Below are 53924 nucleotides of genomic sequence, written 5' to 3'. Positions count from 1 at the left end.
CGCGGCGGTCTCGTCGGGCAGGTACACCCGGTAGCCGCGCACCTGCACGGGCTTGCACTCGTCGCCGAAGTTGCCGGTCTGCGGGCTGCCGACCTGCGCGTGCGCGGCCTTGCCGGGGGCCAGCTCGACCCGCTTGGGCGAGACGGCCGTGTCCCGCTCGGCGGGCTTGTTGACCTGCTGGCCGCCGTCCCCGGTGACCCAGGAGACGCCCGGGTACCCGGAGACCGTGCACGTCCGCGACGACGTGTTGGTCAGGACGATCCAGGTGTACTGGCTGCCGGCCGCGCCGCCGCCCGGGGCGTCCTGGACGGAGAGCCCGACCTCGCCGTGGTGGCAGCGGCCGGAATCCCCGCCACCGCCGCTGCCGCCGGTCGGGCTCGCCCCGCCCGACGGCTCGGGCGCGCCGCTCACCGGCGGTGCGTCCGAGGGTGCCTGGCTGCCGGGCAGTGCCGATCCACCGGGCGCGGCCGAGCCGTCGCCGTGCGAGCCGCAGCCCGCGGCGGAGCCGAGCAGCAGCCCGAGCGGTGCGATCGTGAGCAGCGCTCTGGTACGCGTCATCATGTGCACCTCCCAGTGTCGTTACCCCATGTGGCAAGTCGCAATCACCGGGCCCGTGGGGGTGCACACTGGAATCATGGTTCACGTCAAACGCGCCTACGACGAGCCGGCCGCGGACGATGGGTGCCGGGTGCTGGTCGACCGGCTGTGGCCGCGGGGACTCGCCAAGCAGCAGGCGGACGTCGACGAGTGGCTCAAGGCGGTGGCACCCTCGACGGAGCTGCGGAAGTGGTACGGCCACGACCCCGCCCGCTACGCGGAGTTCGCGAAGCGGTACCGGGCCGAGCTGCACACCCCCGAGGGCGAGTCGGCGCTGCGGCACCTGCGCGACCTCGCCGGCGACGGCGAGCTCACCCTGCTCACCGCCACCCGCGACCTCGACCACGCGCACACCGCGGTGCTCGAACGCCTCCTCGCCTGAGGACTAGCGCAGCTCCGCGGCGGCGAGGAACGTGCCGACCGCGGCGATCTCGGACTCGTCGAGCGGGATCTGCGGCACCGCCGTCGTCGGGTGGGCGATGACGCCGAGCAGGTGCAGGGCCGCCTTGAACGCGCCGAGGGCCGAGGAGCCGTGGCCCATCCGGGCGCGGCCGACCGCCACGAGGTCGAACAGCCGCACGAGCCGCTCCTGCTCGCGGCGCGCGGCCGGCCAGTCACCGGCGCGGGCGGCGGCGTAGAGGCGCGTGTAGCCGTGCGGGTCGACGTTGCCGAGGCCGGGCACCACGCCGTCGGCGCCCATCCACAGGGCCGAGTCCACGGTCAGCTCCGAGCCCGTCAGCACCGCGAAGCCCGCGGCGCCGGGCCGGTCGCGGCGGCCGAGCAGCACGTTGCGCAGGCCGCCCTCGTCGCCGCTGGAGTCCTTCAGGCCGGCGAGGACCCCGTCCGCGGCCAGGCCGAGCAGCAGGTCGCCGGGGAGCTTCGAGTGCACCGAGACCGGCAGGTCGTAGGCGTACAGCGGCAGGCCCGTCCGGGCGGCGATCGTGCGGAAGTGCAGCTCGATCTCGGCGGGGTGGGTGCGGGTGTAGAAGGGCGCCGTGGCGACGAGGCCGTCGGCGCCCGCGGCGACCGCGGCCGCCGCGTGGTCGAGCACCCGCAGCGTGGTCATGTCGATGACCCCGGCGAGCACCGGCACCTGGCCGGCGACGTGCCCGACGACGGTGTCGAGCACGACCCGCCGGTGGGTGTCGGGCAGGAACGCGACCTCGGAGGTCGAGCCGAGGACGAAGAGGCCGTCGACGCCCCCGGCCAGGAGGTGGTCGATCAGCCGGACGAGCGACGCCGTGTCGACCTCGAAGTCCGGCGTCAGCGGGGTGCACACCGGCGGGATGACGCCGGACAGTGCGGTGGCGGTGCTCATGCGCGCTCCTGGGCTTGGCTGATCAGTTCACGGTCGGTGGCGCCCGCGGGCACCGGGTGGTAGCAGCGGAACCGGTGCCCGCCGGCGTCCGTGGCAGCGTCCGGGTCCGCGTCCGTCGGGGCCGGCATCGCGGCGGCGCACGCGTCGTCGGCCTTCCAGCAGCGGGTGCGGAAGGGGCAGCCGCTCGGCGGGCGGGTCGCGGACGGCACCGGGCCGGCGAGCGGGATCGGGTCGATCGGGTGCAGCAGGCCGGGCGTGGCCGAGAACAGCGCCCGGGTGTAGGGGTGGCGGGCGCCGGCCGGGACCGCGGCGGCGGCGGCCTCCTCGACGATGCGGCCGAGGTACATGGTGACGACCCGGTCGCTCATGCGCCGCACGGTCTGGATGTCGTGCGAGACGAAGACGAGGGCCAGGTTCAGCCGCTCCTTGAGGTCCAGCAGGAGGTTGAGGATCTGGGCGCGTACCGACACGTCCAGCGCGCTCGTCGGCTCGTCGGCGATGAGCAGGTCCGGGCCCAGCGCGAGCGCGCGGGCGATCGCCACCCGCTGCCGCTGCCCGCCGGAGAGCTGCCCGGGCAGCACGTCGAGCGCGCCGGCGGGCAGGCCGACGAGGCCGAGCAGCTCCCGGACGCGCTCGTCGCGCTCGCGGGGCGTGCCGCGGCGGTGCACGTCGAGCGGGTCGCGCAGGATGCGGCGCACGGGCAGGCGCCGGTTCAGCGCCGTGGACGGGTCCTGGAACACCATGCCGGTGCTGGCCCCGACCATCGTGCGGCGCCGGGACGCGGGCAGCGCCCACAGGTCCTCGCCGCGGAAGCGGACCGTGCCGGCGGTCGGGCGCTGCAGGCCGACGAGGACCCGGGCGAGCGTCGACTTGCCGCAGCCGGACTCGCCGACGACCCCGACGGTCTCCCCCGCCCCGACGGTCAGGTCGGCGCCGGTGAGCGCGTAGACCTTGTCCCGGCGCAGCGGACCGCCGGTGCGGGCCTTGTGCACCACGTGCACGTCCCGCAGATTCAGCAGATCGCTCATCGTGTCACCTCGGCGAGGTCGAGGGCGGGGTGGTGGCAGGCGACCGCGTGCGCGCCGCCGGTCAGCGGGGGCGGGGTGCCGTGGCAGACGTCCGTGGCCATCGGGCACCGGTCGGCGAAGCGGCACCCGGCCGGGAAGCCGGCCGGCGAGGGCACGACGCCGCGGATCTGGGTGAGGCGCTGCGCCCCCGACTCCAGCGACAGCACGGAGCCGAGCAGGCCGCGGGTGTAGTGGTGGGCGGGCGCGCCGATGAGCGAGGCGGTGACCCCGGTCTCGACGATCTGGCCGCCGTACATCACCACGATCCGATCGGTCACGTCGCAGACGAGCGCGAGGTCGTGGGAGACGAGCACGAGCGCGAAGCCGAGCTCGGCCCGCAGCCGCAGCAGCAGCTCGATCACCTGCGCCTGCACGGTCACGTCGAGCGCGGTGGTCGGCTCGTCGGCGACGATGAGCTTCGGGTCGCGGGACAGGGCCATGGCGATGAGCACCCGCTGGCGCTGGCCGCCGGAGAGCTCGTGCGGGTACGCCGACAGCGTCCGCGCCGGGTCGAGCCCGACGAGCTCGAGCAGCTCGGTGGCGCTGCGCCGGCCGCCCCGCTTGACGAGTTGCCGCAGCTGGGCCCGGATGGTCATCGCGGGGTTGAGCGAGGACAGCGCGTCCTGGTAGATCATCGCCATGTCGTGCCCGAGCAGCCGCCGCCGGTCCCTTGTGGACAGTGTGAGCAGATCCCGCCCGGCGAAGGCGATCCGGCCGCGGACGCGGGCGCCCCGCGGCTGCAGGCCCATGACGGTGAGCGCGGTGAGCGACTTGCCGCAGCCGGACTCGCCGACCAGGCCGAGCACCTCGCCGGGGCGGACCGCGAAGGAGATGCCCGCGACGATGTCCACGTCGTCGTGCCGGCCGGGGAAGCCGATCGCGAGGTCCTCGACGCGCAGGACGGGCTCGCCGGTGGGCAGCGGCCGGGCCCGCGCACGCAGCCGCGCGGCGGCCTCGGCCAGCCCGGGCAGCTCGGTGAGCTCGCCGGAGCCGGGCCGCGCCGTCTCCAGCGCGTCCACGCCGCCCGACGGGGACGAAGGACGGGCGGCCGGGGCGGCCCACGCGTCCGAGACCCCCTCGGCGAGGATGTTCAGCGCCAGCACGGTGACGAGGATGAGCAGGCCCGGGAAGACCGTCGCCCACCAGCCGCCGAGCAGCACCATGGTGCGCCCGTCGGCGATGACCGAGCCCCAGGACGGGTTCGGCGGGCGGACCCCGGCGCCGATGAACGACAGCGACGCCTCGAACACGATCGCGTCGGCGACCATGACGGTGCAGAAGACGAGCACCGGGGCCGCGCAGTTGACGGCCACGTGCCGCAGCAGGATGTGCGGGGTGCGGGCGCCGATGGTGCGCTCCGCGGCGACGTAGTCCTCCTCGTACTGGGCGAGCACGTTGGCGCGCACGACCCGGGCCACGGAGGGCATGTAGAGGAACGCGATGGCGAGCACGAGCACGCCGATGCCGCCGCCGAAGACGGCCACGAGCACCGCCGCGAGCGCGATGCCGGGGAAGGCCATGACGACGTCGAGGACGCGCATGATCGTCTCGTCGGCGCCGCGGCGGGAGGTGGCCGCCACGGCGCCGATGAGCGCGCCCGCGACGAGGGCGAGCGCGGTGGCCCCGAGGCCGATGACGAGCGACCAGCGGGCGCCGTACATCAGCCGGCTGAGAATGTCCCGGTTGCTGCTGTCCAGGCCCATCGGGTACGCGCCGGAGGGGCCGCCGCCGACGGCCTCCTGCACGAAGGGGGAGTGCGGCGCGAGCACCGGGGCCAGCAGCGCGGCGAGCGCCACGACGGCGACCACGGCGATCGCGATCCAGGACGAGGCCCGCAGGCGGCGCGGGCGCACCCGCATCCCCGGGCGGGCGAGCTTGGCGGAGAGTCCGGCGCGCATCAGGCGGCGCTCCTGAGTCGGGGGTTGACGAGGAGGTACAGCACGTCGACGACGAGGTTCACGACCACGAACCCGACGGCGATGGTGAGCACGACGCCCTGCACCACGGCCGGGTCGCCGTCGCGGACCGCGTTGATCATCAGCTGGCCCATGCCGGGCAGCGAGTAGATCTGCTCGATGACGACGGCGCCGCCGAGCAGGTAGCCGACCCGCAGCCCGAGCACGGTGAGCGGGTTGATGAGGGCGTTGCGCAGCACGTTGCGCCCGACGACCACGACCGGCGGCAGGCCGCTGCCGATCGCGGTGCGCACGTAGTCCTTGTCGAGCTCCTCGACCATCGAGGTGCGGATGATGCGGGTCAGCTGCGCGGCGACGGGCAGCGAGAGCGACAGCGCCGGCAGCGTCATCGAGCGCAGCCAGCCGGAGAAGGAGTCGGCCGGGTTGATGTAGCCGCCGGTCGGGAACCAGCCGCGGTCGACCGCGAGGTACTGGATCATCAGCAGTGCCAGCCAGAACGCCGGCGCGGCCACCCCGACCAGCGACACGAGCCGGATCGCCTGGTCCGGCCAGCGGTCGCGGAAGATCGCCGCGGTGACGCCGAACAGCAGCGCGAGCACGACCGCGACGAGCAGGCCGAGCGCGGTCAGCTGCAGGGTGAGCGGCAGCGCGGTGGTGACCGAGTCGAGCACCGGCGCCTTGGTCAGCACGCTGGTGCCCATGTCGCCGTGCAGCAGGTCGCCGACGAAGCGCACGTAACGCACCGGAAGCGGGTCCAGCAGCCCGTTCTCGACCTGGAACTGGTGGATCTGCTCCGGCGTCGGGTTGGCGCCCTGGAAGTACGCGTACTCCGGCTTGCTGTCGGAGAAGCGCATGACGACGAAGACGAACGCGATCACGCCCAGCAGCAGGGGTACCAGGATCAGCAGCCGCCGGACCAGCATCCGGGCGATCATGTGCGCTTGGCCTGCAGGAGGTTGATGCCCGGGTAGCCCTGGGCGCGGACCCCGGTGAGCTTGTGCGAGTCCCACGCGGTCATCAGCTCGGTGTGCACGACCGGATAGAGCACCGCCTGCTCGGCGATGGTGTCGAGGTACTGCTGGGTCAGGTCCAGCTTCTTCTTGGCGTCGGGCTCGGCGGTGGCCGCGTCCATCTTCGCGAAGAGGTCCTTGGCGGCCGCGGTGCTGTCCCACTTGGTGTACTTCATCCAGGTGCCGCCGGACGTGTAGTTGTACCGCATGATCAGGTCGGCGTCGAGGCCGAACTGGTTGGGGTTGGAGGCGGCCGCCACGACCTGGTAGCCCTGCGACTGGTCCATCTTGGTGAACAGGGCGCTGGTGTCCTGCGGCTGCAGCGTGGTCTTGATGCCCACGGCCTCCCAGGAGTTCGCGATCGTCGGCAGGCAGTCGCTGATCCAGCTGACGTTGACGGCCATGAGCGAGATGGTCAGGCCGGTGACCCCGGCGTCGGCGAGCAGCTGCTTGGCCTTGTCGGGGTTGTACTCGTACACCGTGGAGGCCCGGCGGTAGGAGGGGTTCTCCGGGTTCAGGAAGCTCGTCGACGCGGTCCCGTGGCCCTTGAGCGCCACGTCGATCATCTTCTTGGTGTCGATGGCGTAGAACAGCGCCTGGCGCACCCGCACGTCGTCGAACGGCTTCTGCGTCGTGTTGAACATCAGGAACATGTGGTTCATGCCCTTGCCGCCCTCGACCTGCAGGCCGCCCTTGGTGAGCTGGTCGATGTTCGCGTACGGCACGTTGTCGGCGATCTGCGCCTCGGCCGCGCCGCCGGAGATCTTCGCGACCCGGGCGGAGGCGTCGACGATGCTGAGCCAGTTCATCTTCTTGACCGTGGCCGGGCGGGGCCCGTTGTAGCCGGCGTAGGCCTCGAACGTGGTGTTGGACTTCGGCTGGTGCGAGGTCTGCTTGTACGGACCCGAGCCGACCGCCTTGCCGGCCTTGGCCGCGTCCCAGCCGCCGGCCTGGCCGAAGACGTGCTTCGGCATGATCTTGGCGATCGTGAGGCGCTGGACGGCGTCGGGGAACGGGAACTTGAAGACGAGCTCGACCGTGCGGTCGCCGGTCTTGCGCACGGTGTCGAGCCAGGCCCGGAAGAACGAGCCGATGACCACGTTGGCCTTCGGGTCGAGCACGCGCTCGAAGGTGAACAGCACGTCGTCGGCGGTGACGGGCTGGTCGTCGTGCCACTTGGCCCCGTCGCGCAGGGTGAACTTCCAGGTCGTCGCGTTGACGTCGGCCGGCAGGGCGGTGGCCAGGGCCGGGTAGGGCTGGCGGGTGACCGGGTCGGTGTCGAGCAGGCCCTCGTAGATGTGGACGTTGGCGGCCATCGAGAACGCCGACGCCGTCATGGTCGGGTCCCAGCTCTGGTCGTTGCCGTAGCCGATGACGGCGGTGATGAGGTCCTTGTCCCCGCCGCTGCCGGAGGAGCCGGTCGAGGCCGGGCCTCCGCACGCGGCCAGCGAGGAGCTGATGGTGGCGGCGGCGCCGAGGGCGCCGGAATACCGCAGGAAGTCGCGGCGGCTGAACACGTGCCGTGAAGCCGGGGTGTGCACGGTGCCTCCTATGTGATCGGAATTGCGGAACATTGGACGTCCCACATCCCATGTCCTGTCGTAGTGTGGAGGCTAGGACCGTCTCTACACATCGGTCAAGTGGGGTCGTAGGATGTCCCACCAACGTCAACCCTGGGGAGCGGCATGACCACCGCGCGCAGCGATCGATTGGGCAACCGGCGGCGCAGCCGGGCGCACGAGGTGCAGGACGAGGTCAAGGAGCTCATCGTCCGCCGCGGGCTGTCGGCCGGCGACTCCCTGCCGACCGAGTCGGAGCTCGTCGAGGAGCTCGGCGTCGGGCGCAACGCGGTGCGCGAGGCGCTCAAGGCGCTGCAGGCCGTCGGCATCGTCGACATCCGGCACGGCTTCGGCATGTTCGTCGGGCGCATGTCCCTCAACGGGCTCGTCGACGAGCTCGCCTTCCACGGCCGGATCACCGCCGGCGACCGGCCGAGCCACCTGGGGCACCTGATCGAGATCCGCGAGGCCCTCGAGAGCGGGCTGGTGCAGCTGCTCATCGACGGCCTGGCGGCGCCGGAGTGCGGGCCGGTGGACGAGGTCCTGGCCATGATGGAGGCCGAGGCCGAGGCGGGCATGGTGTCGCCGGAGACCGACAAGCGCTTCCACGACGTGCTCTACCGCCCGCTGGACAACCCGCTGGTCGGGCAGCTGCTCGGGGCGTTCTGGGACGTGTACCACCAGCTGCACGACGACCTCGGCGAGCCGGACGAGCCGCCGCACGACGTGGCGCGCGTGCACCGCGACATCCGCGACGCCGTCGCCGCCGGGGACAAGGCCGCGGCGGCGACGGCGATGCGGGCGCACTTCGCGGGCGTGCGGGGCCGCCTCGCCCGGCTGCGGCAGGCTCAGCCCAGCGACTGAGTCGCGACCCGCCGGAAGGCGATGGTCTCGTTCGCGCCGAGGTCGCCGGTCTCGTACAGCACCCCGAGCGTCGCGTCGTCGAGCTGGACGAGGTCGCTGTACGCCGCGGGCAGCCCCGACAGCGCCAGCGCCGGCGTGAACGTGGCGCCCCCGTCGCGGCTGACCCGCAGCGTCATGACCGCCCGGGCGGCCGGGTCGGCGGGCCCGGAGTAGACCAGCGCCGCGTTGCGCCCGGTCACCTGCAGCACGCTGCCCTGCACGACCGGCCCGGTGATCGTCCCCTGTGGACGGTAGTAGGCCGGGCTCAGGCTCTGCCCGCCGTCGAGGCTCACGGCGTCGAGCCGGTTGCCGGGCGCGGTGCCGTTCTGGTCGCGGGCGTTGCAGTACAGCCGCCCGTCCGGCAGCTCCGCCGCGCTGGACTCGTTGGCGTTCACGACGCCGTCGTAGGTGCCGTCGACGAACCCGATGCGCCAGGTCGCGCCGTTGTCGTCGCTGATGAGGTCGTGCGCGCCGTAGTACTTGGCCTCGGTGCCGGCGTCGGGCGACCCGGCGGGCGGGGCGGCGGAGTGGTTGGCCGGGACCACGAGCCGGTCCTTGTGCGCGCCCTTGGTGAGGCGGACGGCGTGGCCGGGGCCGGTGGCGTACCACCGCCAGTCCGGCCGCTTCGCCGTCGCCGTGAGCTCGGCCGGGGCGCTCCAGGTGGCGCCGTCGTCGTCGCTGTGCTGGACGAAGACGCGGCGGCTCTGCTCGGCCGTCACCTCGCCGCGCATGATGGCGGCCTCGGTGGCGGTGCCGGCGTTGTACGTCGAGAGCAGCACCACCCGCCCGGACGCGGTCACCACCGGCGCGGGGTTGCCGGAGGTGTTGGCGCCGCTGTCGTACACCACCCGCAGCGGGCCCCACGTGCACCCGCCGTCGGTGGAGCGCTTGAGCACCAGGTCGATGTCGCCGGCGTCGGACAGGCCGCCCTTGCGCCCCTCGGCGAAGGCGAGGATCGCGCCCGAGCGGGCCTTGACGACGGCGGGGATGCGGAAGGCGGAGTAGCCCTCGGTGTTGGCGCGGTACGGCACCGAGCCGTCGCACCCGGGTCGCGCGCGCTGCGGCTCGGCGGCGGCCGGCGCGGAGCCGAGCAGGGCGAGCAGTCCAAGGCCGGTGGCGGTCAGGATGAGCGGTCGTTGCATGCGTACACCTCTCGGGGACGAGGTGGGACGTAGGACGTCCCCTGTCTCGCTCCGGACCCTAGAAGCCCGCGGCATCGACCGTCAAGAGTGTCGGGAGCGTTACATCGCCCGAACGCCGCTACCGTTCCGGCTCCGGACGTGGGATGTTCTGCGGATGGCCAGACGAGGAGCGACGGTGCAGGACCGCATCGTCGAGCTCATCCACGACCGCGAGCTGCCGCCGGGCGCGCCGATGCCGACCGAGCCGCAGCTCATGGACCTGCTCGGGGCGAGCCGCAACAGCGTGCGGGAGGCGGTGCGGGCCCTGCAGGCGCTCGGGATCGTGGAGATCCGCCACGGCTTCGGCACCTTCGTCGGCCGCGCCCCGCTGGACGTCCTCGCCCCGTCGCTGACCTTCCGGGTGCGCACCGGCCCCGGCGGCGTGCGGGCCCTGCACGACCTGGTCGAGGTGCGCGAGCTGCTGGAGACCGGGCTCATCGGCTCCGTCGCCGGCACCGTCAGCGAGGCCCGCTTCGCCGCGCTCAACGCCCTGGTCAGCGGGATGGCCCACGACCCCGCCGCGGACCGGGCGTTCCACGCGCTGCTCTACGAGGGCTGCGGCAACGAGCTCGTGCTGCAGCTCATCGGGATGTTCTGGGACGTGTACCACGAGGTCCAGGGCCTGCTCGCGCCGCCCGAGGACCGCATCGCGCAGACGGTGGCCAACCACCGGCGGATCGTGGACGCGCTGCGGGACCGGGACCCGGAGGCGGCCCGGGAGGCGATGCGCCTGCACTTCCGGGACGTGAAGCAGCGCATCATCCAGGCCGAGGCCCGGGCCGCGGCGACCTAAGCCCCGTCCCGGGCCGGGATCACGACGCCGGCGGCCACCGGGTCGAAGCCGTCGGGCCAGCGGGTGCCCGCGTCCGCGACGGCGCCGTCCAGCCGGACCGCGGCGAGGTCGGTGCCGCGCAGGTCGGCACCCTCGAGGATGCTGTCGCGCAGGTCGGTGCCGGCCAGCCGGGCCCGCTGCATCGCGGCGTGGCCGAGGTTCGCGCCGCGCAGGGCCAGCCCGCTCATCCGGGCGTGCCGCAGGTCGGTGCGCGGGACCTGCATCGCCGGGCTGTCCGCGGTGTGCAGGCGGGCGAGCACGGTGAGGGCCGCCTGCACGTCACCGGCCCGCATCGCCAGGGTGGGCAGGTCCGCCACGGGCGCGGCGGCGGGCGGCTGGCCGGGGAGCCCGGGCGGCCACGGCGAGTGCCCGCGCACGTAGGCGCGCAGGATCTCGACGATGGCGTCGCGGTCCGGCGGGGACTGCCCGGCGATCTGCTCGAGGGCGTAGACGCCGCCGATGCGCACGTCCACGGAGTCGTGGCCCAGGTGCTCGACCGCGCGCGAGTACCGCTCGGTGGTCTGCGCGCTGCGGCTCAGCCGCAGCTCCTCCTCGTTGATGCGCAGCCGGTGCCAGGTGGCGTAGGCGCCCAGGGCGAGAATCACCGCCCCCAGCGCCTGCAGCATGACGGTCCGGGCGTTGTTGATGGCCGTGAGCCGCTCGTTCGCGCCGACCGAGGTGCGGCCCAGGTCGTGGTCGACCACGAACGGCGGCAGGAGCAGCACCGCGGCGAGGCCCGCCGCCGCGGACACGAGCACGATCAGCACCACCAGCACGGGTCGTCGCACACCATCATGGTCACCGATGCGGTCAAGTGGTCGCGACGCTACTTGGCTCCCGCCCTCCCCACCCGGAACATCGCCACCCCGTGCGCGGGCACCCGGGCCGCCACCTCCGTGCTCGCCGTGCTCGCCGTGCCCGTCCACAGCTCGCGCACGGCGGTCGCGCCCGGGACCGTCCACGACATCGCCGCGTCCGTGCCGGTCTCGTTGAACAGCAGCACCGCCACGTCCCCGTTCGCGAGGTTCTTCACCAGCACGTCGAGGCCGGCGCGGGACGAGACCAGCGTCGCCGGGCGGCCGAGCGGGTCCTGGTCGACGGCGATGACGGCCGGGTTGGTGAGGTCGGCGAGCGTGCCGGCCGAGGCGGTGGTGAGGTCCGCGCCGGTGATGAGCGGCGCGGCCAGCATCGCCCACAGGCTCAGCTCCGCGCGGTCCTCGGTGCGGGTCATGCCGTTGCCGACCTCGAGCATGTCGGGGTCGTTCCAGCCGCCCGGGCCCGCGTAGCCGGAGAGCCCGACGGTGGCGTGGAAGACGTCGAGGAGGCTGTCGAAGGTGGGCCGGATGTCGAGGGTGGTCCGCCACAGGTTGCCGTAGCCGCTCCCCCACGCCCAGACGCGCTCGGCGCCCCAGTTGCAGATGCTGTAGACGATGGGCCGGCCGGTCGCCGCGAGGGCGTCGCGCATCGCGGCGTACCGCTGCCGGGCCGGCACCCCGTTCGCGTTGCAGGTGTCGTACTTGAGGTAGTCGACGCCCCAGGCCGCGAACTGCCGCGCGTCGCGCTGCTCGTGCCCGAGGCTGCCGGGCAGGCCGCCGCAGGTCTGCGTGCCGGCGTCCGCGTAGATGCCGAGCTTCAGCCCGAGCCCGTGCACGTACTCGGCGAGGGCCTTGATGCCGTGCGGGAACCGGGCCGGGTCGGCCTGGAGGTTGCCGCCGGCGTCGCGGGTCGCGGCCATCCAGGCGTCGTCGACGTTGACGTACTCGTATCCGGCGTCGCGCAGCCCCGCGGAGACCATCCGCTCGGCGGTGCGCCGGACGAGGTCCTCGGTGACGTCGAGGCCGAACGCGTTGTAGTCGTTCCAGCCCATCGGCGGGGTGCGGGCCAGCCCGTTGTCCCACCGCGGCACGGATGCGGCCGATCCACCGGGCAAGGCCCCGAGCAGGAGCACGAGCAGCAGCGCGCACGCCCGCCGTACCGTCGCCATGCCCCGACCGTAGCGGCGCTTCCTGGCAGCGGGCTCACAATCCGCCGGGGCTCAGGCGATGCAGGCCGTGAGTTCCGCGCCCGCTTCCTGGCAGCGGGCTCACGATCCGCTGGGGGTCAGGCGATGTAGGCCCCGGGGTCCGCGCTCGCCAGGGCCTCCCGGCCGCGGCGGGTGAGCGCGATCGACTCGGCGGTGTAGTCCTCGCCGGTCCAGCGCCACAGCACGAGCCGGTTGTGTTCGAGCACCTGCAGCGCCTCGAGCAGGATCTCGCGCGCCTCCTCGGCGCCGGGCCCGCTGCGCAGCATGCGGATCGCCACCTCGGGGACCTTGCGCGCGATGGTCGCCTGCACCTCGAGTAGGTTCAGCACCGGCCGGGCCTGCGCGCGCTTGTGCCCGAAGCCGAGCCAGAGCACGGCCGCGGCGACTTCGCGCAGGTCGGCCGCGCGTAAGGCGGGCAGGGAGCTGACGCAGTCGAGGCTCGGCGGCATGGCGACAGGGTAGATCCCCGGCGCTCGCTGCGGTGCCCCGGCGCATTCGTGGCAGGCCCACCGCCCGATGACCGCCGACCCGGGACGCACCGCGACCGGCCGCATACCGGCCCCGCCCTGCCCCGCCCCGCCCTGCCCCGCCCTGCCCCCGCCCGGCCCCGCCCCGCCCGGCCCTGCTCTGCCCTGGTCTGCCCCGCCCTGCCCGCGACGATCGGCACGCAACGGGCGGCGACCGGCGGACGGCAGCGGGCGGCGGACTTGGCACCGACGAACGCGTTCGTTACGATCGTGTTCATGAGCCCTCGCCGAGTCCCGGTCAGCCGGCGCGACCGCCCCGCCAAGCCGCCCCTGAGCCGGGCCGGCGTCGTGTCGGTGGCGCTGCGCGTCATGCGCGAGGAGGGCCTCGAGCGCGTCACCATGCGCCGGCTGGCGGCGGAGCTGGACACGGGACCGGCCTCGCTCTACGTCTACCTGCACAACACCGCCGAACTGCACGGCGCGCTCCTCGACGAGCTGCTGTTCGGGCTGGCCCTGCCGCTGCCCGGCACCGAGTGGCGCGACGGGGCCGTCGAACTGCTGTCGGGCTACACCGCGATCCTGCACGGCCAGCCCAGCCTCGCCCGCTCCGTGCTCACCCTGCGGCCGTCCGGCCCCAACTACCTGCGGCTGGTCGACGAGCTGCTGGGGCTGCTGCTGGCCGGCGGCGTCCCGGTCCGCCAGGCCGCCTGGGGCGTCGACCTGCTGCTCCAGCTGGCCACGGCGACCGCCGCCGAGCAGGGCACCCGGGACGAGTCGGCCGAGGCCGACGGCGAGGTCAGCCTGCAGACCCAGTCGGTGCGCGAGGCGCCCGAAGACGCCTACCCGAACCTGGGCCGCACGCGCGACGAGCTGTTCTCCGGCACCGTCGAGCAGCGCCAGCGATGGGCCTTCGAGGCCCTCCTGAACGGAATCGCCGGCGCGCCCACGCCCGGCCGCTGATCCGACGCCCGGGTTCCCGGGCATCGGCAGGCGATCGTAGAACGCATTCGTCACGAACGCGTTCGTCACAGTCAAGCGGGACCCACGGGAGGAGCGGCGCGATGGAGCAGCTACGGATCGGCATCGTCGGCGGGGGGCTCGGCGGGCTCACCCTCGCCCGGGTGCTCCACGTGCACGGGATCGCGGCCACCGTCTACGAGCGCGACGCCTCGGCCGGCGCGCGCACGCAAGGGGGGATGCTCGACATCCACGACTACAACGGGCAGGTCGCGCTGCGGGAGGCCGGGCTGTTCGAGGAGTTCCGGCGGATCATCCACCCCGGCGGGGAGGCCATGCGCATCCTCGACCGGCACGCCGCCGTGCGGGTCGAGGAGGCCGACGACGGGCACGGCGGGCGGCCCGAGGTCGATCGCGGGCAGCTGCGGAGCATGCTCATCGGCTCGCTGCCCGAGGGCACCATCCGGTGGGGCGGCGCCGTCACCTCGGTCGCGGCGATCGGGGACGGGCGGCACCAGTTGACGCTCGGGGACGGCGGCACCGAGACCACCGATCTGCTCGTGGGCGCCGACGGGGCCTGGTCGCGGATCCGCCCGCTGGTCACCGACGCCCGGCCGGCCTACGCGGGGGTCACCTTCTTCGAGGTCGACCTGCTCGATGCCGACGCGCGGCATCCCGGCGCCGCCGAGGTCGTCGGCGGCGGGATGCTGTTCGCGCTCGGGCCGGGCAAGGGGTTCCTCGCGCACCGGGAGACCGACGGCAGCCTGCACGTCTACGTCGCGCTGCGCGTGGCCGAGGACTGGGCCGCGACGGCCGGCTTCGGCGGCAGCGGCGACCCCCGCACGCTCCTCGTCTCGCAGTTCGACGGGTGGTCGCCGCGGCTTCGGGCGCTCATCACGGACGCCGACGGGCCGGTCGTGCCCCGGGCGATCAACGTGCTGCCCGCCGGGCTGCGGTGGGACCGGGTGCCGGGCGTGACGCTGCTCGGCGACGCCGCCCACCTCATGTCGCCGTTCGCCGGCGAGGGGGCCAACCTCGCGATGTTCGACGGCGCGGCGCTCGGCAAGGCGATCGTGGCGCACCCGGGCGACCCGGAGGGGGCGCTGGCGGCGTACGAGGCCGAGCTCTTCCCGCGCAGCGCGGACGCGGCCCGGGAGGCCGCGGCGAACCTGGAGATCTGCTTCCGCGACGACGCGCCGCAGGGCCTCATCGACCAGTTCGCCGCGTACGCCGCCGCCGGGCAGTGACCGGACGGCGGGTGTGGTGAGCCCCGGCACCACACCCGCCGCGTCTGCGGGTCACGCCCGGGCCAGGGCCGCGCACTCGTCCTCGCCGAGCTCGCCGTCGGCGAAGACGATGCCGTACCGCAGCCGCAGCCGCGCCCCGGCCTCCAGCCGCACCGGCGCGTCCGCGAACGGGGCCGGGCCCACCACCGCGTAGGCGGCGCTGCGCACGAACCACGCCGACGGGTGCCCGGCGTTGGCCGGGTCGTCGGCGAACAGCACCGTCGAGGCGCCGCCGTCGCCGTCGTGCCGCCCGGTGAACGCGAGCCACGGCGCCCGGACGCCGTTGAGGTCGTCGCCGCCGGCCGCGTCCGGGGTGCGCACCCTGCCCCCGGTGAAGCTGCGCGGCCCGCGCCAGCACAGCCCGCCGTAGCCGGCCCCGGCGCGGCCCTCGGTCTGCGGGCTGCCGATGCCGACCGCGTCCGGGCCGGCGTTGCGCAGGACGGTGTCGAGCTCGAGGCGCCAGGCCGCGCGGTGCGGCAGGACCGTGACCGTCAGCCCGCGGCGCTCGGTGAACGCCTCCCGCCCGTCCTGGGTCAGCCAGCGCAGCCGCTGGACCGCGCGCAGGGTCCGGTCGCCGGCGTCGAGCGCCTCGAAGCACTCGTGCCGCTGGGTGCCGTTGTTGGGCAGCTGGACGTAGCCGCCGTGGTCGCGGCGGAAGGTCGGGCCGCCCCAGAAGTTGTCCGGCCCCGCGTTCGGCAGCGCCAGCGACAGGCCCTTGTGCCAGACGTGGTCGTGCGGGCGGTACAGGCTCACGAGCCGGCCGCCGAGGGTGCGGATCGGATGCAGGTAGGGCCGCGGCGACTCCATCTGGGGCCCGCGGACGCGGTAGACGTACCGGAACAACTCACGGCCGCGCCAGGTGACCCGCAGCGAGGCGTCCTGCCACAGCGCGAAGGCGAGGCCGGCGGTCACGGTCCCGGGTACGGTGCTCATGCGGCCCCCTCCGGCGCCATCGCGTTTCGAAACATTCATACATTTACCGGAAACGTTTCCACACCGTACGGTCGCCGGCAACGCTCGTCAATGCCGTCCGGGCGCGGCCTATCATGCGGGCATGACCGAGACGAATCCCGAGCCCAGGGGCGGGCGGCGGCCGCGGGGCACGGTGACCGTGGCCGCGATCGCACGGCTGGCCGGGGTGTCGCCGCCGACGGTCTCGAAAGTTCTGAACGGTCGCTCCGGCATCGCGGTCGACACCCGCGAGCGCGTCGAGGCGCTGCTGCGCGAGCACGGGTACCGGCGCACCGACGCGACCAGCGCGCTGCCGATCGTCGAGGTCGCCTTCTCCGGCCTGGAGAGCCACCTCGCGGTCGAGATCATGCGCGGGGTCGAGGAGGTCGTGCGCGACCGCGGCCTGACCGTCGGCTTCACCGACCTGCAGGGGCGCGCCCCGCGGGCCGGGCGCCGCACCGCCGACCTGCTGCTGGCGCGCCGCCCGACCGGCGTGATCGCGGTGCACTCGGCCTATCGCGGGCAGTACTACCAGCAGCTCACGGCCAGCGGCGTGCCCCTCGTGGTGCTCGACCCGACCGGCGAGCCGGTGCACGACACCCCGTCGGTGGGCGCCACGAACTGGTCCGGCGGGATCGCCGCGGCCCGGCACCTGCTCGACCTCGGGCACCGGCGCATCGCCCTCATCACCGGGCCGGCGCAGTTCATGTGCTCCCGGGCGCGGCTGGAGGCCGCGCGGGCCGCGCTGGAGACGGCGGGCGAGGCGCTGGACCCCGGGCTGGTGCGCAGCGGGCGCTTCGCGTTCGAGGACGGCGCCGCGCTCGGCGCCGAGCTGCTGGCCCGGCGGGACCGCCCGACGGCGATCCTGTGCGGCAACGACCTGCAGGCGCTCGGGGTGTACGACGCGGCCCGCCGCGCGCGGCTGCGGGTGCCCGAGGATCTCAGCGTCGTCGGCTTCGACGACCTGGAGGTGGCGCGCTGGTGCGGGCCGCCGCTGACCACCGTGCGCCAGCCGTTCGCGGGCATGGGGCGGGCGGCGGCCGAGATGGTGCTGCGGCTCGCGGCCGGGCAGCCGGTCGAGCCGTCGCGGGTCGAGCTCGCCACGTCGCTCGTACTGCGGGAGAGCACCGCGCCGCCGGCGTGAAACTTCCACGGAAACGTTGCCGCGCCTTACCGAAAACTCCGATGGATTACCCCGGGCGAGCTTCGGGTACGGTGTCCGGATTCGGGTGGGGGCGGCGACGTGGAGGTGGCGGGTGGCCGAACGGCCGTCCGGGCGCGGCGAGACCTACGGCGGGCAGAGCCGGGAGGAGCGGGCCGCGGACCGGCGGGAGCGGCTCGTGGCGGCGGCGGTGCAGCTGTTCGCGGGCCGGGACTACGACGATGTGACCGTCGCCGATGTGTGCGCCCTCGCCAGGGTCTCGAAGCGGTACTTCTACGACCACTTCGCCGACCGCGACGCGCTCGTGCTCACCCTGCACCGCGAGGTCAACGGCTGGCTGCTGACCGAGGTCGCGGCCGCGGCGCCCCACCGCGCGGACGGCCTCGACGCGGCGCTGCGCCCGATGCTGGCCGCGCTGGTGCGGCTGCTGGCCGAGCACCCCGAGCGCGCCCGGATCGTCTACATCAACGCACCCCGGATGGAGCTGCGCCGGCGCGGGGTGCTGCGCGAGGAGGCGGAGCTGTTCGGCCGGGTGCTCGCGCCCCTGGCGCCGAAACTGCGTGCGGACTCGGTGCGCTACGAGCGCACGGTCCTGGCGCTGATCGCCGGCGTCAGCGAGGTGCTGATCGACTGGGTCTGGCGCGACATGCGCGACCCCGCCGAGCCGCTCGTCGACCACCTGACCGGGCTGTGCGTGGCGCTGCTCGGGCACCAGCCGTAATTCGGGCGACAGTGGGCCGCCCGCGCGGCGAGCATCGTTGCCGTGGATGACGCCAACCTGCTGCAGGGCATCGTCGGGTCGACCGCCTACGGGCTCGCCGGGCCGGACTCCGACGTCGACCGGCTCGGCCTGTTCGCCGCGCCGACGATCCGGCTGCTCGGCCTGCACACGCCGGCCGAGAGCCGCGTGAGCAGGGCGCCCGACGTGACCCGGCACGAGGCCGCGAAGTACTGCCGCCTCGCGCTCGGCGGCAACCCGACGGTGTCCGAGCTCATGTGGCTGCCCGCGGAGCTCTACGAGGTGCGCACGGAGCTCGGCGACGAGCTCATCGGCATCCGTACCGCGTTCCTGTCGGCCAAGCGCATCCGCGATGCCTACCTCGGGTACGCCACCCAGCAGTTCCGCCGCCTGGAGCACCGCGGCGACGGCACGTTCAGCTCCGACACCGCCCGCCGCACCGCGAAGCACGCCCGGCACCTGCTGCGGCTGTGCTGGCAGGGCCGGCACCTGTACCGCACCGGCGAGCTGCTGATCCGCCTGGAGGACCCGCGGCCGTTCCGCGACTTCGGCGAGCGCGTCGCCGCGGGCGACATCGACCTGGCCCGGCGCACCCTGGCCGAGTACGAGGCCGGCTTCGACGCGATCCGCTCCCCGCTGCCCGACCAGCCCGACGAGGAGGTCGTCGAGCGGTGGCTCCTGCGCGTCCGGCGCGCCCACTACGACGTACGCTGAGCCGGGCGCGCTGCTGGTAGCGGGTACCGTATCCGGATGACCGCGCCCCCGAACCGACGCCGGGACGCCGCCAAGACGCGCGCGCTGCTGCTCGACGCCGCGCGGGCGCGGTTCGCGCGGGACGGGTACCGGACCACGACGCTGCGGGACATCGCCGAGGACGCGGGCGTCAACGTGGCGCTCATCGCGCGGTACTTCGTGTCGAAGGAAGGGCTGTTCGAGGCCTGCCTGACCGCGGCGGTCGACGAGCTGCGGCGCGAGACGGGGGACGTGCCGCTGCGGGAGGTACACCTGGTGATCGCCGATCAGGCCGCGCGGATCGGGCCCGAGGGCGCGCCCGGCCAGCTCGCGCTGCTGCTGCGCTCCTCCGGCGACGAGCGCGCCGACGAGATCCGCCGCGGCGTCCTGCGCACCTCCGCCGAGCGGCTCGCGGCCGCCGCGGGGCGCGAACCCGGCGACGAGGAGGTGCTGCTGCGCGCCCAGATGGTCCTCGCCGCCTCGCTCGGCATCGTGCTGCTGCGCTCGGTCGGCGCGATGGAGCCGCTGCAGTCCGCGGATCGCGACGCCCTGGCCGGCCCGCTGCGCGACCTGATCGCCGCCATGCTGCCCATGGGTCCCGGTCGCTGAGGGGCCGTTGGTCCCGCCGGGTCGGTCGCTTCGGCACCGGTGCCGGAGCCCTCGCTCTTGCGACGCTGTTGGTGTCAAAGAGAGAGCGCGGCAGGAGGCCGAGAGCCATGAGCACCTCGCACATCAACCACACCGCAGCCAGCCACCTCGAGCGGGTCGAGGCCCCCGGGAGCATGCTGACCAAGGCGGCGGCCCGCGGCCTGGCGGTGCTGCGGTACGCGACCGGCTTCGTCTTCCTGTGGGCGTTCGCCGACAAGCTCCTCGGCCTCGGCTACTCGACCCCGTCGGCCAAGGCCTGGATCAACGGCGGCAGCCCCACCAAGGGCTTCCTCGCCAACGTCGACGCCGGCCCCCTGCAGGGCTTCTTCCACACCATCGCCGGCACCTGGTACGCGAACTGGGGCTTCATGCTCGGCCTGCTCGGCATCGGCCTCGCCCTCACCGCCGGCATCGGCATGCGCATCGCCGCCGCCTCCGGCACCCTGCTCATGGCCTTCATGTGGCTCGCCGAGTTCCCCCTCGCCCAGCACACCGCCAAAGGCGCACCCACCGGCTCGACCAACCCCCTCACCGACTACCACGTCGTCTACGCCATCGCGATGATCGTCCTCGCCGCCGCCTACGCCGGCCAGACCTGGGGCCTCGGCAAGCGGTGGGCCAAGCTCCCCATCGTCCAGCGCAACCGCTGGCTCATCTGACTGCTACTCGCCCCCCGATCGGCGGCCGGCTCTCGCAGGAGAGCCGGCCGCCGCTGTCGTGACGGCGATCTCGAAGGAGTAGCGGTCGCCGCGGTACGTCGACATCGCGCGCTCGACGGGGCGGTCGCGCTCGTCGAACGCGGTGCGCTCCACGAGCAGGGCCGGGCTGAACGGCGGGGCGTCGAGCCGGGCCGCCGCCTCCTGGTCCAGGACGGTCGCGCGGATGGACTGTTCCGCGTGCGTGATCCGGATTCGGTACCGCCGGTGCAGCTCCGAGTAGAGCGAACCCTCGAGCGTCGTGAGGCCCGGCACCAGCGCGGCGGGGAGGTACGCGTGCTCCAGGCACATCGGGATGCCGTCCGCCGTCCGCACCCGCTCCACGTGCACGACCTCGTCCGCGGGGCTCAGCGACAGGGCGTAGCCGATCTCCGGGCCGGCGGCGACGGTCTCGAAGACGCGCAGCAGCGAGCCGGGGACGAGCCCTCGGCGGCGCATGTCCTCGGTGAAGGACGTCAGCTCGATCGTCTTGGCGATCGGCGGGCGGGCCACGAAGGTGCCGGCGCCCTGCACGCGGTACACCCGGCGCTCCCGCTCCAGGCGATCCAGCGCGTGCCGGACGGTCATGCGGCTCACGCCGAACGCCTCGGCCAGCTCGCGCTCGGGCGGTAAGCGTTGGTCTGGACCAATCCCGCCCTGAATGAGCGTTTCGAGATGCGCGTGGAGCCGCTCGTGCTTGGTCACCGCATGATGTTAGCGTAAATGGACTAGACCACTTATGGAGGTACCGCATGCTGGACGCGATCGCCGGCGGGCTCGTGGTGTCGTGTCAGGCGCCCGACGGCCATCCGCTGCGCACGCCGGACGTGATCGCGCGGCTGGCGCAGTGCGCGGCGCTCGGCGGGGCGGTGGCCGTCCGGGTGAACTCGCCCGGGGACGTGCGGGCCGTCAAGGCCGTCGTCGACCTGCCGGTGATCGGGCTCCACAAGGTCAAGGCGCCGGATCGGTACCTCATCACGCCCCACTGGCCCCTCGTCGAGGACCTCGCCGCGGCCGGGGCCGACGTCATCGCCGCCGAGGCGACCGGGCGCGGCGACCTGCCCGTGGCCGAGCTCGTGCGCCGCGTGCACGGGCTCGGGCTCCCGCTCATGGCCGACGTCGCCACCGAGGCGCAGGGGCTCGAGGCGTGGGCGGCCGGCGCGGAGCTCGTGGCGACGACGCTGTCCGGCTACACCGCGGACAGTCCACAGGGGACACAGCCGGACCTCGCGCTCGTGGCGGACCTCGCCACGAGCGGGGTGCGCACGGTCGCCGAGGGCCGGCTCGCCACCACGGCGCACCTGCGGCACGCGTTCGCCCTCGGTGCCTTCGCGGTCGTCGTCGGTACGGCGATCACGGACCCGCTCGCCCTGACCCGCGGCCTGGTCGCCGCCACCCAGCGATGAACCCGGCGCCGCCGGGGAAGGGCACCGCGCTCGGCATCGACATCGGCGGCACGAAGATCGCCGCCGCGCTCGTGTACGCCGACGGCACCACCGGCCCCCTGCACCGCGTGCCCACGCCCGCCCGAGAGGGCCCGGCCGCCGTCCTGCGCGCCGCCGCGGGCCTCGGCCGCCGGGTCATCGGCGACGCTGCCGTGGCCGGCTGCGGCGTCGGCACCGCCGGCGCCGTCGACCCGCACGGCCGCATCTCGCACGCGACCGACTCGCTGCCGGGCTGGGCCGGGACCGACGTGCGCGCCGCGCTCACCGAGGCCCTCGGCGTCACCGTGCTCGTCCGCAACGACGTGCACGCGATGGCCGTCGCCGAGGCCGCCTGGGGCGCCGCGGCCGGGGCCGGCACCGCGCTCGTGGTGGCCGTGGGCACGGGCATCGGCGGCGCGCTCGTCGCCGGCGGCTCGCTGCTGACCGGCCGGCTGGGCCTGGCCGGCAGCATCGGGCACCTCCCGGCGACCGCGTCCCTCGGCCGCCGCTGCGGCTGCGGGGGCGTCGACCACGTCGAGGCGTACGCGGCCGGCCCGGCGATCGCCGCCGACCACGCGCGCCGGGCCGGCCTGGACACGGCCCCGCGCCTGGAGGACGTGCCCGCCGGCAGCCCCGCGATCGCCTTCGCCGCCGAGATCCTGGGCCACGGCCTCGCGGCGGCCGCGAACCTCCTCGACCCGGACGCGATCGTCCTCGGCGGCGGCGTGCTCGGCCTCGGCGAGCCGTTCCGCGCCGCGGTGCTCGGCGCCCTGCGGGCCGCGGCCCTGCCCGGCGTCGCCGGCGTCCCGGTCCGCTCCCCCGCCCTCGGCCCGGCGGCGGTCCTCGCGGGAGCGGCCCGCCCGCTCCTCTGAGCGCGTGCTCCGGAAGGCGCGCGCTGTATAGCCCGCGTTACCCCGCGGACTCCTCCCAGCGCCATGGCCGTCGCGGGCGCGGTCCGCGAGGCTCGGTGCCATGCCTCGCAAGCTGATCGCCCTCGTCGTGGTGCTCGCCGCCGCGTTCCTCCTCGTGCCCGGGCCGGTCGCGGCCATCGGGTCGGACCGGGCGCTCGCCGACCCGGACAACCTCGCCGACCGGCTCCGGGCCGGATTCGTCGACTACTGGCACACCGGCGAGCGCGGCCCGCAGCTCACGCGGGTCGTCGACTACTGGTTCCGGTACCACCTCGTCAAGGGCGCCCTCGCGGCGCTGCTGCTCGTCGTGCTCGTGCTGCTCGGCCGCCGCCTCCTCGCCGCCGGCCACCGCTGGGCCACGATCGGCGTCGCCGGCGCCGGGCTGCTCGCGCTCGCGACCGTGATGGCCAACGTCCAGGGCGCCGTCGCCCCGTTCTCGTCGCTGCTGCCGATGCTCACCGAGACCGCTCCGGACGCGGCGCTCGCCGAGGCCCTCGGCGGGGTGCGCCGGCAGCTCGCGAGCGGCGAGCACGGCCCGGTGCTGCGGGCGATGGTCGGGGACTTCGGGCTGTACCACGAGGCCATGGCCGTCATCGCCGCGCTCGCCGCGATCGGGCTCGTCGGCGCCGGGGTGGCACTGTGGCGGGCGCGCCCGGCGGCTGCGACCCGCGTGCTCGCCGCGGTCACGTCGCTGGCGGCGCTGGCGGCGCTCGTGGTCGTCATCGCGAACGCGGGCACCGCGAGCGACCCGGCGCCGGCCCTGCTCGCCTTCTTCGACGGCGGCTGGTGAGCGCGACGCGCTAGCTGAGGTAGGTCAGCCCGGCCAGCACCCGGCGGTGCCGGTCGCCGCTGTCGGGGATTCGCAGCTTCTGGAAGATCGCGCGCATGTGACTCTCCACCGTGCGCTCGGCGAGCCGAAGCCGCGTCGCGATCGCCGCGTTCGAGTGGCCCTCTGCCACCAGGGCCAGCACCTCGTGCTCCCGCTCGCTCAGCTCCCGGGCGGCCCGCGCGCCGTCGTCGGTCATCGTGGGCGGCATCCGGACGTCGATCACGGCCAGGTCGGGGGCGGCCGTGCGCCACCGCCCGGCCACGCCGGCCAGGTAGGCCACCACGGGCAGCAGGACCGGCACCGGCTCATCATGACCGAGCCCGGGCCGGAAGGTCATCAGTGCCAGCACGCAATGCCCATCCGGCCCACGGATCAGTGGCCGCCCGGAGGCGCCGGCGCCCCCGTCGCGCGCACCGTCATCGGCATGGAACTCATCCTGATGCTCGTCCTGCCGTTCCCGATCGGCTTCCTCGTCAAGCAGCCCACGGCCGCGTTCATCGCCTACGTGGCGGCGCACGGCTTCGTGTTCACCTTCCAGACCGCGTCCCTGATCGCGGAGTGGGTGGGCGGCGACACCTCGGCATTCCCGGCGAAGGCGACGGCGGTGGACATGCTGCCCTACGCGATCGTCAACGCGGTCGTCTTCGGCGCCGGCCTCGGGCTGGTGTGGCTGGGCAACCGGCTCGGCACCCGGCGCCGCGACCGCCGCCCGGTGGACCTCGCCGCCTGATATGGGGAAGTCGCTATGACCCGACCCGTTAGATCGATCGATATCGTTCTCCCCAACATTCGACTCGCTGGGGAGGCACCCGAATGGTTCGAAGGCTTCTGGCTGTCGTCGTGACGGCCGCCGCGCTCGCCGGCATCGTGCCCGGCATCGCGCAGGCGGCCGTCCCCCGGGAATCCGTCGTCGGCGGCACGCGGGCCGCGCAGGGCGAGTTCCCGTTCATGGTGCGCCTGTCGATGGGCTGCGGCGGGGCGCTGTACAGCCCCCGGCTCGTGCTCACCGCCGCGCACTGCGTGAGCCGCACCGGCACCAACACGAGCATCACCGCGACGCTCGGCGCGGTCGACCTGCAGTCGTCGAGCCGGATCACGGTGAAGTCGAACTACGTGTACCGGGCGCCGGGGTACAACGGCAACGGCAAGGACTGGGCGCTCATCCGGCTCGCCACGCCGGTGACGGGCCTGGCCACGCTGCCGATCGCGACGAACACGACGTACAACACCGGCACCTTCACCATCGTCGGCTGGGGCGCGGCGACCGAGGGCGGGGCCCAGCAGCGGTACCTGCTCAAGGCCACCGTCCCCTTCGTCCCCGATGCGACGTGCGACAACTCCTACCCGGACCTGATCCCGAGCGACGAGATCTGCGCCGGCTACTCCTCCGGCGGCGTCGACACCTGCCAGGGCGACTCCGGCGGCCCGATGTTCCGCCGCGACGCGTCGAACGCGTGGATCCAGGTCGGCATCGTCAGCTGGGGCAACGGCTGCGCGCGGCCCAACTACCCCGGCGTCTACACCGAGGTGAGCACGTTCGCATCGGCCATCGCCACGGCCGCGGCTTCCCTCGGCGGCTAGGCTCCGTCCCGGTCCACCGGCCGCGCGGCGATGTCACGGCTCGGACGGGCCGTGACATCGCCGTGTCGTGCGCACATCGGCCGATCCGGCCGGCATGACACCACGGTCGATGGATTGCCAGCCAGGCGAGCGGCGGCCACGGTGGCAGTGCTGGCGCTGAATCCCGGTCCTCCCCAATCAGGAGCGCGATGTCCATCAACGTTCCGCCCGGCGCAACAACCGGCGTAGAGGTCCGCATCGAGACCGTCGACATCGACGGAACTGGCGATCGGCAGATCGGCTCACGTCGACGCATGAGCGAACTGCTGTCCGAGCGGAGCGCCGACATCCAGCGCGCCATCACGGAGGCGGCCCGCGTGGTGCAAGGTGCCGGCTCCGCCTTGCCGGAGCGGGACGGGTGGCAGGTCGAGTCCGTCGAGGCGAAGTTCGGCATCAAGCTGGCCGCCGAGACCGGCGTCATTCTCTCGAAGGTGACGACCGAGGCATCGCTCGAAGTGAAGATCACCGTGAAGCGGGCGCCCGCAGCCGAGGTGTAGGTCCTCCCGCGTCAGGGGTCCTCAGGTCGCATCGTCGGTATCTGTCCCTGCAGCAGTGCCCGGACCTCCGACTCCCGATATCGGCGGTGCCCGCCCAGCGTTCGGATGGCACTCAGCTTGCCCGCCTTGGCCCATCTCGTGATCGTCTTGGGATCGACCCTGAACATCGTGCTCACTTCCGCGGGGGTCAGGAGCGGTTCCGGGTCATGCTGGCGACGCCTCTGCGAAGACTCCCCGCCGGCCCGGCCGGCCAGTGGGCCGCCGGCACCTGCGACATTCGTGGCTCCGACCGAGAGGTGACGGGCCGCATCCGCCGGCTGCGACGATCCTGGCGCTGGTCCCCCCAGCTCAGCGACGAGCAGTGCGCACCGCTCAGCGCTGCGCCCGAGGGCCAGCGTGGTTTGATCGTCCGCACCGAAGGCCGATCGGGCCCGCGACCACGCGTGGTTCACCGCGGCGAGCGCACCGACCGCCTGGGGGCGGCTGCCGATCCTCTGCGCGAGGTCGACCTCGGCGGCAGCCAGATTGGCCAGCGCCATCGCGACCGACCGGTGCTCGACACCGGCGGCTCGCTCCAGCGCGGCGGCGGCAATACGGACGGCGCCGATCCGGCTGCTCATCTCCGAGACATCGCCGGACCGGTGGGCGAGATCGTAGGCGGCCGTCGCCGCGTTGACCCGCATCGCCGCGGCTTGCGGATGGCCGTCGCCGAACGCGTGCACGGCGGCCTCGGCGGCGAACGCAAGACGCGCCGAAGCCGCTGTGGCGGCGGCGAGATCGTCGTGGGCTAGGGCGTACTCGAACTCCGCCACCGCCGCGCCGCCGACCGCGGCGATCGAAACCCGGTCCTCCGGTCCGAAGGCTGCCGTCGAGAGCTGGGCCGCGCGTTCCAGCCGCAGCATCGCGCGATAGGTGGCGCTCGGATCCGATGCGCCCTGCGCATGATGCCACTCCAGCGCCGACGCCGCGCTGTACAGCATGAGCAGCTCCGGTGCCGACGGCCAGCCGCCCGGCATCTCGAGCGCGGCCAGAAGGTCCGCAGCACGGCCCGGCGACTCGCCGGGATTGATCACCTGACGGATGAGGCTCAGTACGGCGTCAGCCACCGGGGTCGTGCCGGGCTGCGCGGCTTCCGCCGCCTCGCCGAGCCAACGCGCCGCCTCATCCACCTGTCCGGCCCGAAGACTCACCGTCGCCAGGTTGACAAGAATGCGGTACCGATATGGCGAGTCACCGGCCGGGGTCTCGCGGAGCGCGACGAGCAGGGTCATCTTGGCAGCCGGCAGGTCACCGTCCATCACCAGCATCAGCGACTTCGTCAGGCGAGCCGCGACCCGGTCCAGGTCCTGAGAGCGTGTCGCGATCAGCGCATCGGCCAGTCGCCGACCGGCCGTCCGATGGCCGAGGTGGCTGAGCAGAAACGCCAGATACAGGACGTCCTCGTCGGCGACGGCGTGCGGATCCTGCACTGCTGCCACGATGCCGGCCACGAGGCGGTCGACCTCGTGGCGCGACCCGGCCGGCGATCGCCGGCTGGCGAGCACAATCTCCGCGAGGCGATCCGCGCTGGGCATGACGGTCACTGGGGCTGCCCGCCGATTCGATCGCCGACGCCCTCGTCACGAATCACCTGCCGCAGCAGGCTCGATCGGAGAATGGGCACCTCTCCGGGGTCGATCAGCTTTTCGTGCTCCCACCGGCGGATTGCGCGCAGTGTCAGTTCGACGGAATCGATGACCTCGCGCGCACGGTTGCCGACCATCGACGGCGGCGAGCTCGGGCGTGGCGCTTCGCGAGGCCGGGAACCGTGCGTCGGCGACGAGCGAGGGCCCGGGACGAGGCTCAGCGAACGGAACCGGTCGAACTCGACAAAGGCGTGCAGAAGGCTGGCCGCGAACAGGACGTTGCTGGCTCGTCCACCCGGATGACGCTCGGGATACTGCTCCAGCAGCACACCGGCGATGGCAACGGGTTCCGCGGCCGAACCGATATTGCCGTCAACCTTCTGGACCGGACCGCCCGAATAGCCCGCGTAGCCACCGAGCGCTTGCGTCACGTGCAGCTGTATGGCGCGTATCTTCGTGCCGTTGAACGACTCGTAGTCGACCAGGTTCGTGGTGACGGTGCCCTCGAGCTGCGGATCGGATGGCTTCGGCCGATACGGGGCGAACCAGCGGTCACCGGCGTCGCAGCGGACGGCCATCGGGGCAATGACCTCTGTCTCGACATCGTCCGGTAAGACCACCAGCGCAAGGTCACCGTCCGTGATCTGCTCGATGTGCCCGACGGCGCTTCCCGACGAGTACTCGACGGTGACGGCAGTTCCGACCGGCAGTCCACGAAGGCAGTGCGCCGCCGTGACAAGCTCCCCGCGGCTGACGAAGAACCCGCAGCCCAACAGTCGTCTGTCATGCACGAGTGTGGCCCAGTAGCGAGCGCCCGCGACATGACGGGGCTGATCCCGCAGCGTCGACGCTTCCGCCAGCCCACGCCATCGGAACTTTCGCTTCGCATGCCGGCGTTGGCTCATCAGGGCGACCTTTCCGACGCTGCGTAGCGTGGCCTCCGATCAGCCAATGGTGACAACCGCGCGTCCGCGATGGCAATTGGACTCACGGCTGATTCCGTCCGGAGGCCGGTCGGCGCGATGCGGTGCACAGGTGCTTCGATGAGGGCATGACCCGAGTCGTCTCCGCCGGCCGTGACATCGCCGCGCCCGCCGCCGTCATCTTCGAGCTCATCGCCGATCCCGCGCAGCAGCCGCGCTGGGACGGCAACGAGAACCTGCGGGAGGCGGCGGCCGGGCAGCGCGTCCGGGCCGTCGGCGACGTCTTCGCCACGACGCTCACCACCGGCGGCGTGCGGGAGAACCACGTCGTCGAGTTCACCGAGGGGCGCCGCATCGCGTGGCGGCCGAGCGAGCCGGGCCGGCCCCAGCCCGGGCACCTGTGGCGGTGGGAGCTCGAGCCCCTCGACGACGGGAACACGCGGGTGACGCACACGTACGACTGGACCGACCTCACCGACGAGCACCGTCTCGCGCGGGCGCGGGCGACGACGGCCGACAAGCTGCGGGCGTCGCTGGACCGCCTCGCCGAGCTCGTCCAGCGGGAGCGCTCACACGCCGGTTGACGAGGCATCATCCGCCATCTATGTTAACGGGCACCATGGCGGATCGGCTGTTCGGCGTGCAGCGCCACGAGCGGCTGCTCAGCGAGCTGCGCCGGTCCGGATCGGTGCGCGTCGCCGCGCTGGCGCGTGAGCTCGGGGTCAGCGAGCTCACCATCCGCCGCGACATCGCCGCCCTGGCCGAGCGCAACCTCGTCACCCGCGTGCACGGCGGGGCCACGCTGCCCGGCCAGGGCCCGGCCCCCGACCCGCCCCGGCCGTCGAAGGGCCGGCGGTTCACCATCGGCATCGTCGTGCCGTCGCTGGACTTCTACTGGCCGCCGATCGTGGCCGGGGCGCGGGCGGCCGCCGCGGCGCTCGGGGTCGCGCTGCGGCTGCGCGGCTCCTCCTACGACCCCGACGAGGACCGGCGGCAGATCGGCCGGCTCGTCGAGGCCGAGCGGGTCGAGGGGCTGCTGCTCGCGCCCAGCCTCGACGCCGGGATGATCGGCTGGATCGGGCGGCTGCCGGTGCCGGCGATCCTCGTCGAGCGCCAGCCGCACCGGTGGACGGCGACGCCGCGGCAGCTGGAGTGGGTGCGCAGCGACCACGCGCTCGGCGCCGAGATCGCCGTGCACCACCTGCACCAGCAGGGCCACCGGCACATCGGGCTGGTGCTCTCGCGCGACAGCCCCACGTCCGAGCACCTGGTGCAGGGGTGGCGGGCCGCCTGCGCCGAGCTGGACATCTCCGACGCGATGGTCGTCGCGCTCACCGCCCGCGAGCCGCCCGGCAGGGTCCGCGACCTCCTCGCGGAGTGCCGCCGCGCGCGCATCACCGCGCTGATCGTGCACAGCGACCCCGACGCGGTGCCGGTCGCCCGGTGGTGCGCCGAGCACGGGGTGGCGGTCCCCGACGAGCTGGCCCTGGTGTCGTACGACGACGAGGCCGCCCACCTCGCCGAGCCCGCCCTGACCGCGGTGCGCCCGCCGAAGCACCACGTCGGCCGGCTGGCGGTCGAGCTCATGGTGTCCCGCCTCCTCGACGGCGACCGGCGGCCCTCCCAGCGCGTGCTGGTCGCGCCCGAGCTGGTGGTGCGGCACTCCTCGCTGTCGCTGGTCCGGCGGCCGGGGATGTTCGGTTCTGAACGTTCCTGACCTTCTGCGTTCGGTTCGTGGCGCGAGCCGCCCCCGCACCATTGCGATGTCATCCAGACATCGACAGCGATGGAACGAAGGGGTGAACCCATGCACACGAGGCGCCGCTCGCTCACCGCCACCCTGGCGGCGGCCCTGCTCACCGCCGGCTCCCTCGCGGCGCCCGCCACGCCGGCGCACGCCGCGACGAGCGACTTCCGCGGGGTCAACTGGGCCGACCAGCGGGACAACTTCGTCAACGACACGCTGGTGCTGGGCGGGCTGAGCACGTCCGACAGCTACGCGACCACGCAGACGAAGGCGGACCGGATCCTCACGGGCTTGCAGAACAACCTCGGCGCCAACACCGTACGGATGCCGGTGAACTATCCGACGGTGTCGGGCGCCTACTGGAACTCCTACACCGGCGCCGTCGACAAGGCCACGAGCAAGGGGATGCGGGTCATCCTGAGCTACTGGGAGGCCGACAACTCGCGGGACGGGCTGGTCGACAACCTCACCCAGTTCTGGTCGATGTGGGGCACGATCGTCGCCAAATACCAGGGCAATGCCAACGTGTACTTCGAGCCGATGAACGAACCGCACGGCTACAGCGACGCGGACTGGAAGAACCTCGCGGCCCAGTGGCTGGCGAACTACCCCGGGGTGCCGCGCGGGCGCATCGTCGTCAGCGGGGCGGGGTACAACCAGCGGATCACGACGATCGGGGACGACAGCCGCTTCTCCGGCACGCTGATCTCCCGGCACACCTACCAGTTCTTCGACACCGGGCGCCTCACCGAGGACTCGTGGCGGGAGAGCCTGCGCACGAGCGTCGGCGCCTACGCCTCGCGCACCCTCATCACCGAGTTCGGCGCCCCGATGACCGACGGCCGCAACTACGACACACCATCCACTTCGGACAGTTTCGTGGCCTTCATCCGCGGGACGGCGGCCGAGGCGCGCGCCGAGGGCCTCGGCACCGTCTACTGGCCCGGCGTGCGCATCGCCGATCCCTACCGCTTGCAAGAGATCTCCGGCAGCGGCAGCAGCCTGAGCCTGTCGACCACGAGCGCCTCCGGCCGCGACCAGCTGCGCTCCTCGTGGGGCCTCGACGGCGGCGCGAACACGGCCCTGACCCACTACCGCGTCGCGAACCGCAACAGCGGCAAGGTGATGGACGTCGTGGGCTCCTCGATCGCGAACAGCGCGGAGGTCAAGCAGTACGCGAGCAACGGCGGCGGCAACCAGCAGTGGGCCTTCGAGGACGCCGGCGGCGGCTACGTCCGCGTCGTGAACGCCTACAGCGGCAAGTGCCTGGACGTCGCGAGCGCGTCGAGCGCCGACGGGGCGAACGTCATCCAGTACACCTGCACGAGCGGCAGCACCAACCAGCAGTGGAAGTGGCAGGCCAGCGGCGCCTCCTTCCAGCTCGTCGCGCGGCACAGCGGCAAGTGCCTCGACGTCGTCGGCTCGGGCACCGGCGACGGGGTGGACATCTCGCAGTACACGTGCAACGGCGGCAACAACCAGCTCTGGTCGCGCACCGCCGTGTGAGCCGCCCCGGGCCGCGGCCGCCCCGTCATCGCGGCGGGGCGGCCGATGCCCTCGTCACGGGGCCGGGCGGGTCGTCGCCGTCTCGCGGCGGATCACGGGGGCGACCTCGGTGGCGAACAGCTCCAGGCTCTCGCGCACCATGCCGTCGGGCATGCCGCCGACGTCGAACTGCCCGACGTACCGCGTGCTGCCCAGCACCTCGTGGTGCCGCATGATCCGGTCGACGACCTCCTGCGGGCTGCCGACGACCAGCCCGTCGGCGAGCCAGGCGTCGTACACCTCCCGCGGCATCCCGTCGCTCATCCGCGGGTGGAACCTGAAGTACCGGGAGTAGTACGGGAAGAACGCCTCCTTCGCGTCCTGCGAGCGGCGCCCGATGAACATGTGCCCCCCGCTGCCCACCCGCAGGGCCGCCGGGTCGTGACCGGCCTGCCCGGCGGCGCGGCGGTAGAGCTCGACGAGCCGGGCGGCGGGGTCCGGCCCGGTGAACAGCGCGAGGAACATCGGCGCGCCGAGCACGCCCGCCCGCACCGCCGACTGCGGCGTCCCGCCGACCCCGATCCACACCGGCAGCGGCTCCTGCAGCGCGCGGGGCGCGACGGCCTCGCCGTTGTGCGTGGGGCGCTCCTCACGGGTGAGCCGCAGCAGCAGCCGGATCTTCTCGTCGAACAGCGTTCCATGCTTGATCCAACCACGGCGCCCCGCGCGGCCCCATCCCGTCAGCGGCGGCCGCGCCGCTGGGGCTCGCGCCGCAGGAGCCGCGGCTCAGGCCCTGTCCTAGGCGCCGGCCTCGCGCTTGATCTGGTCGAACTGCGCGGCCATCGCGGCCGCCAGCGCCTGCGCGGCCGACAGCGGGCGGACCATGACGGTGAAGTCGTCGATCAGGCCGTCCTCGTCCAGGTACAGGAAGTCGCAGCCCTCGACGGCCACGTCGCCGATCCTGGCCTCGAAGACGAGCGCGTGGTCCCGGTCGCCCTCGCCGCCGAGCTCCCGGACGTAGCGGAAGTCCTCGAAGACGCGCAGCACGCCGCGCAGGATCGCCGCGACCATCGGCTTGCCCTCGTAGGGCCGGAAGGCCACGGGGCTGTGGAAGACCACGCCGGCGGCCAGCGTCGCGGCGATGGCCTCGGCGTCGCGCGCCTCGACCGCGCTCCGGAAGCTGATCACGCGCCGAGCATAGACCCGGCCCTTCGCCCGGACGCCCCTGACCGAACGGACGAGGGGGCGATCCGTCGAGCAGCGCCCGACAACGACCTGAGCGGCCAGGCCGGACCCGCGACCCTCGCCACCCTGACTCCATAGAGTGACGGTGACAACGCACTCAGTGCGCTTGGATCTTCGGGGGGTTTCATGTTCCACGCCGTCACCGCCGGTGCCATGCTCCTGTCCTCGCTCACCGCGCCCGCCGCGGCCGCGACGCCGCCACCGCCGAACGAGGTCAGCATCAGCGTGGTCACCGCCAACGGCTCCGGCTGCCCGGACGGCAGCGCCGCGGTCGCCGTCTCGCCCGACAAGAAGGCCTTCACGGTCACCTACAGTCAGTACATGGCCCAGGTCGGAGCCGGGACCAAGCCCACCGACTTCCGCAAGAACTGCCAGCTCGCCCTCGACGTGCACATCCCGCAGGGATTCACGTACGCCATCGCGGAGGCCGACTACCGCGGCTACGCCCACCTCGAGCGCGGCGCGACCGGCACGGCGGTGGCGAGCTACTACTTCCAGGGCAACGCGCAGACCGCGCGGGCCAGCCACCCCTTCAACGGCCCGATGGACGACAACTGGCAGACCAAGGACGTCGTCGGGGTGACCGCCCTGGTCTTCGAGCCCTGCGGCCAGCAGCGCAACCTCAACATCAACACCGAGCTGCGGGTCAACGCCGGCCGCTCCAACCCCAGGACGACCACGAGCTTCATGAGCATGGACTCGACGGACGCCAGCTTCAGCACCGTGTACCAGCTGGCCTGGAAGCGCTGCCCGTAACACCCGCGGCGGCCACGGCATCCGGACGGGTCACGCCCGGGTGCCGTGGCCGCCCGGCAGCATGACCACCTTGCCGGCGGCCCGGTTCTCCTCCATGTACCGGTGGGCCGCGGCGACGTCGTCGAGGCCGAAGACCCGGTCGACGTTCGGCCGGTAGACGCCGGCCTCGACGTTGCGGACGATCCGCCCGAGCACGGCCGCGCCCGCGCCGCCCTTGGCGTCGTCGCTGTGGAACGCCGTGAGCCGGGTGCCGGAGGGGATCATCGCGATCGGCTCGAAGCCCTCGATCAGCCATCCGCTGAGGGAGCCCGCCACGCACACGGTCCCGCCGCGGCGGACCAGGCGCAGCGAGCCGGCGACCGTGCTCGCCCCGACGAGGTCCAGCACGTGGCTCGGCCCCTCGCCCCACGGCGTGCGCAGCGGGCCGCCGTCGTCGAGCAGCACGTGGTCGACGCCGGCCGCGCTCAGCGCGCCCGCCTTGCCGGGCCGGCGGGTCGTGGCCGCGACCTCGACGCCGTGGCCGTGCGCGATCGACGCGGCGGCCAGGCCCACCGACGACGTCCCGCCGCGGATCAGCAGCCGCTCGCCGGGCCGGACGCCCAGCGCGTCGAGGGCGCCCTGCGCGGTCAGGTACGTCTCCGGCAGCGCGGCCAGCACCTCCCACGGCAGCGTGGTGGTCACCGGCATGAGCAGCGCGTCGGGCAGCAGCGCGTACTCGGCATAGCCGCCGTCGAACCGCCGGCCCATCTCCCCCATCACCGCCGCGACCGTCGTGCCCTCCGGCAGCGCGGGATCGGCCGAGGCGGCCACGACGCCCACGCACTCGATCCCCAGCACCCGCGGGAACCGCACGCCCGGGGAGTGCCCCTGGCGGGTCCGCAGCTCCGAACGGTTCAGGCCCGCGCCCATCACCCGGACCAGGCTCCAGCCCGGCCGCACCGCCGGCACCGGCAGCTCCCGGATCTCCAGCACCTCGGGGCCGCCGGCCCGCACACAGACCGCCGCCCGCATCGTCGTCTTCATGCCCTGAACGATCGTCCCGGGGCCGGGCGGCCGCCCACCGGTAGAATGCCAATCCATGCCCCTAGCCCGCCAATCCCGGATCTGGCCGTCCGGGGGCGTGCACCTGTGGCCGTCGGGCGGGACCAGCCCGGCCCACACCCATCCCCGCGGGCACCTGCTGTACGCGGCCGGCGGCGTCCTGTCCGTGCACACCGAACGCGGCACGCTGATCGTCCCGGCCAACCGGATCGCCTGGATCCCGGCCGGGTCCACGCACCACCACCGGGCCCACGGCGAGACCGACATGCGGATCGTGTTCCTGCCGGCCCCGCTCGCCCGGCTGGTCCCCGCGCACCCGGCGGTGTTCCTCGCCTCCGGCCTCGCCCGCGAGGTCCTGCTGACCCTCACCGGCCCGCGGCACCTCGACCGCGGCCCCCGCGCCCGCCTGCACCGGGTCCTGGCCGACGAGCTCCGCGCGGCCCCCGAGCAGCCGCTGCGCCTGCCCGAGCCGCGCGACGACCGGCTGCGGGCCGTGGCTCGCATCCTGGACGAGGACCCCGCGGACGCCAGCTCGCTGGCCGAACTCGGCCGGCAGGTCGGAGCGGGCTCCCGCACGCTCAGCCGCCTGTTCCACGACGAGCTCGGCATGACGTTCTACGAGTGGCGCACCCAGCTGCGTATCGGGCACGCCCTCGTGCTGCTCGCCGAGGGCCACGACACGACGCGGGTCGCCCACGCGTGCGGGTGGGCGAACCCGAGCGGCTTCATCGCCGCCTTCACCGCGATCGTCGGCACCACGCCCGGCCGCCATCGCCAACACCCGGCGGGCTGAGCGGCTACGGAGCCGCTCACGCGGCCAGCGCGGCCAGCAGGTTGTCCACCGCGGCCTCGGCCGCGCGGCGGGAGCTCTCCGCCGTGGCCGCGCCGAGGTGCGGGGTCGGCAGGACGCGGGCCTCGCGCAGCAGCTCGGAGGGGGCCGGCGGCTCGCGGTCGAAGGCGTCCACCGAGTAGAACGCGATCCGCCCCGACCGCAGCTCGGCCAGCAGCGCGGCCTCGTCGACCAGCGTCGAGCGGGCCGTGTTCAGCAGGACCACGTCATCGCGCAGCAGCGCCAGCTCCGGGGCGCCCAGCAGGGGTCCGTCCGGGGACGGGGGCACGTGCAGGGAGACGACCTCGCTCGTGCGCAGGAGATCGCCGAGGGGCAGCAGTGGTACGTCCGCCGCCGTCACGAACGGGTCATGGGCCACGACCGTCATCTCCAGGCCGCGGGCCAGGCCGGCGAGCCGGCGCCCGATGGCGCCGTAGCCGACGATGCCGAGCGTGCGGCCGGCCGCCTCCCGGCCCGTGCTGCGCCGCCAGGTGCCCGAGCGCAGGGCGTCCGCGGCCTCGGGCAGGCCGCGCAGCCCCATCAGGGTGAGGGCCAGGGCCAGCTCGGCCACGCCCTGGGCGTTGGCGCCGCGCGCGGTGAGGACGAGGACGCCCCGGTCGGCGGCCGCGCGCGCGTCGATCGCGTCGCTGCCGGCGCCGTTGCGGCTGATGACCCGCAGGCGGTCGGCGCGGGCCAGGACGTCGGCGCCGATGGGCTCGACGCCCGCGACCCAGCCGACGACGCCGGGCACCGCGTCCAGCAGCTCCTCGGTGGTGGGCTGGCGGCCCGGGGCCGGCGTGACGATCTCGTAGCCGGCGGCGGTGAGCCGGTCCAGCGCGGGCGAGCCGGCCGCCGACATGCTGCGCGGCGTGACCAGGATCCTCATGCCGCCACGCCCAGCGCCAGCGGGTTGAGCACGCGGATCAGGCGGGCGACCTCGCCGGCCATGGCGTCGCGGGCCGGCGCCACGTACTTGCGCGCGTCCATGACCGACGGGTCCGACTCCAGGCGGTCGCGCACCACGGCCGTGAAGCACTTGTTCAGGTGGGTGGCGATGTTGACCTTCGTCATGCCGGAGGTCACCGCGCGGGCCAGGGTCGCGTCGTCGACGCCGGAGGAGCCGTGCAGCACGAGCGGTACGGCGACCCGGGCCGCGATCGCCGCGACCAGCTCCAGGTCGACGACGGCGTCGCGGGTGGCCATGGCGTGCGAGGTGCCGACGGCCACCGCCAGGGAGTCGACGCCGGTGTCGGCGACGAAGCGCTCGGCGTCGCCGGGGTCGGTGCGCACGCCGGGCGCGTGCACGCCGTCCTTGCCGCCGACCTCGCCCAGCTCGGCCTCGACGGCGACCCCGGCGGCGTGGCAGAAGGCGACGACCTCGCGCGTGACGGCGCGGTTGCGCGCGTCGTCGAGCTTGGACCCGTCGTACATGACGGAGGTGAAGCCGAGGCGGACGGCCTCGCGGACCAGCTCGACGTCCTCGGCGTGGTCGAGGTGCAGGACCACCGGGACCGTCGCGGCCTCGGCGAGGGCCAGGCAGGCCCGGGTCAGGGGGCGCAGGGAGCCGTGGTAGCGGACCGCGTTCTCGCTGATCTGCATGATGAGCGGCGCCTGGGCCGCCTCGGCGCCGGCGACGAGGGCCTCGCCGTGCTCGAGCAGGGTGGTGTTGAAGGCGCCGACACCGTACCCGCTGGTGCGGGCGGCGGCGAGGATGGGGCGTGGGTCAGCGAGGGGCACGGGGGAACTCCAAGAGCGTTATGTGACTTCGGACTGGGCTCGCACGGCCGCTCGGGCGGCGTGGAAGCGGGCCCGGGCAAGGGCGTAGCCGCCGGCTCCGGGTGACACCGTCTCGGCGCCGGAACCGTTGCTGTGCAAGGGTTCGTTGGTGTGCAAGGGTTCATTGGTGTGCAAGGGTTCGGTGGAATCCCAGGCGCCGATGCCGAGCCAGCCCAGGGCCGCCGCGCCGAGGGCCGCGCAGTGCTGGGCGTCGGCGGGGCGGGTGACGGGCCGCTCGAGCAGGTCGGCGAGGACCTGGAGCATGAGGGTGCCGCGGGCCCCGCCGCCGACCGCGGTGATCGGCGCGCGGGACGGCCCGGGCAGCATGGTCGCGGCGGCGTCGGCGAGGCTGAAGCCGATGCCCTCCACCACCGCGCGCGCGAGATGGCCGTGGGTGTGGGCGAGGTCGAGCCCGAGGAACGCGCCGCGCACGCCGGGGCCGCCTTCCGCGACGGTACCGCCGGCAAGCGTCGGCACGCACGTGAGCCCGCCGGCGCCGGCGGGGATCGCGGCCGCCTCGGCCAGCAGCGCGTCGAGGTCGCCGTCGCGCCCGAGCAGGCCGGCCAGCCAGGTGAGGCTGCTGCCGCCGCCGAAGGTGGACAGGGCCGACACGTAGAGGCCCGGCAGCACGTGGTCGAAGACGAACGGGCGCCGCACGTCGTCGAGGACCGGCTCGGCGCCGGCGACGGTGACCCAGTTGGACGAGCCGAGCGAGAGGTACGCGGCGCCGGGGCGGTCCAGGCCGGCGCCCAGGGCCATGCAGGAGTTGTCGACGCCGCCGGCCACGACGGGGACGCCGGCCGGGATGCCGGTCCGGTCCGCCGCGGCCGGGGTCACCTCGCCGATGACCGCGCTCGACGCGACGATCCGGGGCCACCAGCGCACGGGCACGCCGAGGGTCTCGAACACGTCCGGCCGCAGCGCGCGGGCGAGCAGGTCGTAGGCGCCGGATCCCGAGGCGTAGCTGGGATCCGTCGCCTCGACGCCGGTGAGCCGGGCGTTGATCCAGTCCTTGCTGCCGAGGATGCGGGCGACCCGGGGCTCCTCGCGCAGCCCGGCCGCCTTGAACACGGTGTACATGCCGGCCGGGAAGCCGTTGCCGGTGGCGCGGTACCAGTCCCGCTCGGGAATGTGCCGGAACGCCTGCCGCGCGGCCTCGCTGCCCCGCACGTCCGACCAGATCGGCACGGACTCGAGCAGCAGCGCGCCGCCGGCGTCGACCGGCACCATCGCCAGGCTGTGCCCGGAGAGCGAGACGGCCCGGACCCGGTGCTCGTCCAGCGGCAGCTCGCGGGTCGCCGCGGCGAGGGCGTCCCACCAGTCCGCGGGGCGCTGCTCGTGCAGGCCCGGGGCCGGGTAGGCGGTCGGGTAGGCGACGAACGCGGTGGCGCGCACGCGCGCGGCGGCGTCGACGAGGGCGGCCTTGCAGCCGCCGGTGCCCAGGTCGAAGGCGAGCACGACGTCGGTCATGAGCGCGGCATCCCCGATCGCATCCGGGACAGCCGCGACTTCATGGTGCGGATGTCCTCCAGGGCCGGCTCCTCGCGGCGCAGCAGCACCATGGTGGCCAGCGTGTCGACGACCACGAGCTGGGCCAGGCGCGAGATGGTCGGCGTGTAGACGTCGGTGTTGTCCAGCGACTCGACCACGAGCGCGATGTTGGACAGCTCGGCCAGCGGGGACGGGCCGCCGGTGATGCCGATGACGGTGGCGCCCCGCTCCCGCGCGACGCGCACGGTGTCGAGGATGGACACGGTGCGCCCGGTGTTGGAGATGGCCACGAACGCGGTGCCGGGCCGGCTGGTCGAGGCGGCCAGGAACTGCTGGTGCGTGTCGATCGGGGCCGAGCACGGCACGCCGAAGAGCGGGAACTTCTGCTCGGCGTCCATGGCCACGATCCCGGACGCGCCGAGCCCGATGAACACGATGTGCGAGCAGGACGCGAGGGTGTCCACGGCCCGCGCGATCGCGTCGAGGTCGAGGTGGCGGCGCACGTGGTCGAGCGAGGTGATGGAGAAGTCGAAGATCTTGCCGACGGTGGTGGCGGTGTCGTCCTGGGCCTCGATGACCGACTGGGTCGCGGGCACGCCGAGCGCGACGCTCTGCGCGAGCTGGATGCGGAAGTCGTGGAACCCGTCGCAGCCGATCGCGTTGGCGAAGCGCACGATCGTGGGCTGGCTGACCTCCGCCAGCTCGGCCAGCTCGGCCAGGGTCATCGGCACCACGCGGCGCGGGTCGGCCAGCACGACGTCGGCGACCTTGCGCTCGGAGCGGCGCAGCTGGTCGAGGCTGCGGCTGATGCGTTCCAGCACGGGTCCACCCATGGCGACGCTCATCGGCGGCCTCGCAGGATCATCGTCTCGCCGTGCGACGGGAGCTGGACGGTGACGCCGAGGCGATCGGCGAGGCCGAGGTCGAACCCGGCCGGGTCGGCGGTGTTGAAAGCGAACATGCCCCAATGATGTGGGACGAGGGTGGCGATCCCGGCGGCGGCGCACAGCCGGACGGCCTCGTCGAAGGTGAAGTTGCCGGGCACGCCGTTGCCGCGGCGGTAGGCGTCGCGGCCGTTGACCGGCAGCAGCGCCACGTCGATCGCCATCCGGGCGAGCCACTCGGGCAGGCCGTCCCAGGGGGCGCAGTCGCCGGAGTGGTACACGCGGGTGCCGGCGGCGTCGATGACGTAGCCGAGGTACCGGTCGTCGCCGCGCTCGTCGAAGGCGCGCTCCTCGTGCGCGGAGGGCACCGCGCTGAGGGTGAACGGGCCGAACCCGGCCTCCTCGCCGGCGCGCAGCGGGTCGATCCGGGACGCGGGCGCGCCGCTGCGGCGCAGGGCCTCGCCGACGACGGCGCGCGGGCAGACCAGGCGGGTGCGGGGCTGGGCGGCCAGCAGCGGCGCGAGGGTGCCCGGGTCCATGTGGTCGGTGTGCGCGTGGGTGCAGGCGACGGCGACGAGCGGCGGGAGGTCCCGCGGGGCGAGCGGGGCCGGGCGCAGGCGGGTGTGCGGGAACAGGCGGCCGGCGTACTTCTCGGCCAGGGAGTCCGAGAGGTACGGGTCCACGGCCAGGTTCGCCGCGCCCGCGGTGAACACGAATCCCGCCTGGCCGAGCCAGCGCGCCGGCAGCGTCATCGGACCGCCTGGGCGGCGTCGTAGAGCCGGTCGAACCCGGGGCCCTCCGTCGGCAGGTTCAGGCCGAACACCGCGTCGGCGGCGCGCGTCCAGCCGTGCACGAAGTACCGCCACCCGTCCTCGACCGTGAGCGCGTCGGCGGCCGCGCGGGCCCGCGCCTGGCGCAGGAACCCGAGCTCGCCGCGGTAGTTGAACTCCCACACCGCCCCGCCGTGCGGGAACACGGCGGCGTCGGTGAGCGGCGAGCCCGGCCGGTCCTTGCCCATGCCGGTCGCGTTGACCACGAGCGCGCCGGGGCCGAGCCCGGCCAGCAGCGCGTCGTGGGTGTCGCCGCGGCCCAGCAGCCGGGTCTGCCACGCGATGCCCGGGTCGCCGGCGGCGGTCGCCTTCGCGATGGCGGCCAGGCGGTCCTCGGCGATGTCGGTGACGACGACCCGGGCCGGAGCGTCGGCGCCCGCGCGGTGGGCGAAGTAGTCGCACAGCGCGAGGGCGGCCCCGCCCGAGCCCATCACCAGCACGTCGCGCCCGGCGAGCACGGGAACGATCGCGTGCAGCGACAGCTCGCTGGTGATGGTGTCCAGCGCCAGCCCGTCGATGACGCCGTCGCCGGCGACGAGGGCGCTGACTTCGTGCAGCCGCGCGGCGTCGCCGTTGACGCCGCGCAGCTGGTCCCGGGTGGCGGCGTAGAGGTCGAGCTTGTGGGTGGTGACCAGGGCGCCGCGCGACAGCGGGTCGTCGCGCAGGTGGGCGACGACCGCGCGGTAGTCGGCGGCCGGCGCGCCGACGGGGATGTCGATGCCGGTCAGCTCGACGCCGTCGAGGCCGAGCAGCGGGCGCCAGGCGGCGAAGACGCGGTGGATGGCGGAGGAGCCGGTCGTGACGCCGATGAAGTACATGGTCGGCGCGGTGGCGGGGGCCAGCGTGGCCGGCGTGAGCACGGTGGGCATCAGGCGCCGGCCTCGGCCACGAGGCGCACGGCGACGGCGGTGTTGATGCCGAAGCGGGTGGCTCCGGCGGCCATGAGCGCGCGGATCTGGTCCAGGGAGCGCACGCCGCCCGAGGCCTTGATCTCGCGGCCGGGGCCGGCGACCGCGCGGATGAGCTCGACGTGCCGCGGGGTCGTGGCCACGCCCTGCCAGCCGGTGCCGGTCTTGAGGGAGGTGGCGCCGGCGTCGACGGCGGCCTGGGCGGCGGCGCGCACCTGGTCCTCGTCGAGCAGGCCGACCTCGAGGATCACCTTGACCGGGACGGCGCCGGCGACGGCCGCCAGGACCGCCGCGACGTCCTCGGTGGCCGCCGTGCGCTCGCCGGAGCGGACCAGCCCGATGTTCATGACGACGTCCATCTCCTGGACGCCGTGATCGAGCAGCCACCGGGCCTCGGCGACCTTGACCGCGGTGGCCGAGCCGCCGGAGGGGAAGCCCACCGGCGAGCCGGCGTTGGTGGCCGAGCCCTCGAGCAGCGGGCGCAGCACCGGCAGCCAGGACGGCAGCACGTGCGCGGCCACGAAGTCGCCCTCGAGGGCGTGCCGGGCCAGTTCCTCCACGTCGGCGCGGCCGTGCTGGGCCTGCACCGCGCTGATGTCGACCATGCGGGCGAGCGCGTGGCCGGTCAGGTCATCGAGCGACATAGTTCGGGTTCTCCTCCAGGCGCCAGGGCTCGGCCCCGGTTCCGCCGACGGCCAGGTGCCGCATGCCGCCGGCGCGCGCGATGATGCCGTAGTCCTGCCCGGCGTCGGCCGGGTAGCAGAACACGGTCACCAGGTCGGTGTCGCCCACGTTCACGCTGCGGTGGATGTGCACGGGCGGGACGTAGGCGATGACGCCCGGGCGCAGCTCGGTGACGACGGTCCGCCCGTCGAGCGTCTCCATCAGCATGAGGCCGTGCCCGGCCAGGCAGTGGTAGATCTCGGCGCGGTCGTGCTTGGCGTGGATGTGGCCGCGGGTCATGTGGAACTCGTCGCCGACCTTGCCCGGCGAGAGCGTCGAGATGCCGGTGATGAGGTCGCCGGCCGCCTCGGACGGGCGGAACTCGTCGACGTGGTAGATGACCCGGTCGGCCTCCTGGGCCAGGCGGGCGGCGAACGCCCCGGCGTCGGCGAAGAGGCCGTCGAGGTCGGCCAGCCTCTTCTCGTACCGCCCCGTGCGGTTCGTCAGCCCCGCGGGCGTGACGACCAGCTCGGGGCCGCTCAGCGGTTCGCTCACCGTGCTCCTCCGTCGTGCTGTGGTCCCATCGTTTGTAGCAAACTTACAAGAACCTGTCACGCCCTCGCGGCCTCCGTGTAGCGAACTTCCCGATTTGAAAGCGGATGCTGGGTCAGTAAGCGGTCAAATCGGGCGCAAACGCGAGGGTGGTCGACACTCGTCTGTAACGATCCGCAAATCTTGCGTTGACAACTTCCGGCCCGGATGTAGTGTGACTCCACAAGTCGCGTGGGAGTCCACATCAGCGGTGGGGGGTGACAGCACACATGCAGGCCAGTGACCGGCGGCGCGAGATCGTCGAGCTCGTCCGCATCGGCGGACGCGTGCAGGCAGCCGAGCTGTCCGCCCGCTTCTCGGTCAACGCCGAGACCATCCGCCGCGACCTGACGGCCCTGGAGGCCGCGGGCGAGCTGGATCGGGTGCACGGCGGCGCCGTGGTCCGCGGCACGCTCACGGTCGAGGGGCGCGTCTCCAGCCGGATGGCCGAGCGGCGCGAGGAGAAGCTCGCCATCGCCCGGGCCGCCGCCGAGGAGATCCCGCCCTTCGGGGCCATCTTCATCGAGGCCGGCTCGACCACGGGCCACCTCGCCGATCTGCTGCCGGACCGTGGCGACCTGCTCATCGTCACCAACGCCCTGCAGATCGCGCTGGCCCTGACCGACCTCGGGCACTCCACGGTGATGACGATCGGCGGCCGGGTGCGCCCGGCCAGCTACGCCGAGGTCGACACCTGGGCCCTGGAGCGCCTCGCCGCGCTCCGCTTCGACGTCGCGTTCGTCGGCGCCAACGCCGTCGACCTGGCGTGGGGGCTCTCGACGATGGACCCCGCGGAGGCGGCCGTCAAGGCGGCCATCCTCGCCTCCGCGCAGAAGTCCGTGCTGCTCACCGACCACACCAAGTTCGGCCTTCGGGCCGCCTGCCGCTACGGCTCGGTCAAGGACATCGACCTGGTCGTGACCGACCCCGGTCTCGACCCCACCGCCGCCGAGGAGATCCGGGCCCTGGGCACCGAGATCCGCCTCGCCAACGGCTGAACCACCGCACGGCGCACACACCCCCTTGGAGGACCACATGAAGCTACGCACCGGGATCCGGTCGCTCACCCGCGGCACGGCCGTGCTGGTGGCGGTCGCGATGCTCGCCGCCGCCTGCGGAGGCGGCGACGACAAGGCCGCCTCCGGCCCGTCCGACCTGATCAACGGCCGGCCCTCGCCGACCGACCAGAAGCCGAGCAGCCAGGTCAAGGTCGCGATGATCGGCTTCGCCAACAACCCGTACTGGGTGTCGGTGAAGTCCGGCGCGGACTACGCCAACCGCGTGCTCTCGTCCCGCAACGGCAAGGTCGACTGGATCGTCGCCGGGGACAACATCGACGTGCAGACGGTGTCGAGCGCGATCAAGGGCGCCGACGCGCAGGGGTACAAGGGCATCGGCTTCTTCATCGCCGGCGAGGGCAACTGCGCCGACATCAAGACGCTCTCGGCCAAGGGCGACAAGCTCGGCGCCTACAACACGCTGTTCGACTGCGTCGGCTCGTCGGGCGGCACGGTGAACTACGCGCAGGAGCAGTACAAGGCCGGCCAGACCGCGGCCAAGGAGATGATCAAGGCGACCGGCGGCAAGGCCGGCAAGGTCGGCATCATCGTCAGCCAGTTCACCGCGCCCGGCTCCGAGCAGCGCCGCAAGGGCTTCGTCGACGGCCTGCAGGGCTCCAGCCTGACCCTGGTCGGGCAGGGCGTGGAGGCCAAGGACTCGGCCTCCAACACCTTCACCGCCGCGCAGAACTACCTGCAGTCCAACTCGGACCTGGTCGGCATCTACGCCACCGCCGGCGGCCCGTTCGGCGCCGCGCAGGCCGTGGCCGCGGCCAACAAGCAGAGCAGCGTCAAGGTGATCGGCTTCGACATCACCACCGAGAACATCGAGGCGATCAAGAACGGCTCGATGTACGGCGTGATCGGCCAGGACGCGTTCGGCCAGGGTTACAACGTGGCCATCCAGCTCTACAACGCGGTCGTCACCGGCAAGAACCCGGACCAGGTCACCCAGGAGGCCGAAGCCCCGTTCGTGACCAAGGAGAACCTGGCCCAGCACGACCCGTCCGCCGTGCCGCTGGGCACCCCGGGCGCATCCTGACCGGTTTCTCCTCGGATCTCTTCGGAAGTTTGTGGCGAGCATGACGAACACTGCGACGCCGGCGGCCCTCGTGGTCGCCGGCCTGGCGAAGTCGTTCGGCCCCGTGCGGGCCCTGCGGGACGTGTCCCTGGCCTTCCCGGCCGGGCAGGTCACCGGGCTGCTCGGCGAGAACGGCGCCGGCAAGTCCACCCTCATCCGGCTCTGCTCCGGTGAGATGCGCCCCGACCGCGGGACGCTCACCCTCGCCGGGCAGGACGTGAGCTTCGGTTCACCGCTGGAGGCGATCGCCGCCGGCGTCGTCGTCGTGCACCAGGAGCCGCTGCTCATCAGCGAGCTCACCATCGCCGACAACCTCTTCCTCTACGACCTCGGCGAGCGGCCGGCCTACGCGGCCGCCCGCCGGGGCGAGAACGTCGCCCGGGCCCGCGAGCTGCTGCGCCGCCTGGACATGACCGGCTACCTGCCGGACCCCTCGACGCTGTGCCGCGACCTGTCCGCCGCCTCCCGGCAGATGGTCGACATCGTGCGGGCCCTGTCCCGGCAGCCGAAGGTGCTCTTCCTCGACGAGCCCAACTCCAGCCTCACCCACGAGGAGTCGGAGCGGCTCTTCAGCGTCGTACGCCGGCTGCGGGCCGACGGCGTCGCGGTGGTGCTCGTCAGCCACCGCCTCGCCGAGGTGTTCTCCATCGTCGACCACGTCATCGTGCTGCGCGACGGCACGTTCGTCGCGGCCGGCGACCCGGTCGAGATCGACGAGCCGCGGGCCGTGGCGCTCATGGCCGGCGAGCGCAAGCGGGCCGTGGTCGCCGAGACGGTGGCCGAGCGCCGCGAGGCCGTCGCGCACGCCGACGACGCCGAGATCGCCCTGGAGCTGCGCGGGCTGTCCGGCGAGGGCTTCGACGACGTCAGCTTCACCCTGCGCCGCGGCGAGATCCTCGGCATGTCCGGCCTGGTCGGGGCGGGGCGCACCGAGATCGCCGAGGCGGTCATCGGGGTGCGGCGCACCACCGCCGGCCGGGTGCTGGTCGCCGGGCGCCCGGTGCGCATCTCCGGCCCCGGCGCGGCCCAGAAGCTCGGCATCGCCTACGTCGCCGAGGAGCGGCGCACCGAGGTCTTCCACGCCCAGACGGTCGGCTACAACCTGACCGTCCGCATCCTGTCGACGCTGGGGCCGCTCGGCTGGGTCTCGGCCCGGCGCACCAACGACGCGGCCCGCGAGCTGACCCGGCGCTTCGGGGTGAAGACCGCCTCCACCGAGGCCCCGATCACCTCGCTGTCGGGCGGCAACCAGCAGAAGGTCCTGCTGGCCCGGGCCCTGGCCGCGAAGCCGCGGGTGCTGATCCTCGACGAGCCGACCCGGGGCGTCGACGTCGGCACCAAGGCGGAGATCTACGCGACCCTGCGCGAGCTGGCGCACACCGAGGGCCTCGCCGTCTGGTTCATCTCCTCGGAGCTCGAGGAGGTCGTCGAGCTCGCCGACCGCGTCGTGGTGGTCCGCCAGGGCCGGCTGACCCTCGACGCCCCCAACACCGCAGGACCGCAGCCCATCGTGGCCGCCGCCATGGGATCGACCGAAGGATGATCATGTCTGCTCCCACCGTCACCGCCCCGGCCCCGGAGCGCACCCGCTCCGCGAAGGACGTCGCCCGCGCGGTCCTCAAGCGGCAGGAGACCGGCCTGCTCGGCGTGATCATCCTGCTCGGCTTCGTCGTCAGCCTCATCAACAGCAACTTCCTGCGCGCCGACAACCTCTACAACGTGCTGCAGACCGTCGTCGTCGTCGGCGTCATCGCCGTCGGCCAGACGTACATCCTCATCGCCAAGGAGATCGACCTGTCGGTCGGCTCGGTGCTGGCGCTGTCCGCGGTCACCGCCGGCTCGGTCTACGGCAGCGGCGCGAACCCGTGGATCGCGATGCTCGCGGGCATCGCCGTCGGCGCGCTCTGCGGCCTGGCCGTCGGCACCGTCGTGGTCATCGGCCGGGTCAGCTCGTTCATCGTGACGCTGGGCATGCTGTCCATCGCCCGCGGCCTGACCCAGCTCGTCACCGGCGGCCTGCCCCAGTCGATGCCCCCGCAGCTGTCCTTCATCGGGCAGGGCCGGGTGTTCGGCGGCATCCCGGTCAGCGTCATCATCTTCATCGTCCTGGTGATTTTGGGCCAGCTGCTGCTCACCCGCACGATCTTCGGCCTGCGGGTCACCGCGATCGGCGACAACGATGCCGCCGCGCGCACCGGCGGCATCCCGGTCGGGCGCACCCGCATCCTCACGTTCGTGCTCATCGGCCTGCTCGCGGGGCTCGCCGGCATCATCTTCTCCACGCAGGTCGGCGTCGCCGAGGCGCAGGCGGGCACCGGCTACGAGCTCGACGTCATCGCGGCGGCGGTCATCGGCGGCGCGAGCCTCTCCGGCGGGCGCGGCTCCATCATCGGCGCGTTCCTGGGCGCCTGCCTGCTCGGCGTCCTGCGCAACGCGTTCATCCTGCTCGCCCTCTCCCCCTTCCTGCAGCAGCTCAGCATCGGCCTGGTCATCGTCCTGGCCGCGCTGTTCGACCAGGGCCGCCAGGGCAACCTGCGCCACCTGAGCCCGTCCGCGCTGCGCTCCCGCTTCCTCTCCGGTCGCTGAGAAAGGTCCAGAAGCCATGAAGCCCCAACCGTTCCGTGTTCATGACCAGCGAGTCGTCAAGGCGTTCGTCGAGGCCCGCCGCGCGCACACCGCCGAGGAGCCGCGCCTGAAGTTCGGCTGGAGCAACTGGGGCTTCGGCACCGAGGAGCTCGGGGTGTCGGCCGAGCGGCTCGCGAAGCACGGCGTGCGGTACATCGAGCTGCACGGCAACCTCTACTCCGAGGACTTCGGCTACAAGCCCGACGAGACCCTCAAGACCCTGGGCGAGCACGGCATCACGGTGTCGGGCATCTGCGGCATGGTCACCCCGGAGCAGGAGTTCGCGCACAACAAGCCGCACGTGCGCGCCCGCGCGGTCGAGTACTTCCGCCGCCAGGCCGCGTTCACCCGGGCCGTCGGCGGCAGCTACCTGCTCTTCGGGGCCGGCTCGGTCGGCCGACCGGTCGCGTTCGACTCCTACGAGCTGGAGCGCTCCGCGGCCACCATGCGCCACGTCGCCGAGGACTTCGCCCGGGCCGGCATCCGCGGGGCCGTCGAGCCGATCCGGCCCGAGGAGACCAGCGTCGTGCACACCTTCGAGCAGGCGCTGCGGCTGCTCGACCTCGTCGGCCACCCGGCGATCTCGCACATCAACGGCGACACTTACCACATGCTGAGCGGCGAGCTGCACATCGGCGCGACGCTGCTGGACCACGGCCACCGCATGCTCAACCTGCACCTGGCCGACACCAACCGGCGCGCGCTCGGGCACGGCCTGCTCGACCTCGACGTGATCATCATGGCCCTGTATGCGATCGGCTACCAGCGCGGCGACAACTACTGCTCGGCCGAGCCGCTGGGCGCGGGCGGGAACCCGTACGCGGCGATGAACCTGCCGCCGCAGGCCGAGCGCCTCGACGAGCTCGTGCGGGTGACCGCCGAGACCTTCCGCGAGCGCGAGGAGGAGGTCCTGGGGGCCTCCGACGAGGAGTTGTTCGCGCTGTACCAGATCGACGGCGACTAGTGGCCGGGTTCACCCTCCACGTCGTCTGCCCCAACCCGGCCCTGGACCGGCTCCAGGTCGTCGAGCACTTCACCCCGTTCGAGGTCAACCGCGTCGCCGACGTGCGCAGCCTCCCCGGCGGCAAGGGCATGATCGTGTGCCGGGGCGCTCGCCGCCTCGGCGCCGCGGTCGCCGCCCACGGCTTCGTCGGCGGCTTCGTCGGCCAGGTCATCCGCCGCGGCTGCGAGGAGATGGGGGTCGCCGACCGGCACATCGAGATCGCCGGCGAAACCCGCGTCACGCCGGTCGTCATCGAGCGGTCCACCGGACGCTCGACGGTGCTCAACGAGCGCGGCCCGCAGGTCACCGCCGACGAGCAGGACCAGCTCGCCGCGGGCCTGACCGCCGTCGTCCGGCTCCGCGACGTGGTCGTGTCCACGGGCAGCCTCCCGCCCGGGTGCGCGCCCGACCTGCACGCGACGGTCGCCCGCCTGGCCCTGCGCCACGGCGCGACCGCGCTGGTCGACGCGCACGGCGACGCCCTCGCCCGGGTCATCGACGACGCGCGGGTCAACGGGATCGGCAACGGCACGCTGGTCGTCAAGCCCAACGCGCACGAGCTGGCCGGCATCCTCGGCCGCGACCTGTCCGACCCGGCCGACCTGCTCGCCGCGGTGGACGACCTGCACGCCGAGACCGGCGCGACCTTCGTCGTCACCAACGGCGCGCACGGCGCCGTCTGGGTCGGCGACGGCTCGCGGCTCGTCGCGGACAGCCCGGTCGTCGACACGGTCAACGCCACCGGCTCCGGCGACTCGTTCCTGGCCGGGCTCGCGGTGGCGCTGGGCCGCGGCGAGAAGCCCGCGGCGGCCATGGCCCTCGCGGCGGCGATGGGCGCGGCCAACGCCGCGTCGCTGGCCCCCGACGTGGACCCGGCTTTGGTCGCCGAACTGCGGGAGCGCGTGACGGTGGCTTCCGCATGACCGGTACGGAGCGAAGCGGAGTGGCCGCTCACGACAAGCGCAGCATGAGCCTGTTCCTCGGTGTGGACATCGGCACCACGCGGACGAAGGTCGGCTGCTACGACGCCGCCGACCGGACCCTCGTCGCGCTGTACTCCGCGCCGACCGAGGCCGACGACGACCAGTGGGGCGGCCGGCGCGACGCCGGCCGGCTCACCGCGGCCGTCGCCGGCCTCCTCACGCGGCTCCTCGCCGACCCGGCGGTCCGGCCCGAGGCCATCGCCGGCATCGCGGTCGGCTCGGTCGGCGAGGAGGTCGTGCTCCTCGACGCCGGCGGCGCGGTCACCTCGCCGGTGCCGGCCTGGTTCGCCGGGCACGGCCGCGAGGCCAAGCCGCACGCGGGCCCGGACTGGGCCGGCGTCGACGACACGTTCTCCGTGTTCAAGCTGCTCTGGCTGCACCGCGCCGGGCTGCTCGGGGCCGCGCGCACGTTCACCTCGCTCGCCGACTTCGTCGCCCGTGACCTGCTCGCGGACCCGGCCGCGCCGGTGTTCCTGAACATCTCGCACGCGTCGCGCACCGGCCTGCTCGACGTGCGGGCCGGCACCCTGGACGAGGGCGCGCTGCCCTCGCTCGGGCTCGGCGCGCTGCGGCTGCCCGCGCTCGTCGGCAGCGCCACCGTCGTCGGGCTCACCTCCGGCGCCGGGGTCCTGCCCGCGGGCGTCCCGGTGGTGACCGGCGGCCACGACCACATGTGCGGCGCGTTCGGCGCCGGCGTGCGCAAGCCCGGCGACGTCTACGTCTCCGCGGGCACCTCGGAGGCGCAGCTGCTGCTCGTCGACGCGCTGCCCGAGCGGGTCGGCGCCGGGATCGACGTGGGCGTGTTCGTGACGGGTCTGCGGTACGTCCACCGCGCCACCCCGTCCGGCCGCTTCTACCAGGCGTGGCGGCGGATGCTGTACGACGGGCAGCCCGACGACCTCATGTGGTCCGAGGTCGCCGCGGCGCTGGACTCCGTCGCCCCGGCGGGCATCGACGCCGACGCGCGCACGGTGCGCCCGCCCGAACTGCCCATGGACGTCACCCGCGCACAGGCCATGGCCGCCCTCCTCAAGGGCCTGGCGGTCGAGGCCGACGCGGTCACCACCCGGCTCGGCGCGCTCGGCGGCACCCGCATCGCGGACGTGACCGTCGCGGGCGTCGCCGCCGGCTGGGAACCCTGGCGCCGGCTCCGGCAGGACGCCACGACCCGCCATCTCCACTTCGTCACCGAGCCCGAGGCCACCGTCCTCGGCGTGGCCGCCCTGGCCGAGCTCGGCTGTTCCGGAAGGACTTCACCCGCGTGAGCACGTTCCTGGGTGCCAACCGCATCGTCCCCGTCGTCGTGCTCGACGACCCGGCCGCCGCCGCGCCCCTCGCGGACGCCCTGGTCGCCGGCGGCCTGCCGGTCGCCGAGGTCACGTTCCGCACCGACGCGGCCGCCGAGGCGATCGCCCGCATGAGCCAGCACGGCGGGGTGACGGTCGGGGCCGGCACGGTCACGACCCCCGCGCAGGTCGACGCCGCCGTCGAGGCGGGCGCGTCGTTCGTGGTCTCTCCCGGCCTGAGCGCCGCGGTGGTGACCCGGTGCCGGTTCCACGGCGTGCCCGCGCTCCCCGGGGCCACCACGGCCACCGAGATCATGGCGGCGCTCGAGCTCGGCGTCGACGTGGTGAAGTTCTTCCCCGCGGGCACGTCGGGCGGCGCGAAGGCGGTGGCGGCGCTCGCGGCACCGTTCGCGAACGTCCGTTTCGTGCCGACCGGCGGCATCGACGCCTCGAACGCGCTGGACTATCTGCGGCTGCCGTCCGTGCTCGCGGTCGGCGGGAGCTGGATGGTGCCGCGGGCGGCCATCGCGGCCGGTGACTTCGCGGCGGTCACGCGGCTGGCCGCCGAGGCGATGCACTTGACATCATCTATGTGAGCGATAACATCCCTGTCACCCGCTGGCATCCCGCCGATTGTTAGCGATCACAAGCCTCCGAGGTGACCTCTTGAAGCGTCGCACCCTGCTGTCCGCCGCGGGCGCCGCCGTCGCCGGCGGCGCCCTGCTGCGTCCCGGATCCGCGTTCGCCGCCACCTACGCCGGCTACGCCATGGCGTACTTCACCGAGTCCCCCACGATGTCCGCCGCGAACTACGGCCTGCACCTGGCCGTGAGCCCCGACGGGCTGCACTGGACCCCGCTGAACCAGAACAACCCGGTCGTCACGCCGACGCTGGGCAGCAAGGGCCTGCGCGACCCGTTCATCCTGCGCAAGCAGACGGGCGGATTCGTCGTGCTGGCCACCGATCTCAACGGCACGGACTGGAACTACCAGAGTCAGTACGTCCACGTCTGGGACTCCGCCGACCTGCGCAGCTTCACCGGGTACCGGCTGCTGAAGGTGCACTCCCTCGCCACGCACGCGTGGGCGCCCGAGGCCTACTGGGACGCCGGCCGCGGGCAGTACGCGGTCGTCTACTCCGCGGTGAGCGGCGGCCACAACGTGCTGATGGTGAACTACACCAGCGACTTCGTGACCGCATCGAGCCCGCAGACGTTCTTCGACCCCGGCTACGACGCCATCGACGGCGACTTCGTGAGCGTCAACGGGGTCAACTACATGTACTTCAAGAACAACACGAACAGCACCCTGCTCGGCACCCGCTCGAGCAGCCTGAACCCGGGCAGCTTCAGCGTCTACACGTCCGGCGTCGGCCCGGGCCGCGGCGTCGAGGCGCCCCAGATCGTCAAGTCGAACACGGCGAACACCTGGTACATGTGGGGCGACACCTGGAGCCCGAACGGCCGCTTCTTCTGCTGGCAGACGAGCGATGTCGCGAGCGGCTCGTGGAGCCTGCTCAACGATCGCGCGTACACCCAGCCGCTCAACTCCAAGCACCCCGGGATCACGCCGATCACGTCGGCGGAGCTGTCGAACCTCACCGCGGCGTGGGGCGCGCCGGCGTGGAACCGCGTGAAGTCGTACAACTTCCCGGACCGCTACATCCGCCACGCCAACAACGTCGGGCGCATCGACGCCTACCCGTTCGACCCGTACCAGGACCAGCTGTGGACGCTGGTGCCGGGCCTGGCCGATGCCGCCGGGGTGTCGTTCCGGTCGGTGAACTACCCGGACCGGTACCTGCGCCACTACAACTACGCGATCCAGCTGCAGGCGAACGACGGCTCGAGCGCCTTCAAGGGCGACGCCACCTTCTATAGGACCGCGGGCTTCGCGGACTCCTCGTGGACGTCGTTGCGCTCGTACAACTTCCCGGACCGCTACCTGCGCCACTCGAACTACGTGCTGCGCATCGACCCGATCACGAGCAGCTCCGCGACCACCGACAAACAGGACGCGACCTTCCGCATCGGCTTTTGACATGCGTTCGTCATGGACTGACACGGGCCCTGCCGCATAGCGTCGCGCTCGCCGCCGAACACCCGGTTCGGCGTCGCACGGCCCGGCACTCGCCGAACGGACCCGACATGCCAACGTACGCCCGCATCGCCTGGACCGTGGCGAGCCTGGTGTTCGCCCTCGCCGGCGGCATCGGCGGCTGGCGCCTGGCCGTCCTCGCCGGCAGCCGCGGCGACAACGCGGCCGCCCTGGCTCGCCTGGGCCGCTGGGTGCTGCTCGCCGTCGCCGGGGAGTTCCTCGCGCTCGCCGTCCTCGCCCTGTTCGCCGGTCCGGCGGCGATGCTCTACGGCAGCCTCGCCCTGCTGGTCGTCGCCGTGCTCATCGCCGGGTTCGGCGCCGCGGGCGTCGCGCGGGCGCTCCGGGCCGCGCGGCGCTGAGCGGCTACCGGCCGTGGTGGACGGCCTCGACGTTGTGCCCGTCGGGGTCGCGCAGGAAGACCGCGTAGTAGCCCGGGTGGTACTCGGGCCACTCGCGCGGTGCGTGCAGGACCTCGACCCCGGCCGCGAGCGCCGCCGCGTGCACCGCGTCGACGGCCTCGCGGCCGGGCGCGTCGAAGGCGATGTGCAGCTCCCGGTCGTCGGGCCGCCGCGCGGGCGAGAACCACAGGTCGGGCTTCCCGGCCGGTCCGGCCAGGCCCACCACGGGCCCGCCGGGCGTGTCGAAGCGCACCGCCTCGCGCAGGCCGAGCGCGGCGAAGACGGACGTGTAGAAGCCGGCGGAACGCTCAACGTCGGCGGCCTGGACTCCGAGGTGCGAGAACATTCGGGCAGGCTACCCCGTACCGGCGGGTAGACCGTGCGGATCGCCGCGCGAGGCTGAGCGGACCCCCCGCCGGCCGGCTCAGGCGGAGGGCGGGGGACCGAGCAGTTCGATGGCGTGCCGGGCCGCGGCGTGCCCGAGCGCGATCGGGTCGACCGGGCCGGGGTCCGGCAGCCGCCGCTCGCCGGCCGGCTCGCCCGCCTCCCGGGCGAAGTGCTCGAAGCCCGACGGCGTGGTGATCTGCAGGGTGCGCAGCGGCTCCCCGGTCCCCACGACGAACGTGTGCGCCAGCCGGGCCGGCAGCAGCACGAAGTCGCCCGGGCCGGCCTTGAACGCCTCGCCGTCGCACCGGAACTCGGCGGTGCCCGAGAGGACGTAGAACATCTCGTCCTCCTCGAGATGCCGGTGCAGCGGGGGCGCGAAGCCGGGCGGGTTGACGAACTCCACGACGGTGAGCCGGCCGCCGGTCTCCGCCCCGGCGGCCTTGACCGTGACCAGGCTGCCCAGGAACCACAGCGCCTCCCCCTCGCCGTCGCCGCGGACGTAGGGCCGGACCGGGACCGTCTCGCGCATCGCGGGCTCCATTTCGCCGTACCGTTGTCTATTGAATATTGCCCTAGTATGGGCAGCGTCATGAGTGCTGTCAACGACAACAAGCCCCGGCGGCGGTACAGCTCCGCGACCCGCAGCGAGGGCGCGCAGCGCACGCGGCAGGCGATCGTGGCGACGGCCAGCGCGCTGTTCGCCGAGCACGGCTACGCCTCCACCTCGCTCGCGGACATCGCCGCCGCGGCCGGGGTCGCCCGCCCCACGGTCTTCGCCGCCTTCGGCTCCAAGGGGGCGCTCCTGCGGCAGGTGCTGGACGAGGCGCTGGCCGGCGACGACGCTCCCGTGCCCGTCGCCGAGCGGCCGTGGTTCCGGCCGGTGTGGGA

60 protein-coding genes (2 of these 60 only partly in view) are annotated in these 53924 nt (G+C 73.6%); 32 read left to right on the top strand and 28 right to left on the bottom strand.

Annotated features, from left to right (window positions below; genetic code table 11):
* On the bottom strand, window positions 1-558 hold the 5' portion of the coding sequence (locus AC6JBM_RS02935; protein ID WP_497982062.1) for a DUF4232 domain-containing protein. 90 nt of this gene lie to the left of the window's left edge; 558 of the gene's 648 nt are visible here — the first part of the coding sequence; the start codon lies at window positions 556-558; its stop codon lies off the left edge, out of view.
* Between the two features lie 76 nt (window positions 559-634).
* On the opposite strand from AC6JBM_RS02935, the gene AC6JBM_RS02930 reads away from it, so the two are divergent.
* Window positions 635-979, top strand: coding sequence for a DUF488 domain-containing protein (locus tag AC6JBM_RS02930; RefSeq protein ID WP_497982061.1), 345 nt, complete (start codon window positions 635-637; stop codon window positions 977-979).
* A gap of 3 nt (window positions 980-982) precedes the next feature.
* Here the strand turns inward: AC6JBM_RS02930 and AC6JBM_RS02925 are convergent, their stop codons facing one another.
* The 5 genes from AC6JBM_RS02925 to AC6JBM_RS02905 are packed head-to-tail and all read right to left on the bottom strand — an operon-like array spanning window position 983 to window position 7449.
* Window positions 983-1915 carry a dihydrodipicolinate synthase family protein gene (locus AC6JBM_RS02925; RefSeq protein WP_497982060.1) on the bottom strand — a complete coding sequence of 311 codons (933 nt, stop codon included), beginning with the start codon at window positions 1913-1915 and terminating at the stop codon, window positions 983-985.
* Window positions 1912-2943: an ABC transporter ATP-binding protein gene (locus AC6JBM_RS02920; RefSeq protein ID WP_497982059.1), complete on the bottom strand. Its 1032-nt coding sequence runs from the start codon at window positions 2941-2943 to the stop codon at window positions 1912-1914. Before AC6JBM_RS02920 ends, AC6JBM_RS02925 begins: the two co-directional genes overlap by 4 nt.
* Window positions 2940-4880, bottom strand: a complete 1941-nt coding sequence (locus tag AC6JBM_RS02915) for a dipeptide/oligopeptide/nickel ABC transporter permease/ATP-binding protein (protein WP_497982058.1) — start codon at window positions 4878-4880, stop codon at window positions 2940-2942. The genes AC6JBM_RS02920 and AC6JBM_RS02915 overlap by 4 nt, the downstream gene beginning before the upstream one ends.
* Complete coding sequence (locus AC6JBM_RS02910) at window positions 4880-5821, bottom strand: ABC transporter permease (RefSeq protein ID WP_350614346.1); 942 nt, start codon at window positions 5819-5821, stop codon at window positions 4880-4882. Before AC6JBM_RS02910 ends, AC6JBM_RS02915 begins: the two co-directional genes overlap by 1 nt.
* A gap of 8 nt (window positions 5822-5829) precedes the next feature.
* Window positions 5830-7449 (bottom strand): ABC transporter substrate-binding protein, encoded by a 1620-nt coding sequence (locus AC6JBM_RS02905; RefSeq protein WP_497982057.1) that lies wholly within the window; start codon window positions 7447-7449, stop codon window positions 5830-5832.
* Between the two features lie 144 nt (window positions 7450-7593).
* Here AC6JBM_RS02905 and AC6JBM_RS02900 point away from each other — a divergent pair, with 144 nt between their 5' ends.
* Window positions 7594-8331: a FadR/GntR family transcriptional regulator gene (locus AC6JBM_RS02900; RefSeq protein ID WP_497982056.1), complete on the top strand. Its 738-nt coding sequence runs from the start codon at window positions 7594-7596 to the stop codon at window positions 8329-8331.
* Here the strand turns inward: AC6JBM_RS02900 and AC6JBM_RS02895 are convergent.
* Window positions 8316-9512 (bottom strand): sialidase family protein, encoded by a 1197-nt coding sequence (locus AC6JBM_RS02895; RefSeq protein WP_497982055.1) that lies wholly within the window; start codon window positions 9510-9512, stop codon window positions 8316-8318. The two genes, AC6JBM_RS02900 and AC6JBM_RS02895, sit on opposite strands and share 16 nt — an antisense overlap.
* Window positions 9513-9666: 154 nt before the next feature.
* Between AC6JBM_RS02895 and AC6JBM_RS02890 the strand changes: the two genes are divergently transcribed.
* The gene (locus tag AC6JBM_RS02890) at window positions 9667-10344 is read left to right on the top strand and encodes a FadR/GntR family transcriptional regulator (RefSeq protein WP_497982054.1); all 678 of its coding nucleotides are present in this window, start codon (window positions 9667-9669) and stop codon (window positions 10342-10344) included.
* Here AC6JBM_RS02890 and AC6JBM_RS02885 read toward each other — a convergent pair.
* The 3 genes from AC6JBM_RS02885 to AC6JBM_RS02875 form a co-directional block, all read right to left on the bottom strand.
* On the bottom strand, window positions 10341-11171 hold the full coding sequence (locus AC6JBM_RS02885; protein WP_497982053.1) for a pentapeptide repeat-containing protein: 831 nt from the start codon (window positions 11169-11171) through the stop codon (window positions 10341-10343). The genes AC6JBM_RS02890 and AC6JBM_RS02885 overlap by 4 nt on opposite strands.
* A 38-nt stretch (window positions 11172-11209) precedes the next feature.
* Complete coding sequence (locus AC6JBM_RS02880) at window positions 11210-12367, bottom strand: glycoside hydrolase family 27 protein (protein WP_497982052.1); 1158 nt, start codon at window positions 12365-12367, stop codon at window positions 11210-11212.
* Between the two features lie 116 nt (window positions 12368-12483).
* Window positions 12484-12855 (bottom strand): hypothetical protein, encoded by a 372-nt coding sequence (locus AC6JBM_RS02875; RefSeq protein ID WP_497982051.1) that lies wholly within the window; start codon window positions 12853-12855, stop codon window positions 12484-12486.
* A gap of 294 nt (window positions 12856-13149) precedes the next feature.
* Between AC6JBM_RS02875 and AC6JBM_RS02870 the strand changes: the two genes are divergently transcribed.
* Both AC6JBM_RS02870 and AC6JBM_RS02865 read left to right on the top strand, forming a co-directional pair.
* Window positions 13150-13833 carry a TetR/AcrR family transcriptional regulator gene (locus AC6JBM_RS02870; RefSeq protein WP_497982050.1) on the top strand — a complete coding sequence of 228 codons (684 nt, stop codon included), beginning with the start codon at window positions 13150-13152 and terminating at the stop codon, window positions 13831-13833.
* Between the two features lie 101 nt (window positions 13834-13934).
* Window positions 13935-15077: an FAD-dependent oxidoreductase gene (locus tag AC6JBM_RS02865; protein WP_497982049.1), complete on the top strand. Its 1143-nt coding sequence runs from the start codon at window positions 13935-13937 to the stop codon at window positions 15075-15077.
* A 51-nt stretch (window positions 15078-15128) separates the two neighbouring features.
* On the opposite strand, the gene AC6JBM_RS02860 is transcribed toward AC6JBM_RS02865, so the two are convergent.
* Window positions 15129-16049, bottom strand: a complete 921-nt coding sequence (locus AC6JBM_RS02860; protein ID WP_497982048.1) for a DUF6807 domain-containing protein — start codon at window positions 16047-16049, stop codon at window positions 15129-15131.
* A 121-nt stretch (window positions 16050-16170) separates the two neighbouring features.
* Here AC6JBM_RS02860 and AC6JBM_RS02855 point away from each other — a divergent pair, with 121 nt between their 5' ends.
* The 5 genes from AC6JBM_RS02855 (at window position 16171) to AC6JBM_RS02835 (ending at window position 20007) form a co-directional block, all read left to right on the top strand.
* Window positions 16171-17211 (top strand): LacI family DNA-binding transcriptional regulator, encoded by a 1041-nt coding sequence (locus tag AC6JBM_RS02855; protein WP_497982047.1) that lies wholly within the window; start codon window positions 16171-16173, stop codon window positions 17209-17211.
* A gap of 112 nt (window positions 17212-17323) precedes the next feature.
* Entirely contained in the window at window positions 17324-17950 is a 627-nt protein-coding gene (locus AC6JBM_RS02850; RefSeq protein WP_497982046.1) for a TetR/AcrR family transcriptional regulator, read from the top strand.
* Window positions 17951-17992: 42 nt separating this feature from the next.
* Window positions 17993-18682 (top strand): nucleotidyltransferase domain-containing protein, encoded by a 690-nt coding sequence (locus AC6JBM_RS02845; RefSeq protein ID WP_497982045.1) that lies wholly within the window; start codon window positions 17993-17995, stop codon window positions 18680-18682.
* 36 nt (window positions 18683-18718) lie between these two features.
* Entirely contained in the window at window positions 18719-19309 is a 591-nt protein-coding gene (locus tag AC6JBM_RS02840) for a TetR/AcrR family transcriptional regulator (RefSeq protein WP_497982044.1), read from the top strand.
* Window positions 19310-19416: 107 nt separating this feature from the next.
* Window positions 19417-20007: a hypothetical protein gene (locus AC6JBM_RS02835; RefSeq protein WP_497982043.1), complete on the top strand. Its 591-nt coding sequence runs from the start codon at window positions 19417-19419 to the stop codon at window positions 20005-20007.
* A gap of 3 nt (window positions 20008-20010) precedes the next feature.
* Here the strand turns inward: AC6JBM_RS02835 and AC6JBM_RS02830 are convergent, their stop codons facing one another.
* Entirely contained in the window at window positions 20011-20748 is a 738-nt protein-coding gene (locus AC6JBM_RS02830; protein ID WP_497982042.1) for a GntR family transcriptional regulator, read from the bottom strand.
* Between the two features lie 47 nt (window positions 20749-20795).
* Here AC6JBM_RS02830 and AC6JBM_RS02825 point away from each other — a divergent pair, with 47 nt between their 5' ends.
* From AC6JBM_RS02825 to AC6JBM_RS02815, 3 genes are all read left to right on the top strand, one after another.
* Window positions 20796-21449: an N-acetylmannosamine-6-phosphate 2-epimerase gene (locus tag AC6JBM_RS02825; RefSeq protein WP_350616443.1), complete on the top strand. Its 654-nt coding sequence runs from the start codon at window positions 20796-20798 to the stop codon at window positions 21447-21449.
* Window positions 21446-22339 (top strand): ROK family protein, encoded by an 894-nt coding sequence (locus AC6JBM_RS02820; protein ID WP_497982041.1) that lies wholly within the window; start codon window positions 21446-21448, stop codon window positions 22337-22339. The genes AC6JBM_RS02825 and AC6JBM_RS02820 overlap by 4 nt, the downstream gene beginning before the upstream one ends.
* 100 nt (window positions 22340-22439) lie before the next feature.
* A complete protein-coding gene (locus AC6JBM_RS02815) occupies window positions 22440-23168 on the top strand; it encodes a hypothetical protein (RefSeq protein WP_497982040.1) in 729 nt (242 codons plus the stop codon).
* Between the two features lie 10 nt (window positions 23169-23178).
* Here the strand turns inward: AC6JBM_RS02815 and AC6JBM_RS02810 are convergent, their stop codons facing one another.
* Window positions 23179-23556 carry a response regulator transcription factor gene (locus AC6JBM_RS02810; protein WP_497982039.1) on the bottom strand — a complete coding sequence of 126 codons (378 nt, stop codon included), beginning with the start codon at window positions 23554-23556 and terminating at the stop codon, window positions 23179-23181.
* A gap of 75 nt (window positions 23557-23631) precedes the next feature.
* Here AC6JBM_RS02810 and AC6JBM_RS02805 point away from each other — a divergent pair, with 75 nt between their 5' ends.
* The 3 genes from AC6JBM_RS02805 to AC6JBM_RS02795 all read left to right on the top strand — a co-directional run bounded on the left by AC6JBM_RS02805 (window position 23632) and on the right by AC6JBM_RS02795 (window position 25324).
* A complete protein-coding gene (locus tag AC6JBM_RS02805) occupies window positions 23632-23937 on the top strand; it encodes a hypothetical protein (RefSeq protein ID WP_497982038.1) in 306 nt (101 codons plus the stop codon).
* A gap of 83 nt (window positions 23938-24020) precedes the next feature.
* Window positions 24021-24788: a S1 family peptidase gene (locus AC6JBM_RS02800; protein WP_497982037.1), complete on the top strand. Its 768-nt coding sequence runs from the start codon at window positions 24021-24023 to the stop codon at window positions 24786-24788.
* Window positions 24789-24976: 188 nt separating this feature from the next.
* Window positions 24977-25324 carry a CU044_2847 family protein gene (locus tag AC6JBM_RS02795; RefSeq protein ID WP_497982036.1) on the top strand — a complete coding sequence of 116 codons (348 nt, stop codon included), beginning with the start codon at window positions 24977-24979 and terminating at the stop codon, window positions 25322-25324.
* An 11-nt stretch (window positions 25325-25335) separates the two neighbouring features.
* On the opposite strand, the gene AC6JBM_RS02790 is transcribed toward AC6JBM_RS02795, so the two are convergent.
* Both AC6JBM_RS02790 and AC6JBM_RS02785 read right to left on the bottom strand, forming a co-directional pair.
* Entirely contained in the window at window positions 25336-25578 is a 243-nt protein-coding gene (locus AC6JBM_RS02790) for a BldC family transcriptional regulator (protein WP_497986404.1), read from the bottom strand.
* Between the two features lie 1325 nt (window positions 25579-26903).
* On the bottom strand, window positions 26904-27854 hold the full coding sequence (locus AC6JBM_RS02785; protein WP_497982035.1) for a hypothetical protein: 951 nt from the start codon (window positions 27852-27854) through the stop codon (window positions 26904-26906).
* 146 nt (window positions 27855-28000) lie between these two features.
* Here AC6JBM_RS02785 and AC6JBM_RS02780 point away from each other — a divergent pair, with 146 nt between their 5' ends.
* The 3 genes from AC6JBM_RS02780 to AC6JBM_RS02770 all read left to right on the top strand — a co-directional run bounded on the left by AC6JBM_RS02780 (window position 28001) and on the right by AC6JBM_RS02770 (window position 31125).
* Complete coding sequence (locus AC6JBM_RS02780; protein WP_497982034.1) at window positions 28001-28456, top strand: SRPBCC family protein; 456 nt, start codon at window positions 28001-28003, stop codon at window positions 28454-28456.
* Between the two features lie 35 nt (window positions 28457-28491).
* Window positions 28492-29589: a LacI family DNA-binding transcriptional regulator gene (locus tag AC6JBM_RS02775; protein ID WP_497982033.1), complete on the top strand. Its 1098-nt coding sequence runs from the start codon at window positions 28492-28494 to the stop codon at window positions 29587-29589.
* 90 nt (window positions 29590-29679) lie between these two features.
* Window positions 29680-31125, top strand: a complete 1446-nt coding sequence (locus AC6JBM_RS02770; RefSeq protein WP_497982032.1) for an RICIN domain-containing protein — start codon at window positions 29680-29682, stop codon at window positions 31123-31125.
* 54 nt (window positions 31126-31179) lie between these two features.
* On the opposite strand, the gene AC6JBM_RS02765 is transcribed toward AC6JBM_RS02770, so the two are convergent.
* Together AC6JBM_RS02765 and AC6JBM_RS02760 are read right to left on the bottom strand one after the other, a co-directional pair.
* Window positions 31180-31797, bottom strand: coding sequence for an LLM class flavin-dependent oxidoreductase (locus AC6JBM_RS02765; RefSeq protein WP_497986403.1), 618 nt, complete (start codon window positions 31795-31797; stop codon window positions 31180-31182).
* Window positions 31798-31902: 105 nt separating this feature from the next.
* Window positions 31903-32292, bottom strand: a complete 390-nt coding sequence (locus AC6JBM_RS02760) for a nuclear transport factor 2 family protein (protein ID WP_497982031.1) — start codon at window positions 32290-32292, stop codon at window positions 31903-31905.
* Window positions 32293-32475: 183 nt separating this feature from the next.
* Between AC6JBM_RS02760 and AC6JBM_RS02755 the strand changes: the two genes are divergently transcribed.
* The gene (locus AC6JBM_RS02755) at window positions 32476-33105 is read left to right on the top strand and encodes a DUF4360 domain-containing protein (RefSeq protein ID WP_497982030.1); all 630 of its coding nucleotides are present in this window, start codon (window positions 32476-32478) and stop codon (window positions 33103-33105) included.
* Between the two features lie 30 nt (window positions 33106-33135).
* On the opposite strand, the gene AC6JBM_RS02750 is transcribed toward AC6JBM_RS02755, so the two are convergent.
* Window positions 33136-34128, bottom strand: coding sequence for a zinc-binding dehydrogenase (locus AC6JBM_RS02750; protein ID WP_497982029.1), 993 nt, complete (start codon window positions 34126-34128; stop codon window positions 33136-33138).
* Window positions 34129-34183: 55 nt separating this feature from the next.
* Between AC6JBM_RS02750 and AC6JBM_RS02745 the strand changes: the two genes are divergently transcribed.
* On the top strand, window positions 34184-34939 hold the full coding sequence (locus AC6JBM_RS02745; RefSeq protein WP_497982028.1) for an AraC family transcriptional regulator: 756 nt from the start codon (window positions 34184-34186) through the stop codon (window positions 34937-34939).
* 16 nt (window positions 34940-34955) lie between these two features.
* Here the strand turns inward: AC6JBM_RS02745 and AC6JBM_RS02740 are convergent, their stop codons facing one another.
* From AC6JBM_RS02740 to AC6JBM_RS02705, 8 genes are read right to left on the bottom strand one after another with little or no spacing between them, the layout of a single operon-like run.
* Window positions 34956-35861, bottom strand: a complete 906-nt coding sequence (locus AC6JBM_RS02740) for an NAD(P)-dependent oxidoreductase (protein ID WP_497982027.1) — start codon at window positions 35859-35861, stop codon at window positions 34956-34958.
* Window positions 35858-36712 (bottom strand): class II fructose-bisphosphate aldolase, encoded by an 855-nt coding sequence (locus AC6JBM_RS02735; RefSeq protein ID WP_497982026.1) that lies wholly within the window; start codon window positions 36710-36712, stop codon window positions 35858-35860. Before AC6JBM_RS02735 ends, AC6JBM_RS02740 begins: the two co-directional genes overlap by 4 nt.
* An 18-nt stretch (window positions 36713-36730) precedes the next feature.
* Window positions 36731-38221: a xylulokinase gene (locus AC6JBM_RS02730; protein ID WP_497982025.1), complete on the bottom strand. Its 1491-nt coding sequence runs from the start codon at window positions 38219-38221 to the stop codon at window positions 36731-36733.
* Window positions 38218-39063, bottom strand: coding sequence for an SIS domain-containing protein (locus tag AC6JBM_RS02725; RefSeq protein ID WP_350616464.1), 846 nt, complete (start codon window positions 39061-39063; stop codon window positions 38218-38220). Before AC6JBM_RS02725 ends, AC6JBM_RS02730 begins: the two co-directional genes overlap by 4 nt.
* Before the next feature lie 20 nt (window positions 39064-39083).
* A complete protein-coding gene (locus tag AC6JBM_RS02720; RefSeq protein ID WP_497982024.1) occupies window positions 39084-39878 on the bottom strand; it encodes an MBL fold metallo-hydrolase in 795 nt (264 codons plus the stop codon).
* The gene (locus tag AC6JBM_RS02715) at window positions 39875-40825 is read right to left on the bottom strand and encodes a hypothetical protein (protein WP_497982023.1); all 951 of its coding nucleotides are present in this window, start codon (window positions 40823-40825) and stop codon (window positions 39875-39877) included. Before AC6JBM_RS02715 ends, AC6JBM_RS02720 begins: the two co-directional genes overlap by 4 nt.
* Window positions 40825-41508, bottom strand: a complete 684-nt coding sequence (gene deoC / locus AC6JBM_RS02710; protein WP_497982022.1) for a deoxyribose-phosphate aldolase — start codon at window positions 41506-41508, stop codon at window positions 40825-40827. Before deoC ends, AC6JBM_RS02715 begins: the two co-directional genes overlap by 1 nt.
* Complete coding sequence (locus tag AC6JBM_RS02705; protein WP_433616224.1) at window positions 41495-42082, bottom strand: glucose-6-phosphate isomerase family protein; 588 nt, start codon at window positions 42080-42082, stop codon at window positions 41495-41497. The genes deoC and AC6JBM_RS02705 overlap by 14 nt, the downstream gene beginning before the upstream one ends.
* Window positions 42083-42348: 266 nt before the next feature.
* On the opposite strand from AC6JBM_RS02705, the gene AC6JBM_RS02700 reads away from it, so the two are divergent.
* The 10 genes from AC6JBM_RS02700 (at window position 42349) to AC6JBM_RS02655 (ending at window position 52610) form a co-directional block, all read left to right on the top strand.
* Window positions 42349-43116: a DeoR/GlpR family DNA-binding transcription regulator gene (locus AC6JBM_RS02700; protein ID WP_497982021.1), complete on the top strand. Its 768-nt coding sequence runs from the start codon at window positions 42349-42351 to the stop codon at window positions 43114-43116.
* A 37-nt stretch (window positions 43117-43153) separates the two neighbouring features.
* Window positions 43154-44218: a sugar ABC transporter substrate-binding protein gene (locus AC6JBM_RS02695; RefSeq protein WP_497982020.1), complete on the top strand. Its 1065-nt coding sequence runs from the start codon at window positions 43154-43156 to the stop codon at window positions 44216-44218.
* 40 nt (window positions 44219-44258) lie between these two features.
* On the top strand, window positions 44259-45800 hold the full coding sequence (locus AC6JBM_RS02690; RefSeq protein WP_497982019.1) for a sugar ABC transporter ATP-binding protein: 1542 nt from the start codon (window positions 44259-44261) through the stop codon (window positions 45798-45800).
* A 2-nt stretch (window positions 45801-45802) separates the two neighbouring features.
* Entirely contained in the window at window positions 45803-46843 is a 1041-nt protein-coding gene (locus AC6JBM_RS02685; protein WP_497982018.1) for an ABC transporter permease, read from the top strand.
* A gap of 16 nt (window positions 46844-46859) precedes the next feature.
* A complete protein-coding gene (locus AC6JBM_RS02680) occupies window positions 46860-47846 on the top strand; it encodes a sugar phosphate isomerase/epimerase family protein (RefSeq protein WP_497982017.1) in 987 nt (328 codons plus the stop codon).
* Window positions 47846-48808: a 1-phosphofructokinase family hexose kinase gene (locus AC6JBM_RS02675; RefSeq protein WP_497982016.1), complete on the top strand. Its 963-nt coding sequence runs from the start codon at window positions 47846-47848 to the stop codon at window positions 48806-48808. The genes AC6JBM_RS02680 and AC6JBM_RS02675 overlap by 1 nt, the downstream gene beginning before the upstream one ends.
* Before the next feature lie 44 nt (window positions 48809-48852).
* Window positions 48853-50133, top strand: a complete 1281-nt coding sequence (locus AC6JBM_RS02670; RefSeq protein ID WP_497982015.1) for an FGGY-family carbohydrate kinase — start codon at window positions 48853-48855, stop codon at window positions 50131-50133.
* On the top strand, window positions 50130-50750 hold the full coding sequence (eda, locus tag AC6JBM_RS02665; protein ID WP_497982014.1) for a bifunctional 4-hydroxy-2-oxoglutarate aldolase/2-dehydro-3-deoxy-phosphogluconate aldolase: 621 nt from the start codon (window positions 50130-50132) through the stop codon (window positions 50748-50750). Before AC6JBM_RS02670 ends, eda begins: the two co-directional genes overlap by 4 nt.
* 70 nt (window positions 50751-50820) lie before the next feature.
* A complete protein-coding gene (locus AC6JBM_RS02660; RefSeq protein WP_497982013.1) occupies window positions 50821-52194 on the top strand; it encodes a glycoside hydrolase family 43 protein in 1374 nt (457 codons plus the stop codon).
* 107 nt (window positions 52195-52301) lie between these two features.
* Complete coding sequence (locus tag AC6JBM_RS02655) at window positions 52302-52610, top strand: hypothetical protein (protein ID WP_497982012.1); 309 nt, start codon at window positions 52302-52304, stop codon at window positions 52608-52610.
* Window positions 52611-52614: 4 nt separating this feature from the next.
* Here the strand turns inward: AC6JBM_RS02655 and AC6JBM_RS02650 are convergent, their stop codons facing one another.
* Complete coding sequence (locus tag AC6JBM_RS02650) at window positions 52615-52995, bottom strand: VOC family protein (protein WP_497982011.1); 381 nt, start codon at window positions 52993-52995, stop codon at window positions 52615-52617.
* 78 nt (window positions 52996-53073) lie between these two features.
* On the bottom strand, window positions 53074-53565 hold the full coding sequence (locus AC6JBM_RS02645; protein ID WP_497982010.1) for a quercetin 2,3-dioxygenase: 492 nt from the start codon (window positions 53563-53565) through the stop codon (window positions 53074-53076).
* A 60-nt stretch (window positions 53566-53625) separates the two neighbouring features.
* On the opposite strand from AC6JBM_RS02645, the gene AC6JBM_RS02640 reads away from it, so the two are divergent.
* Window positions 53626-53924, top strand: partial view of a TetR/AcrR family transcriptional regulator gene (locus AC6JBM_RS02640; RefSeq protein ID WP_497982009.1) — the 5' portion only. 388 nt of this gene lie beyond the right edge of the window; the window shows 299 of its 687 coding nt (coding positions 1-299); the start codon lies at window positions 53626-53628; its stop codon lies off the right edge, out of view.

This window comes from Dactylosporangium thailandense, assembly GCF_059739745.1.
The sequence above is the reverse complement of the archived record's forward strand: the minus strand, read 5'-3'. Positions and strand labels throughout refer to the sequence as shown.

Bases quoted from the DNA above. Each gene is read 5' to 3' on its own strand.
- AC6JBM_RS02820 (WP_497982041.1), top strand. From the start codon at position 21,446: ATGAACCCGGCGCCGCCGGGGAAGGGCACCGCGCTCGGCATCGACATC.
- AC6JBM_RS02915 (WP_497982058.1), bottom strand. From the start codon at position 4,880: ATGCGCGCCGGACTCTCCGCCAAGCTCGCCCGCCCGGGGATGCGGGTG.
- AC6JBM_RS02805 (WP_497982038.1), top strand. From the start codon at position 23,632: ATGGAACTCATCCTGATGCTCGTCCTGCCGTTCCCGATCGGCTTCCTC.
- AC6JBM_RS02650 (WP_497982011.1), bottom strand. From the start codon at position 52,995: ATGTTCTCGCACCTCGGAGTCCAGGCCGCCGACGTTGAGCGTTCCGCC.
- AC6JBM_RS02825 (WP_350616443.1), top strand. From the start codon at position 20,796: ATGCTGGACGCGATCGCCGGCGGGCTCGTGGTGTCGTGTCAGGCGCCC.
- AC6JBM_RS02855 (WP_497982047.1), top strand. From the start codon at position 16,171: ATGACCGAGACGAATCCCGAGCCCAGGGGCGGGCGGCGGCCGCGGGGC.
- AC6JBM_RS02745 (WP_497982028.1), top strand. From the start codon at position 34,184: ATGCCCCTAGCCCGCCAATCCCGGATCTGGCCGTCCGGGGGCGTGCAC.
- AC6JBM_RS02880 (WP_497982052.1), bottom strand. From the start codon at position 12,367: ATGGCGACGGTACGGCGGGCGTGCGCGCTGCTGCTCGTGCTCCTGCTC.
- AC6JBM_RS02875 (WP_497982051.1), bottom strand. From the start codon at position 12,855: ATGCCGCCGAGCCTCGACTGCGTCAGCTCCCTGCCCGCCTTACGCGCG.
- AC6JBM_RS02800 (WP_497982037.1), top strand. From the start codon at position 24,021: ATGGTTCGAAGGCTTCTGGCTGTCGTCGTGACGGCCGCCGCGCTCGCC.
- AC6JBM_RS02755 (WP_497982030.1), top strand. From the start codon at position 32,476: ATGTTCCACGCCGTCACCGCCGGTGCCATGCTCCTGTCCTCGCTCACC.
- AC6JBM_RS02900 (WP_497982056.1), top strand. From the start codon at position 7,594: ATGACCACCGCGCGCAGCGATCGATTGGGCAACCGGCGGCGCAGCCGG.
- AC6JBM_RS02890 (WP_497982054.1), top strand. From the start codon at position 9,667: ATGGCCAGACGAGGAGCGACGGTGCAGGACCGCATCGTCGAGCTCATC.
- AC6JBM_RS02920 (WP_497982059.1), bottom strand. From the start codon at position 2,943: ATGAGCGATCTGCTGAATCTGCGGGACGTGCACGTGGTGCACAAGGCC.
- AC6JBM_RS02645 (WP_497982010.1), bottom strand. From the start codon at position 53,565: ATGCGCGAGACGGTCCCGGTCCGGCCCTACGTCCGCGGCGACGGCGAG.
- AC6JBM_RS02925 (WP_497982060.1), bottom strand. From the start codon at position 1,915: ATGAGCACCGCCACCGCACTGTCCGGCGTCATCCCGCCGGTGTGCACC.
- AC6JBM_RS02835 (WP_497982043.1), top strand. From the start codon at position 19,417: ATGAGCACCTCGCACATCAACCACACCGCAGCCAGCCACCTCGAGCGG.
- AC6JBM_RS02775 (WP_497982033.1), top strand. From the start codon at position 28,492: ATGGCGGATCGGCTGTTCGGCGTGCAGCGCCACGAGCGGCTGCTCAGC.
- deoC (WP_497982022.1), bottom strand. From the start codon at position 41,508: ATGTCGCTCGATGACCTGACCGGCCACGCGCTCGCCCGCATGGTCGAC.
- AC6JBM_RS02930 (WP_497982061.1), top strand. From the start codon at position 635: ATGGTTCACGTCAAACGCGCCTACGACGAGCCGGCCGCGGACGATGGG.
- AC6JBM_RS02770 (WP_497982032.1), top strand. From the start codon at position 29,680: ATGCACACGAGGCGCCGCTCGCTCACCGCCACCCTGGCGGCGGCCCTG.
- AC6JBM_RS02720 (WP_497982024.1), bottom strand. From the start codon at position 39,878: ATGACGCTGCCGGCGCGCTGGCTCGGCCAGGCGGGATTCGTGTTCACC.
- AC6JBM_RS02785 (WP_497982035.1), bottom strand. From the start codon at position 27,854: ATGAGCCAACGCCGGCATGCGAAGCGAAAGTTCCGATGGCGTGGGCTG.
- AC6JBM_RS02685 (WP_497982018.1), top strand. From the start codon at position 45,803: ATGTCTGCTCCCACCGTCACCGCCCCGGCCCCGGAGCGCACCCGCTCC.
- AC6JBM_RS02730 (WP_497982025.1), bottom strand. From the start codon at position 38,221: ATGACCGACGTCGTGCTCGCCTTCGACCTGGGCACCGGCGGCTGCAAG.
- AC6JBM_RS02780 (WP_497982034.1), top strand. From the start codon at position 28,001: ATGACCCGAGTCGTCTCCGCCGGCCGTGACATCGCCGCGCCCGCCGCC.
- AC6JBM_RS02840 (WP_497982044.1), top strand. From the start codon at position 18,719: ATGACCGCGCCCCCGAACCGACGCCGGGACGCCGCCAAGACGCGCGCG.
- AC6JBM_RS02865 (WP_497982049.1), top strand. From the start codon at position 13,935: ATGGAGCAGCTACGGATCGGCATCGTCGGCGGGGGGCTCGGCGGGCTC.
- AC6JBM_RS02670 (WP_497982015.1), top strand. From the start codon at position 48,853: ATGAGCCTGTTCCTCGGTGTGGACATCGGCACCACGCGGACGAAGGTC.
- AC6JBM_RS02715 (WP_497982023.1), bottom strand. From the start codon at position 40,825: ATGCCCACCGTGCTCACGCCGGCCACGCTGGCCCCCGCCACCGCGCCG.
- AC6JBM_RS02795 (WP_497982036.1), top strand. From the start codon at position 24,977: ATGTCCATCAACGTTCCGCCCGGCGCAACAACCGGCGTAGAGGTCCGC.
- AC6JBM_RS02815 (WP_497982040.1), top strand. From the start codon at position 22,440: ATGCCTCGCAAGCTGATCGCCCTCGTCGTGGTGCTCGCCGCCGCGTTC.
- AC6JBM_RS02700 (WP_497982021.1), top strand. From the start codon at position 42,349: ATGCAGGCCAGTGACCGGCGGCGCGAGATCGTCGAGCTCGTCCGCATC.
- AC6JBM_RS02870 (WP_497982050.1), top strand. From the start codon at position 13,150: ATGAGCCCTCGCCGAGTCCCGGTCAGCCGGCGCGACCGCCCCGCCAAG.
- AC6JBM_RS02895 (WP_497982055.1), bottom strand. From the start codon at position 9,512: ATGCAACGACCGCTCATCCTGACCGCCACCGGCCTTGGACTGCTCGCC.
- AC6JBM_RS02680 (WP_497982017.1), top strand. From the start codon at position 46,860: ATGAAGCCCCAACCGTTCCGTGTTCATGACCAGCGAGTCGTCAAGGCG.
- AC6JBM_RS02860 (WP_497982048.1), bottom strand. From the start codon at position 16,049: ATGAGCACCGTACCCGGGACCGTGACCGCCGGCCTCGCCTTCGCGCTG.
- AC6JBM_RS02690 (WP_497982019.1), top strand. From the start codon at position 44,259: ATGACGAACACTGCGACGCCGGCGGCCCTCGTGGTCGCCGGCCTGGCG.
- AC6JBM_RS02740 (WP_497982027.1), bottom strand. From the start codon at position 35,861: ATGAGGATCCTGGTCACGCCGCGCAGCATGTCGGCGGCCGGCTCGCCC.
- AC6JBM_RS02750 (WP_497982029.1), bottom strand. From the start codon at position 34,128: ATGAAGACGACGATGCGGGCGGCGGTCTGTGTGCGGGCCGGCGGCCCC.
- AC6JBM_RS02910 (WP_350614346.1), bottom strand. From the start codon at position 5,821: ATGCTGGTCCGGCGGCTGCTGATCCTGGTACCCCTGCTGCTGGGCGTG.
- AC6JBM_RS02695 (WP_497982020.1), top strand. From the start codon at position 43,154: ATGAAGCTACGCACCGGGATCCGGTCGCTCACCCGCGGCACGGCCGTG.
- AC6JBM_RS02655 (WP_497982012.1), top strand. From the start codon at position 52,302: ATGCCAACGTACGCCCGCATCGCCTGGACCGTGGCGAGCCTGGTGTTC.